The sequence below is a fragment of the Saccharibacillus sp. CPCC 101409 genome (genome assembly GCF_030518235.1).
Lineage (GTDB): Bacteria > Bacillota > Bacilli > Paenibacillales > Paenibacillaceae > Saccharibacillus.
This window is the reverse complement of record NZ_JAULSA010000011.1, coordinates 115,343-173,013: the sequence shown is the minus strand read 5'-3', so window position 1 is coordinate 173,013 and position 57,671 is coordinate 115,343. Positions and strand designations below refer to the sequence as shown.

The 57,671-nt window shown below is 57.9% G+C and carries 43 protein-coding genes, 1 pseudogene and 1 riboswitch (2 of these 45 running past the window's edge); all 44 genes and pseudogenes read left to right on the top strand.

What is annotated here, in order from left to right:
• Positions 1-898, top strand: partial view of an FtsW/RodA/SpoVE family cell cycle protein gene (locus tag QWJ34_RS20370; protein WP_302730700.1) — the 3' portion only. It extends 383 nt beyond the left edge of the window; 898 of the gene's 1,281 nt are visible here — the last part of the coding sequence; its start codon lies off the left edge, out of view; its stop codon occupies positions 896-898.
• Positions 899-976: 78 nt separating this feature from the next.
• The gene (locus QWJ34_RS20365) at positions 977-2,479 is read left to right on the top strand and encodes an L-threonylcarbamoyladenylate synthase (protein WP_302730698.1); all 1,503 of its coding nucleotides are present in this window, start codon (positions 977-979) and stop codon (positions 2,477-2,479) included.
• 58 nt (positions 2,480-2,537) lie between these two features.
• A complete protein-coding gene (locus QWJ34_RS20360; RefSeq protein WP_302730697.1) occupies positions 2,538-3,119 on the top strand; it encodes a low molecular weight protein arginine phosphatase in 582 nt (193 codons plus the stop codon).
• Between the two features lie 932 nt (positions 3,120-4,051).
• A riboswitch (ZMP/ZTP riboswitch) is annotated at positions 4,052-4,135 on the top strand.
• A 199-nt stretch (positions 4,136-4,334) separates the two neighbouring features.
• Entirely contained in the window at positions 4,335-4,919 is a 585-nt protein-coding gene (locus QWJ34_RS20355; RefSeq protein ID WP_302730695.1) for a TIGR01440 family protein, read from the top strand.
• 278 nt (positions 4,920-5,197) lie between these two features.
• Entirely contained in the window at positions 5,198-6,445 is a 1,248-nt protein-coding gene (locus QWJ34_RS20350) for a serine hydroxymethyltransferase (protein WP_302730693.1), read from the top strand.
• Positions 6,446-6,794: 349 nt separating this feature from the next.
• Positions 6,795-7,676 carry a carbohydrate ABC transporter permease gene (locus QWJ34_RS20345; RefSeq protein ID WP_302730691.1) on the top strand — a complete coding sequence of 294 codons (882 nt, stop codon included), beginning with the start codon at positions 6,795-6,797 and terminating at the stop codon, positions 7,674-7,676.
• Positions 7,676-8,512 (top strand): carbohydrate ABC transporter permease, encoded by an 837-nt coding sequence (locus QWJ34_RS20340; protein ID WP_302730690.1) that lies wholly within the window; start codon positions 7,676-7,678, stop codon positions 8,510-8,512. The genes QWJ34_RS20345 and QWJ34_RS20340 overlap by 1 nt, the downstream gene beginning before the upstream one ends.
• 14 nt (positions 8,513-8,526) lie before the next feature.
• Positions 8,527-9,798 carry an ABC transporter substrate-binding protein gene (locus QWJ34_RS20335; protein WP_302730689.1) on the top strand — a complete coding sequence of 424 codons (1,272 nt, stop codon included), beginning with the start codon at positions 8,527-8,529 and terminating at the stop codon, positions 9,796-9,798.
• A gap of 204 nt (positions 9,799-10,002) precedes the next feature.
• Entirely contained in the window at positions 10,003-10,632 is a 630-nt protein-coding gene (upp, locus tag QWJ34_RS20330) for a uracil phosphoribosyltransferase (RefSeq protein WP_018976796.1), read from the top strand.
• A gap of 126 nt (positions 10,633-10,758) precedes the next feature.
• Positions 10,759-11,931, top strand: coding sequence for a non-hydrolyzing UDP-N-acetylglucosamine 2-epimerase (wecB, locus tag QWJ34_RS20325; RefSeq protein WP_302730685.1), 1,173 nt, complete (start codon positions 10,759-10,761; stop codon positions 11,929-11,931).
• 145 nt (positions 11,932-12,076) lie between these two features.
• Positions 12,077-12,319: an AtpZ/AtpI family protein gene (locus QWJ34_RS20320; RefSeq protein WP_302730683.1), complete on the top strand. Its 243-nt coding sequence runs from the start codon at positions 12,077-12,079 to the stop codon at positions 12,317-12,319.
• Positions 12,312-12,773: an ATP synthase subunit I gene (locus QWJ34_RS20315; RefSeq protein WP_302730681.1), complete on the top strand. Its 462-nt coding sequence runs from the start codon at positions 12,312-12,314 to the stop codon at positions 12,771-12,773. The genes QWJ34_RS20320 and QWJ34_RS20315 overlap by 8 nt, the downstream gene beginning before the upstream one ends.
• On the top strand, positions 12,766-13,578 hold the full coding sequence (gene atpB / locus QWJ34_RS20310; RefSeq protein ID WP_302730679.1) for a F0F1 ATP synthase subunit A: 813 nt from the start codon (positions 12,766-12,768) through the stop codon (positions 13,576-13,578). Before QWJ34_RS20315 ends, atpB begins: the two co-directional genes overlap by 8 nt.
• 134 nt (positions 13,579-13,712) lie before the next feature.
• On the top strand, positions 13,713-13,937 hold the full coding sequence (gene atpE / locus QWJ34_RS20305) for a F0F1 ATP synthase subunit C (protein WP_302730738.1): 225 nt from the start codon (positions 13,713-13,715) through the stop codon (positions 13,935-13,937).
• A gap of 125 nt (positions 13,938-14,062) precedes the next feature.
• A complete protein-coding gene (gene atpF / locus QWJ34_RS20300) occupies positions 14,063-14,548 on the top strand; it encodes a F0F1 ATP synthase subunit B (protein WP_302730677.1) in 486 nt (161 codons plus the stop codon).
• Complete coding sequence (locus QWJ34_RS20295) at positions 14,545-15,090, top strand: F0F1 ATP synthase subunit delta (RefSeq protein WP_302730676.1); 546 nt, start codon at positions 14,545-14,547, stop codon at positions 15,088-15,090. The genes atpF and QWJ34_RS20295 overlap by 4 nt, the downstream gene beginning before the upstream one ends.
• Before the next feature lie 18 nt (positions 15,091-15,108).
• The gene (atpA, locus tag QWJ34_RS20290) at positions 15,109-16,623 is read left to right on the top strand and encodes a F0F1 ATP synthase subunit alpha (protein WP_302730675.1); all 1,515 of its coding nucleotides are present in this window, start codon (positions 15,109-15,111) and stop codon (positions 16,621-16,623) included.
• Between the two features lie 399 nt (positions 16,624-17,022).
• Positions 17,023-17,886: an ATP synthase F1 subunit gamma gene (gene atpG / locus QWJ34_RS20285; RefSeq protein WP_302730673.1), complete on the top strand. Its 864-nt coding sequence runs from the start codon at positions 17,023-17,025 to the stop codon at positions 17,884-17,886.
• Between the two features lie 24 nt (positions 17,887-17,910).
• On the top strand, positions 17,911-19,311 hold the full coding sequence (gene atpD, locus QWJ34_RS20280; protein ID WP_302730671.1) for a F0F1 ATP synthase subunit beta: 1,401 nt from the start codon (positions 17,911-17,913) through the stop codon (positions 19,309-19,311).
• A gap of 30 nt (positions 19,312-19,341) precedes the next feature.
• On the top strand, positions 19,342-19,764 hold the full coding sequence (locus tag QWJ34_RS20275; protein ID WP_302730669.1) for a F0F1 ATP synthase subunit epsilon: 423 nt from the start codon (positions 19,342-19,344) through the stop codon (positions 19,762-19,764).
• Positions 19,765-20,139: 375 nt separating this feature from the next.
• Complete coding sequence (locus tag QWJ34_RS20270) at positions 20,140-20,394, top strand: DUF1146 family protein (protein ID WP_302730667.1); 255 nt, start codon at positions 20,140-20,142, stop codon at positions 20,392-20,394.
• A gap of 162 nt (positions 20,395-20,556) precedes the next feature.
• On the top strand, positions 20,557-21,903 hold the full coding sequence (gene murA, locus QWJ34_RS20265; RefSeq protein WP_302730665.1) for a UDP-N-acetylglucosamine 1-carboxyvinyltransferase: 1,347 nt from the start codon (positions 20,557-20,559) through the stop codon (positions 21,901-21,903).
• A gap of 208 nt (positions 21,904-22,111) precedes the next feature.
• Positions 22,112-23,110 (top strand): rod shape-determining protein, encoded by a 999-nt coding sequence (gene mreB / locus QWJ34_RS20260; protein WP_302730663.1) that lies wholly within the window; start codon positions 22,112-22,114, stop codon positions 23,108-23,110.
• Positions 23,111-23,266: 156 nt separating this feature from the next.
• Positions 23,267-24,148: a flagellar hook-basal body protein gene (locus tag QWJ34_RS20255; RefSeq protein ID WP_302730662.1), complete on the top strand. Its 882-nt coding sequence runs from the start codon at positions 23,267-23,269 to the stop codon at positions 24,146-24,148.
• A 13-nt stretch (positions 24,149-24,161) separates the two neighbouring features.
• Positions 24,162-24,968 (top strand): flagellar hook-basal body protein, encoded by an 807-nt coding sequence (locus QWJ34_RS20250; protein WP_302730660.1) that lies wholly within the window; start codon positions 24,162-24,164, stop codon positions 24,966-24,968.
• Between the two features lie 84 nt (positions 24,969-25,052).
• Positions 25,053-25,271, top strand: a complete 219-nt coding sequence (locus QWJ34_RS20245; protein WP_302730658.1) for a DNA-directed RNA polymerase subunit beta — start codon at positions 25,053-25,055, stop codon at positions 25,269-25,271.
• A 196-nt stretch (positions 25,272-25,467) separates the two neighbouring features.
• Complete coding sequence (gene fabZ / locus QWJ34_RS20240) at positions 25,468-25,902, top strand: 3-hydroxyacyl-ACP dehydratase FabZ (protein WP_302730656.1); 435 nt, start codon at positions 25,468-25,470, stop codon at positions 25,900-25,902.
• A gap of 55 nt (positions 25,903-25,957) precedes the next feature.
• On the top strand, positions 25,958-27,670 hold the full coding sequence (locus QWJ34_RS20235; RefSeq protein WP_302730654.1) for a phospho-sugar mutase: 1,713 nt from the start codon (positions 25,958-25,960) through the stop codon (positions 27,668-27,670).
• Between the two features lie 195 nt (positions 27,671-27,865).
• On the top strand, positions 27,866-29,899 hold the full coding sequence (locus tag QWJ34_RS20230; protein ID WP_302730652.1) for a DUF5693 family protein: 2,034 nt from the start codon (positions 27,866-27,868) through the stop codon (positions 29,897-29,899).
• A complete protein-coding gene (csaB, locus tag QWJ34_RS20225; RefSeq protein ID WP_302730650.1) occupies positions 29,872-30,999 on the top strand; it encodes a polysaccharide pyruvyl transferase CsaB in 1,128 nt (375 codons plus the stop codon). Before QWJ34_RS20230 ends, csaB begins: the two co-directional genes overlap by 28 nt.
• A gap of 9 nt (positions 31,000-31,008) precedes the next feature.
• Positions 31,009-31,770 carry a WecB/TagA/CpsF family glycosyltransferase gene (locus tag QWJ34_RS20220; RefSeq protein WP_302730648.1) on the top strand — a complete coding sequence of 254 codons (762 nt, stop codon included), beginning with the start codon at positions 31,009-31,011 and terminating at the stop codon, positions 31,768-31,770.
• Between the two features lie 136 nt (positions 31,771-31,906).
• Positions 31,907-33,031, top strand: coding sequence for a glycosyltransferase family 4 protein (locus QWJ34_RS20215; protein ID WP_302730646.1), 1,125 nt, complete (start codon positions 31,907-31,909; stop codon positions 33,029-33,031).
• Between the two features lie 230 nt (positions 33,032-33,261).
• Positions 33,262-36,858: an S-layer homology domain-containing protein gene (locus QWJ34_RS20210; protein WP_302730644.1), complete on the top strand. Its 3,597-nt coding sequence runs from the start codon at positions 33,262-33,264 to the stop codon at positions 36,856-36,858.
• A 189-nt stretch (positions 36,859-37,047) separates the two neighbouring features.
• Positions 37,048-37,389 (top strand): hypothetical protein, encoded by a 342-nt coding sequence (locus tag QWJ34_RS20205; RefSeq protein ID WP_302730643.1) that lies wholly within the window; start codon positions 37,048-37,050, stop codon positions 37,387-37,389.
• Positions 37,390-37,840: 451 nt separating this feature from the next.
• Positions 37,841-41,497 (top strand): S-layer homology domain-containing protein, encoded by a 3,657-nt coding sequence (locus QWJ34_RS20200; RefSeq protein ID WP_302730642.1) that lies wholly within the window; start codon positions 37,841-37,843, stop codon positions 41,495-41,497.
• Between the two features lie 226 nt (positions 41,498-41,723).
• Positions 41,724-42,926: a methionine adenosyltransferase gene (metK, locus tag QWJ34_RS20195; RefSeq protein ID WP_302730641.1), complete on the top strand. Its 1,203-nt coding sequence runs from the start codon at positions 41,724-41,726 to the stop codon at positions 42,924-42,926.
• Positions 42,927-43,089: 163 nt separating this feature from the next.
• Positions 43,090-43,885, top strand: a pseudogene (locus QWJ34_RS20190) (Rpn family recombination-promoting nuclease/putative transposase); the annotation flags it as partial.
• A 33-nt stretch (positions 43,886-43,918) separates the two neighbouring features.
• Positions 43,919-44,197, top strand: a complete 279-nt coding sequence (locus tag QWJ34_RS20185; RefSeq protein ID WP_302730640.1) for a hypothetical protein — start codon at positions 43,919-43,921, stop codon at positions 44,195-44,197.
• A 218-nt stretch (positions 44,198-44,415) separates the two neighbouring features.
• Positions 44,416-48,864, top strand: a complete 4,449-nt coding sequence (locus QWJ34_RS20180) for an Ig-like domain-containing protein (protein WP_302730639.1) — start codon at positions 44,416-44,418, stop codon at positions 48,862-48,864.
• A 298-nt stretch (positions 48,865-49,162) separates the two neighbouring features.
• Positions 49,163-51,859 carry a stalk domain-containing protein gene (locus tag QWJ34_RS20175; RefSeq protein WP_302730638.1) on the top strand — a complete coding sequence of 899 codons (2,697 nt, stop codon included), beginning with the start codon at positions 49,163-49,165 and terminating at the stop codon, positions 51,857-51,859.
• 82 nt (positions 51,860-51,941) lie between these two features.
• On the top strand, positions 51,942-53,123 hold the full coding sequence (locus tag QWJ34_RS20170) for a sensor histidine kinase (RefSeq protein ID WP_302730637.1): 1,182 nt from the start codon (positions 51,942-51,944) through the stop codon (positions 53,121-53,123).
• Positions 53,110-53,835, top strand: a complete 726-nt coding sequence (locus QWJ34_RS20165; protein ID WP_302730636.1) for a response regulator — start codon at positions 53,110-53,112, stop codon at positions 53,833-53,835. The genes QWJ34_RS20170 and QWJ34_RS20165 overlap by 14 nt, the downstream gene beginning before the upstream one ends.
• A gap of 672 nt (positions 53,836-54,507) precedes the next feature.
• Positions 54,508-56,778 (top strand): helicase-related protein, encoded by a 2,271-nt coding sequence (locus QWJ34_RS20160; RefSeq protein ID WP_302730634.1) that lies wholly within the window; start codon positions 54,508-54,510, stop codon positions 56,776-56,778.
• Positions 56,775-57,671 carry the 5' portion of a ComFC family protein gene (locus tag QWJ34_RS20155; protein WP_302730633.1) on the top strand. Its footprint extends 108 nt past the window's final position, so only the first 897 of its 1,005 coding nucleotides appear in the window; its start codon is at positions 56,775-56,777; the stop codon falls past the right edge of the window. Before QWJ34_RS20160 ends, QWJ34_RS20155 begins: the two co-directional genes overlap by 4 nt.

The following is a 57,671-nucleotide window of genomic DNA, read 5'->3' as shown; positions in this document are numbered from 1 at the left end:
CCGCAAACAGAAAGAAAAGCTCCGATTCTGGAAAGACGTGGTTCCGGTCGGCCTGGCCGCCCTGGTTCCGTTTATGCTCGTTATCGCGCAGAACGATCTGGGCAACGCGCTTTGCTACGCGATTATTCTGGCGGCGCTGCTGTGGATCGGCAATATCAAATATACGCATGTGCTGATCTTCGTCATCCTGGCCGGCGGGCTGCTGTACGGAGGCGTTACGGCATATCGGACTTTCCATCCGCAAATCGAATCGTTCATGAGTTTGCATATGACAGAGCAGAAACATTATCTCAAGCGGCTCGATCCGATTCTGCTGCCCGGCGCGAGCGAGGGCGCTTATCACCAGGGCCTGGCGATCGAAGCGATCGCCGGCGGAGGAATGCTCGGCAAAGGCTATATGCAGGGCGAAGTTTCTCCCCGAGTCCCTTATACGTACGCGGATTCGATCATCACGGTCGTTGGCGAGGAATTCGGTTTTGTCGGTATGGCGGCGCTGCTGCTGCTGTACTTTATTATGATTCATCGCATGATTATTATCGCGTTGGAATGCCGGGACCGCGCGGGTCCGTTTATCATTGTGGGGATTGTCGCCATGTTCCTGTATCAGATCTTCGAGAACATCGGCATGAATATCGGCGTGATGCCGATTACCGGGATTACGCTGCCGTTTATCAGCTACGGCGGCACGTCGCTGCTGATCAATATGGCGAGCATGGGGATCGTATTGAGCATCCATGTGTATAACCAGGAAGTGATGAAGACCGAGCATCTGCTGAAAACGGATCATCTGGACGAAGCAGATCGCGAAAAAGAAGCCGAACGCCGGAAAAAGCGCGGCTTCAAACTTCCGTCGCTGCCTTTCGGACGCGGCGGCAGTCCGCGCGGCGAAAGCAAATAAGCGCGGCGCTTCCGCAGGCCGGACATCCGGGCGCAAGCGGCGGACGGGCCCGGCGGGCAAACGGAAAGAGGGAAGAACATGAATTCAAACAAGCAGGAGCCGCCGCGCACGCGGATTTGGGAAGTCAGCCGGCAGGGTTCCACGGGGAACAATGCGGTTGGGCAGCAGGCGGAAGGGGCGGCCGACGAGACGCGTTCGGCAGCGCGGGCGGCGGTTGAAGAGCCGTTTTCCGGGCAGCGCGGAAGCGGGAATACGGAGCTGCGCCTTGAAACGGGAGCGCGGGCGGCGGACCCGGGCATCCGGGAAGCCGCCGCGCTGCTCGCCGGAGGCGGACTGGTCGCTTTCCCGACGGAGACCGTTTACGGGCTGGGCGCGGACGCGCGGAATACCCGTGCCGTCGAAGCGGTCTTTACGGCCAAAGGCCGGCCGTCCGACAATCCGCTGATCGTGCATATCGCCGACCGCGCGGAGCTGGATGCGCTGGTGCTCGGTGTGTCCGAAGCCGACCGGAAGCTGATGGACGCTTTCTGGCCCGGCCCGCTGACGCTGGTTCTGCCGGTACGGCCGGGGGCTTTGTCGCCGTTGGTGACGGCGGGTCTCGATACGGTAGCGGTCCGGATGCCGGACCACGATCTCGCGCTGTCTCTGATCCGCGAGTCGGGCTGTCCGCTCGCGGCGCCGAGCGCGAACCGCTCGGGACGCCCGAGCCCCACGCTCGCGCGGCATGTGCGCGAGGATCTGGACGGCCGAATCGACGGAATCGTCGATGGAGGCCCGGCCGGCGTAGGCGTCGAGTCGACCGTCGTGCGGACGACCGCCGCAGGCGGAGCGGCCGTGCTGCGGCCGGGCGGCATCCCGGCCGAAGACATCGGCCGGGTGCTGGGCGCGCCGGTAAGCGCGGTGTCCGCGGGCGAAGGCGCGGACATCGATCCCGCGGCGGCCATCGCCGCGGAAGGGGCGGCGCGGCCGGGCGAAGCGGCCGGGCGCGGCGGCTTTGCGGCCAGCGAGCCGAGCGGCGCGGGCGAAGGCGCCGCGGGCGGGCGCGAAGCGCGCGCAGCAGCCCAAGGGCGCGGCGTCGAGCGCGCCGCTGCCGAAGGCGGGACCGGAAGCGGCACGGAATCTGCCGCAGATCCTGCACTGCCGGGCGGTTCTTCGCCCGCCTCTGCGGACGAAGCCGCCGACGCTCCGGCGGTCGCGGACGAAGCGCCGCGGTCACCGGGCATGAAGTACGCCCACTACGCGCCGAGCGGGCGGCTCGAAGTGGTGCTGGGCGGCGAAGCGGCCGTCGCCGCCGCAATTCGCGAACGGCTCGGCGCCGCTGCGCAGCGCGGCGAACGGACCGGGGTGCTCGCGTTCGACGAGCACCTGGCAAGTTACGCCGGCCTGGCCGACGTAACGCTGTCGCTGGGCAGCGCAGGCGACCTGCGCGAAGCGGCGTCGAAGCTGTACGCCGCGCTGCGGCGTTTCGACGAAGAAGGCGCGACGTTTATGCTGGCCGAGGGCTGCGCGGACAGCGGGATCGGCTCGGCCGTGATGAACCGGCTGGGCAAAGCGGCCGGCGGAAGAATCAGCCGGGTTTGAATCGCACGCAGTTGTGCAAAGCGTATTCCCTATTATTCACGCAAAGGAGACGGTTCGCTTGAGACGTATCTTATTCGTTTGCACAGGAAACACCTGCCGCAGCCCGATGGCCGAAGCGCTGCTTCGCCGGATGGCGAAGCAGCGCGAGATCGAAGTCGAAGTTCGTTCGGCGGGCGTCTCGGCCTCGCTCGGCGTGCCGATCTCCCGGCATGCGGAAGCGGTGCTGCGCGACCACAGTATCGGCGACCGGATCACCTCCAGCCCGCTCGACCGGCGGCTGGTGGAATGGGCCGATCTGATCCTGACGCTGACCGGCGCGCACAAAAGCCATGTGCTGCGTTATTTTCCCGACGCGTTCGAGCGTACGTATACGCTCAAGGAATATGTGGAAGACGACGGCAAAGTGCTGGCCGACCTGCAGGAGCTGGACAGCCTCCATGCGTCGGCCGAGCTGGCGCGGGCGCTCGGCGAGACGCCGGACGCGAACGCGCGCCAGCGCATGATCGAGCTTCGGCAGAGGATTCCGAGCTTCGATATTTCCGATCCGTTCGGCGGCTCGCGCGACGATTACGAAGCGACCGCCGCCGAGATTCGTACGGCGCTGGACCGGCTGCTGGACAAGTGGGACGCCCAAAAGTAACGGGCGAGGTTGGCTGGGTTGTCATGATGAATAAACACAGCTCTTGCCCCGCGGGCAGAGCTTTTTTTATTCGGTTTTTTTCGGAAAGTCGTATTCATTTTCTCCCCGTCTGTCCATTCTTCTGCCGGCAGAAGGTCGAGTCCGGAATCTTGTATGGAAACCTTCTATCCGGAAAATGTAAGCATCCGGTCAGCATTTTCAGTTAAAAAAGAAGATCGGCAGCAAAATGTTGACTTTTGGACTGGATTTTATGGACAAATCGGCAGATTTAGCGATTTGCATACCTGAATGTGAACATCCGGTCAGCATTTTAGTTCGTACCCGGGATTTGCTGGAGAAATGCTGATCTCCCGTCAGCATTTCTTGGTTCAAGACGTAAATCGCTCCCGCAATCCGCTTTCGAAAGCTTGAACGAGAGGGTTACCTTCAAGGTTCGTAAATATGCCGTTTATTTTTTTATACATAAATATGTACCGGACCCTGGCAAAGAACCCATTGTTGTGAATACGCATTAATTTAAAGCGATTGAGCAGAAAAAAGGGGCATTGCTGCGTATGCGCATCATTTTAAGAGGAAAATCAGCGAATTAGACCCCAAATAACCAGTTTTCGCAAAAATTGATGCCGATCTGCAACAATCTCCCGTCTGCTGCTCCAAACCGTTAAAATTGATGCCGATTTGCATCAATCGCTCAATGACCGCAGCCTACGCGGCCTAATGCGTGCAAATCAATAACCGCAGCCGGCATGCCACTCAACTTCGCAGCCTTCAGTCCCCAGCCCGGTTCCCAGCCCAGCCCTCAGCCCCGGTATCCCAGCCCCCACCCTCCCTAAATCCCGAATGCCTGCCCCAGCCAAACCGCATTTTGTCCGTATCCCGTTCGAATTTAGTTGATTTTTGAAGCTTCTTCCCTTATCATGAAGGTGAAAAAGCAGATCCGGTGTAACTGGCGACAACTGTGGGCGCAACCACGATGGAGCATCGGATATTATCGGCCGGTCGCCTGGGCAAAGAGCAGCTTCGCGTTTTTTTAAGCGCGGCTTGCTCTTTTTTTGTTCACATTCGTACATCATTTGCACATTTGTTACAAAAGTTCCGCAGTTCCCGTCCGCTCGCCCTGCGTCTTTTCTTTCCCGCTCCATAGCGGTATGATCGGAGGTAGCACGTTCCGGGAAGAATCGCCCGGGGCGATAACTTTCGAAGGGGTGAGCAAGCATGGGGAATGAACACGACGATTCGATCCGGCGGCAGACGGCTCTCGTTACGCGGGAGCTGGCGGAAACGGCGGGACTCACAAACGGCAAAGTACTCGTAGTCGGCACCAGCACCAGCGAGGTGGCCGGCAAGCGCATCGGGACCTCCGGCGCGCTCGAAGTGGCGCAGTCGCTGCTCGCGGGCATCCGCGAAGTCGCGGACGAATTCGGCTTCGACGTCGCCTACCAGTGCTGCGAGCACCTGAACCGGTCGCTCGTCCTGGAGCGCTCCGTGCTGGAGCGCCTCGGGCTGCGCGAGGTATCGGCCGTGCCCGTGCCGAAAGCGGGCGGCTCGATGGCTTCGGCCGCTTACCGCTCCATGCGCGAGCCGGCGCTGGCCGAGACCATCGAGGCCCATGCCGGCCTTGATATCGGCGAGACGCTGATCGGCATGCATCTGCGGCGAGTAGCCGTGCCGCTGCGCCTGTCGATCCGGCAGATCGGCGAAGCGCGGGTCAACGCCGCGCTGACCCGGCCGCCGCTGGTCGGCGGCGAACGGGCCGTGTACCGGCTGCCGGAAGAAGCGGATTCCACGTTCTGCGATTAAAGCAAGCAAATGCAGTCGGTCCGCTACTACGAATACCGGGCAGGTTCTGCGCAGAACCTGCCCGCCGGACGGCCGAACGCTTCGCCACGTCAAGGCGGCGAAGCACGGCGCGTCCGTACTGATTTTTCAACGCAGCGCCTTGTTGTTTGCATCGACTTGTTGTCTGCATTACCTTTTTGCCCGCACTGCCTTTTTCACCCGCACCGCCCGCTTGAATCGCTGCATCGCACGCACGCGCGCAAACGACATTTTTCTAAACCAGGGAGGAATACGGAAACATGGAGCACTTGAGAAAAAGCGACCCGGCCGTACTGAAAGCAATGGGACTGGAACTGGACCGTCAGAAAGCCAACATCGAACTGATCGCATCCGAGAATATCGTCAGCGAAGCGGTAATCGAAGCGATGGGTTCGGTGCTGACCAATAAATATGCCGAAGGTTATCCGGGCAAGCGCTACTACGGCGGCTGCGAGCACGTCGACATCGTGGAAGATCTGGCGCGCGACCGCGCCAAAGAACTGTTCGGCGCGGAGCACGTCAACGTGCAGCCGCACTCCGGCGCGCAGGCCAACCTGGGCGTATACCTGGCGGCGCTCAAAGCGGGCGATACCGTATTGGGCATGAACCTGGCGCACGGCGGTCACCTGACGCACGGCAGCCCGGTTAACGCTTCCGGCATCCTGTACAACTTCGTGGCTTACGGCGTGCGCGAAGACAACTTCCGCATCGACTACGACGAAGTGCGCAAAGCGGCGTTCAAACACCGCCCCCGCATGCTCGTCGCCGGCGCCAGCGCTTATCCGCGCACGATCGACTTCGAAGCGCTGGCTTCGATCGCGAGCGACGTCGGCGCGCTGTTCATGGTCGACATGGCGCATATCGCGGGCCTCGTGGCCGCCGGTCTGCACCCGTCGCCGGTGCCGCACGCGCACTTCGTGACGACGACGACGCACAAGACGCTGCGCGGACCGCGCGGCGGCATGATTCTGTGTAAGAAACCGTGGGCGCAGGCGATCGACAAAGCGATGTTCCCGGGCACGCAGGGCGGACCGCTGATGCACGTGATCGCTTCGAAAGCCGTCGCGTTCGGCGAAGCGCTCGATCCGTCGTTCAAAGTATATGCGCAGAACGTGATCGACAACGCCAGAGTACTGGCCGAGACGCTGATCGGCGAAGGCCTCAACATCGTATCGGGCGGCACCGACAATCACCTGATGCTGATCGACACGCGCGGCGTGGGCATCACCGGCAAAGAAGCCGAGCATGTGCTCGACTCCGTCGGCATTACGGTCAACAAGAACGCGATTCCGTTCGATACGACCAGCCCGTTCATCACAAGCGGCATTCGCATCGGCACGCCGGCCGCCACTTCGCGCGGCATGGATCAAGGCGCCATGAAATCGATCGGACAGATTATCGCGGCGGTGCTCAAATCGCCCAAAGACGAAACCGTCCTGTCCAAAGCGCGCGGCGACGTCAAAGATCTGACCGACCGCTTCCCGCTGTACCCGGACCTCAAATACTAAAATTCGCTTTCGATTCTTCATATTCGGCTCCACGGCCCCGGTTCTTCGCGAACCGGGGTTTTTGGCGTTTGTCGCCAAACCGTCGTTCGATTCGTCGGCCGGCTTTTTCGGAAATTTTGCGGAAATTACTGGAACTTGAAAGATAGCAGCCGAATTAGGGTATATAAAGAATACGTTTTGCAATCGCTTTAATCCGGCTTGCCCGCGCAAATTCGCCTTATGCGGCGCATCGGCATACATAGCTTCTCTCATCCCGGTATCCGCCTGCCGCATGGACGCCGCATCAAGACACGAGAACGCGCGAGCCCTGCCGAAAGGCAACACACTCTATCAAAAAGGAGAGGATTACGTGAGTCGCAGAAAACTTTCCCGGCTGACGCAGCAGCTCGTCTTCACCGGCCCCACGACAATCTTGTTCGCTCTGGTCGTGCTGATTCCGTTTCTGCTCGGGATCTACTACTCGATGACGAACTGGAACGGGGTATCGCGCCACCTGGAATTCGTCGGGCTGAGCAACTATGCGCACGTGCTGACTGCCGACCCGGAATTCCGCAACGCTTTCTGGTTTACGGTCCGCTTTACGATCGTGGCCGTGCTGGTCACCAATCTGCTGGGATTCTTCCTGGCCTATTTCCTGACCAAACCGCTCAAAAGCAAAAACGTGCTCCGCACCGTCTTCTTCATGCCGAACATGATCGGGGGCCTGCTGCTCGGCTTTATCTGGCAGTTTATTTTCGTGCGCGGTTTCGCGGCGATCGGCCAGGCGACGGGCATTTCGTTCTTCAAACTTCCGTGGCTGGGCAACGAGCCGACCGCGTTCTGGGGCATCGTGATCGTCTTCGTGTGGCAGTATGCGGGCTACCTGATGGTCATCTACATCGCTTCGCTCGGCAATGTGTCCAAAGACGTCATCGAATCGGCGCAGATCGACGGAGCGACCCACGGACAGATTCTGTGGAAAATTATCGTCCCGCTCGTCATGCCCGCCGTTACCGTCTGTTTGTTCCTCGCGATCTCGTGGTCGTTTAAAATGTTCGACCTCAACCTCGCGCTCACGGGCGGCGGACCGTTCAACGCGACCCGTTCGGTGGCGCTCGACATCTACCGCGAAGCCTTTACCAACAGCCGGCTCGGACTGGGCACGGCCAAAGCGGTTATCTTCTTCGTGATCGTCGCCATCATTACGGCTATTCAGGTCCGCGCGACCAAGAGCAGGGAGGTTGAAGCTTAATGGAACAAGAGTCGAGATACCGTATTCAAACGCTGATCCTCGAAATTCTGCTCGTGCTGGTCGGCCTGCTGTTCCTGGTTCCGTTCTATTTCCTGCTGTCGAACTCGCTCAAGACGTTCGGGGAGATTCTGTCGGACTCCGCGTCGCTCCCGAGTTCGATCCAGTGGGCCAACTATAAAGCCGGCTGGGAAGCGATCAATTTCCCGTCCGCGTTCAAAAACTCGCTGATTATCACGATCGCCAGCAATCTGCTGCTCGTGCTGTTCAGCTCCATGACCGCGTACCAGATGGTGCGCCGCGATTCGCTGTACAACCGTCTGCTGTTCGGCGTGTTCGTCGCGGCGATGGTTATCCCGTTCCAGTCGATCATGCTTCCGCTGATGGACGTGACGAGCCGTACCGGATTCAGCGACAGCCTGTGGGGCCTCGTGATCTGCTATATCGGCTTCGGCGCTCCGCTGTCCGTTTTCCTGTTCCACGGCAGCATGAAGTCCATTCCGCTGGAGATCGAACAGGCGGCGCGGGTGGACGGGTCCGGCACATACGGCGTCTTTTTCCGAATCGTCTATCCGATGATGCGTCCGATGTTCGTAACGGTCATCATCCTTAATACGCTGTGGATCTGGAACGACTATCTGCTGCCTTCCCTCGTCCTGACGAGCGAAAGCCTGCAGACGATTCCGATTGCGACCTACATGCTGTTCGGGCAGTACACGAAGCAGTGGGACCTGGCGCTTCCGGCGCTTGTGCTGGGGATCGCTCCGGTCATCGTCTTTTTCCTGGCTATGCAAAAATACATCGTGTCCGGCATCGCGGCCGGCGCCGTGAAAGGGTAAAGGGGGAGAGACTTATGTTCGGAAAAAAACTTATGCTTCTGCCCGCCCTGATCCTGTCCGCCGCGGCTGCGCTCTCCGGCTGCACGTCGGGCGGCAGCGCCGGCGCCGCCGGCGACAAAGTCATCAACATCTACCAGGGCAAAGTCGAAATCTCCGATCAGCTCCAGGAAATGAAAGAGCTGTACGAGTCGTCGCATCCGGGCGTTAAATTGAATATCCAGTCCGTCGGCGGCGGCACGGATTATGCGGCTTCGCTCAAATCGCGGTTCTCCGCCGGGGCGCAGCCCGACATTTTCACCATCGGCGGCTTCCAGGAACGCGATCTGTGGCTCGAATACCTGGAAGATCTGTCGGACCAGCCGTGGGTGCAGCATATGGACCAGGTGTCCAAAGACCCGATGACGGTGGACGGCAAGCTGTACGGATTCCCGCTTAACTACGAAGGTTACGGTTTTCTGTACAACAAAGATATTTTCAAAGAAGCGGGCGTGACGGAAATTCCGAAGACGCTGACGGAGCTGGAAGCGGCGGCGGAAAAAATCAAAGCGGCCGGTTATACGCCGTTCGTTAACGCCTACGCCGAATGGTGGGTGCTCGGCAACCACAACGTCAACGTGCCGTTCGCCCGCCAGGACGATCCGGACGCGTTCATGCAGGCTCTGAACGACGGCAGCGCGGATATCGCCGGCAACGAGATTTTCAACGGCTGGCTGGACCTGCTCGACCTGACGCTCAAATACGGCCAGGCCAATCCGCTGACGACCGACTACAACACGCAGATGTCCACGTTCGCCAACGGCAAAGCCGCGATGACGCAGCAGGGCAACTGGGTGCAGCCGACGCTCGACGGGATTAATCCCGACCTGAACGTGGGCATGATGCCGATGCCGATCAGCGACGACGCGGAAGCCAACGACAAGCTGTATGTGGGCGTTCCGATCTACTGGGTCGTCAACAACAGCTCGCCGGTCAAGGAAGAAGCGAAAGAACTGCTCGACTGGATGGCCAGTTCGCCGGAAGGCCAGCAGTTCCTGACCGAGAAATTCCAATTCATCCCGGCGCTGAACAACGTCGAAGCCAATCCCGACGATATCGGGCCGCTCGGCGCGGAACTGACAAAGTATATCGGCGACGACAAAGCGCTCGGCTGGTACTTCCAGCAGCTGCCGATCGGCACGCCGCAGGATTATTCCAGCCTGATGCAGTCGTATATCGCGGGACGCGATACGAGGGAGCAGCTGCTCAAGAATCTCCAGGCTTCCTACGACAACTTGAAAGTCCGCTAAGCGGTTCGATACGAACTCCGAAAGTCCCCCGGCGCGATTGTCGCCTGGGGACTTTTTTCGCCGACTCTACATTTTTGTGTCGGGAATGTTTCGGCGGGTGCATACAAGGCCCCGGAATGCTATAATGGACAAGATTTAGGCGGAAATTCGAGCAGCAGGAATATTCCGCGTAAGGCAGTGGATAACGTACGGAGGGACAAACCTATGAGCAAATTGGTGATATGCGATCACCCGCTGATTCAGCACAAACTGACTTTTATTCGCGATGTGAACACGAACACGAAAGATTTTAGAGAACTGGTCGACGAAGTGGCAACGCTGATGGCGTACGAAATTACGCGTGAAGTGCCGCTGGAGTCGATTCCGGTGGAAACGCCGGTCACGCAGACGGAAGGCAAAGTCATCTCCGGCCGCATGCTCGGCCTGGTGCCGATTCTGCGCGCCGGTCTGGGCATGCTCGACGGCGTGCTCAAGCTGCTGCCGGCGGCCAAAGTCGGTCACGTCGGGCTGTTCCGCGACCCGAATACGCTGCAGCCGGTCGAATACTACGTGAAGCTGCCGACCGACGTGCAGGAGCGCGAGCTGATCGTGATCGATCCGATGCTGGCGACCGGCGGTTCCGCGATCGCGGCGATCGACGTGCTCAAGAAACGCGGCTGCACGCAGATCAAGATGATGAATCTGATCGCCGCGCCGGAAGGCGTGAAAGCCGTACAGGACGCGCACCCCGACGTGGATATTTATGTAGCGGCGCTGGACGAGAGACTGGACGACCACGGGTATATCGTACCGGGGCTCGGCGACGCGGGCGACCGCCTCTACGGCACGAAATAAGACAGGCTTCCGTCTCGCCGAACCGTTCCGCACTAATGCTTTCCAAAAAAGCGCTTTATAATGAAGGAACTGTTCGGCGAGGATGCGGAAACCGGCTGTCCAACGGAAAGGTGAGCGAATAATTCAATGAAGAAAATCAAAGTCATGACCATCTTCGGCGTGCGTCCGGAGGCCATCAAGATGGCTCCGCTCATTCTGGAACTGGAAAAACACCCCGAAGAGATCGAATCGGTCGTTTGCGTAACCGCGCAGCACCGCCAGATGCTCGATCAGGTGCTTGAGGTATTCAAGATCAGCCCGGATTACGATCTGGACGTCATGAAAGACCGCCAGACGCTGAACGAGATCTCGGTGCGCGTGCTGCAGGGCCTCGAACCGGTGCTGCGCGAAGCGAAGCCGGACATCGTGCTGGTGCACGGCGACACGCTGACCACGTTCCTGGCCAGCTACGCGGCGTTTATCCAGCAGATTCAAGTCGGCCACGTGGAAGCGGGCCTGCGCACCTGGAACAAGCTGTCGCCGTATCCGGAAGAAATGAACCGTCAGCTGACGGGCGTTCTGGCGGACCTGCACTTTGCTCCGACCTCCTGGTCGGCGGGCAATTTGGCCAAAGAGAATAAGGCGCAGTCAAGTATTTTTGTCACAGGCAACACCGTTACGGATGTGTTTCAATATACCGTGCAGCCCGATTACAGCCACCCGGTACTGGATTGGGCCAAAGGGAAACGACTGATTCTGATGACGGCGCACCGCCGCGAATCGCAGGGCGAACCGCATCGCAATATCTTCCGCGCCGTTAAACGGATCGCCGACGAGTTCGAGGACATTGCCATCGTATATCCCGTTCATCCGAGTCCCGCTGTAAGAGAGCCGGCTCACGAAATCCTGGGCAATCATCCGCGCATCTCGCTGATCGATCCGCTGGACGTCGTGGACCTGCACAATTTTTATCCGCATACCCATTTGATCCTGACCGACTCCGGCGGCCTGCAGGAAGAAGCTCCATCGTTCGGCGTGCCTGTACTCGTACTGCGCGATACGACGGAACGTCCCGAAGGCATCGAAGCCGGAACGCTCGAACTGGTAGGTACGGAAGAAGAGAAGGTGTATGAACGGACTCAAGCCTTGCTGAGCGACGAGGTTCTTTACGAATCCATGAGCCGGGCCGCCAACCCGTACGGAGACGGCAAAGCGTCGCAGCGGATTGTCAATGCAATTCTTCATAGTTTCGGATTCAAAAACGAACGCCCTGACGAATTTCACAAAATAGACACAATTGATCCCGAAGTTGCATTGTGATCGACCGGGCAAACAGTATACAGTATAGCTGTACGGTTAATGCGTTTTCATAACGCCAAAAGCCAGTCGAAAAGGAAAAGTTCGGTGAATTGACAATAACTCTTCCCGTTAAGTAAAATGAATGGGGATTGGGGCGGGAAATCTAATGAAGAAACCCGTACAGCCGACCGATAAAAGCAGCCCCTGGAAAGCGGTTGGACTCGTCAGCGCCATCGGCGTCGAGCTTGTTTTGTTTACACTGCTCGGCTTCTTTTTTGGGCGCTGGATGAACGACATAACCGGCGGTTCGGGACTCTGGATCGGACTCGGCGTCTTAATCGGACTCGTAGCGGGAGCCGTTGGGATCGTCGCCCTCGTTCGCAAAGTTTTGGAGGGAAGCAATGAGTGAAAGCGAATTGCCGAAATACATGCGCTGGCTTACGCGCATAACCTATACACTCCTGGCAATCGGCGCCGTCTGGATGCTGATCGCCCCCCATCATCACCCGGTGATCCTGGGGATTGTACTGGGAACGAGCGTAAGCTGCATGAGCGCGTATTATTTGGGATACAGGGTCCGCAAGATTACGGATGCGGTATCGGAAGGAAGAAAGGCCCGGGGCGGACTTGGCTTTGCCTGGCGGGCGATCGCGGCGATTGCGGCTCTTGTAGTCGCCATCGAATTTCCGCATGAAGTCAACTTGATTGCCCTGATGGCGAGTTTGAGCGCAGCTCCGATTATTCTGCTGATTGTCGGAATCCTGATTACTCGCAAGGAATCCAAAGCAGAATCTCTCTACTTTGAGGAGAAACGGAGAGAGAAAGAGAAACTGGCTAAAGAAAGGGGGGAAAAAGATGCATGAATCGCTAATCATTGAGCTGCTCGGCATGCGTGTCGACCTGTCGGTCGTCCTGATGCTGATCGTAAGCTGCGCGGTGGTGTTTCTGATCGCCAAGCTGGCGACCCGGAAACTTTCCGTGGAAAACCCGGGTAAAATGCAAAACTTCATGGAATGGGTGATCGAGTTCGTCCAGAACCAGATTGCCGGTACCATGGATATGAAGAAAGGCCGGCCGTTCGTTACCCTGGCGGTTACGCTGATTATGTTTATCTTCGTCAGCAACATGCTGGGTCTGCCGTTCGGTATTGTTATTCATCCGCATAGTGTGGCGGAAGCGACAGTATTCGGTCATCCGATCCTTCCCGCTGTAGAAGCATTTAACGCCGCTGCCGCTGCTGGCACGGAAGCCCACGTCGAAGTCGCGATTTGGAAATCGCCTACCGCGGACGTAACCGTAGCCATGACACTGGCGGCGATCGTTTTCATCCTGGTGCATTTCCTCGGAATTACGAAGAATACCAAGGCTTACTTCAAGCACTACTTCGAGCCGTATCCGGTATTCTTCCCGATCAACCTGATCGAGCAGTTCTCGAGTCTGCTGACGCACGGCATGCGTCTCTACGGCAATATCTTTGCCGGCGAGGTGCTGATCAGCGTTATCCTAAAGCTCGCAGCCGTCAATGTAGTCGGGCTGATCGCTTCGATCCCGCTGATGATGGTGTGGCAGGGATTCAGTATTTTCGTAGGCGCCATCCAGGCGTTCGTCTTTACGATTCTGGCCCTTGTGTACATCTCGCAGAAGATCGACACGCACGAAGAGCATTAGCCGCTTTTCAATAAGCGGAAGAAGCAAAGTTTTGCGAGTCCAACGCAAGGATAAGGTTACATAAAAACCGATATCCAAGCTGGCTATATACAAAATTTATTTTCTTATACTTAAGGAGGATTTCACGCATGGATTTGGGACCTATGGCTTTAATCGCCGCTGCAATCGCAGTCGGCTTGGGCGCACTCGGCGCAGGTATTGGTAACGGTTTGATCATCAGTAAAACGGTTGAGGGTATCGCTCGTCAGCCGGAAGCTAAATCGACGCTGCAAACCACAATGTTTATCGGTGTAGGTCTGGTCGAAGCCCTGCCGATCATCGGCGTAGTCCTCGCGTTCATCTTCTACGCGGCGGCTTAACTTAAAATCAAGTATGGCGGGGATGGCACAGCCTCCGCGCCTTCTTTTTGAACTGAGTACTTTATACGTATTGAAATAGACTCGAAGCAAGGCCCGTTTTACCGAACCGGAAAGGAGTGACTCAAGTGGATATCGTATGGTCTTCTACAATTATCACCCTGATTGCGTTCCTGATCCTGTACTGGCTGCTCAGCCGCTACGCGATCGGACCGCTGCTTTCGGTGATGGAGAAGCGCCGGGAACTGGTGCTGAGCCAACTGAAAGAAGCTTCCACGACACGCGACGAAGCAGCCGCTTACGTGACGCAGCAGCAGGAAGCGCTCCAGCAGGCGCGCAAAGAAGCTTATGACATTATCGAACAGTCCAGACAAACGAGCAGCAAGCAGGCCGATCAGATGATCGCGCAGGCGAAGGACGAAACGGCTCGTCTGAAAGACGAAGCGCTCCGCGATATCGAGAGCGAGAAGAACAAAGCGATGGCCGCGCTCCGCGGCGAAGTCGGACGCGTCTCCGTACAGATCGCTTCCAAGCTGATCGAGAAAGAGATCGACGAGAAGACGAACGAAGGCCTGGTCGATCAGTACCTGAAAGACGTAGGGACGCAATCATGAGCCGCGATACGCTGGTCGCGAAACGGTATGCGCGCGCGCTGTTCGAAGTGACTTTCGCCGAAGGCAAAGTCGCCGAGACTCAGGCCGAGCTGCGCGCCATTACGGAAGCATTCGCGTCCGAACCGGCCCTGCGCAAGTTCGTATCTTCGCCCGGTGTATCCGTGGAAGATAAGAAAAAAGTGCTGAGCAGCGCTTTTGAAGGCCGCGTTTCCGTTCCGGTGATCCGGACGGTCGAGCTTCTGCTCGAACGCGGCCGCACGCAGCTGTTCGGCGAACTGCGCGAGAGTTACGAACAGATCTCCAACGAAGCGCTCGGCCTGGCCGACGCTACCGTTTATACGGCATTTCCGATGACCGAAGCGGAAAAAGCCGAAACCGCGCAGCGGTTCGGCGTTCTGACGGGCAAGAAAATCACCGTCCACAATGTGGTGGACAAAACCGTGCTGGGCGGAGCCAAAGTCGTGATCGGCAATACGCTGTACGACGGCAGTCTGGCGGGCAAGCTGGAACGTCTCGAAAAGTCTTTTGAACGACAAGCATAGTGACAGGGGGGAAACCACTTGAGTATCAGACCTGATGAAATCAGCACGCTGATTAAAAGCCAGATTGAACAGTATCAAAGCGAAATCGAAGTTGCCGAAGTGGGTACCGTTATTCAAGTCGGCGACGGTATCGCGCGCGCGCACGGACTCGATAACGTATTGTCGGGCGAACTGCTCGAATTCTCGAACGGCGTGATGGGCATGGCCCTCAACCTGGAAGAGGACAATGTCGGTATCGTTATCCTGGGTCCTTACACGGATATCCGCGAAGGCGACCAGGTTAAACGCACGGGCCGCATCATGGAAGTTCCGGTCGGCGAAGCCATGCTGGGACGCGTCGTGAACCCGCTGGGTCAGCCGGTCGACGGCAAAGGCCCGATCGCGACAACCGAATTCCGTCCTGTCGAAGGTTCCGCTCCGGGCGTTATCGACCGCAAATCGGTACACGAACCCATGCAGACCGGCATCAAAGCCATCGACTCGATGGTTCCGATCGGCCGCGGTCAGCGCGAGCTGATTATCGGCGACCGTCAAACGGGTAAAACGACGATCGCGATCGACACCATCCTCAACCAAAAAGGCAACAACGTGAAATGTATCTACGTTGCCATCGGACAGAAGCAGTCCACCGTTGCCCAGGTCGTGGAAACGCTGCGCCGCACCGGCGCGCTGGACTACACGATCGTCGTTACGGCGTCCGCTTCGGACCCGGCTCCGCTGCAGTACATCTCGGCGTACACCGGCTGCGCGATGGGCGAGTACTTCATGTACAAAGGCGAGCACGCGCTCGTAATCTACGACGACCTCTCGAAGCAGGCCGCGGCTTACCGCGAACTCTCCCTGCTGCTTCGCCGTCCTCCGGGCCGGGAAGCTTACCCGGGCGACGTGTTCTACCTGCACTCCCGTCTGCTGGAACGCGCGGCCAAGCTGAGCGACGCCCGCGGCGGCGGCTCGCTGACGGCTCTGCCGTTTATAGAAACGCAGGCTTCCGACGTATCGGCTTACATTCCGACAAACGTTATCTCCATTACCGACGGCCAGATCTTCCTGGAATCCGACCTGTTCAACGCCGGTCAGCGTCCGGCGATCAACGTCGGGATCTCGGTATCCCGGGTCGGCGGTTCCGCGCAGATCAAAGCCATGAAAAAGGTTGCCGGTACGCTCCGTCTGGACCTGGCCCAATACCGCGAGCTGCAGGCGTTCTCGCAGTTCGGTTCGGACCTCGACAAATCGACGCTGTCCCGTCTCAACCGCGGCGCGCGCATGATGGAAATCCTCAAACAGGGCGTTAACCAGCCGCTTGCCGTCGAACAGCAGGTGGTCAGCCTGTACACGGCCGTCAAAGGCCTGCTCGACGATATTCCGGTCGGCGACGTTCGCCGTTTCGAACGCGAATTCCTCGCTTTCATGTCGTCGGAGCACCAGGCGGTTCTCGATTCGATCGTACAGACGAAAGATCTGACGGCCGACAACGAGAAAGCGCTGGTCGCCGCGATCGAACAATTCAAAAAAGGATTTGCGACAACGGCCTAAGCGCCGCTCGCACATCTTCAGGAGATTCCCTCCGGACTCCGAACGAGTGAAGCCGCGCCCTTCCCGCAGGGAAAGAGCGGCTTTGCGCGTACGCGTCCAAGGCGGGCTCTATAAGTGAAACGCAACCTGCATTTTAAGAATCGACTTTGCTTCGCAAAGCATGGGGTGTTGAGAAAAGATAGATTAAGGAAAGGCTAAAGGGACTTAGGGAAAATTCCGTGAAGGAGACCTGGCGTTCGCCTTTGAAACCGGGAAGATTCCGCTAGAATCTAATCGAGCTTCCTGGTTTCAACACGCGACCGGAACGGAATTTCCCGGGGCCAACCTGCCTTTACTTTATTGGATTTTCTCGCTTACGAAGTAACTTTGTTTACGCAAAGTTTTTAGGAGGTGACAACATTGGCAAAAGGAATACGCGAGATCAAACGTCAGATCAAGAGTACCCAGAATACCCGTCAAATCACCAAAGCAATGGAGATGGTGGCGGCTTCCAAGCTGCGCAGAGCGCAGGAGAAAGCGGAAGCGGCGCGGCCGTATTCCGAGAAGCTGCGCGAAGTCGTGGCAAGCATCGCATCGAGCAGCACCGGCATTCGGCATCCGATGCTGGAGAAGCGCGCGGTGAGCAAGACGGCGTATCTGGTCATCACGTCGGACCGGGGCCTTGCGGGCGGTTATAACGCCAACATCTTGCGCCGCGTCTCCAACGAACTGCGCGACCGGCATTCGTCCCCGGACGAATACGTCGTGTACGTGATCGGACGCAAAGGCCGCGATTATTTCCGCAGACGCGGCGTCGAAGTCGCCGAAGCCGTAATCGACCTGTCCGATTCGCCTTCGTTCGCCGACATCAAGACCGTGGCGGCGCGCGCCGTTCAGGACTATGAACTCGGCCGCTGCGACGCGCTGTACTTATGCTACAACCAGTTTATCAACGCTCTTACCCAGATTCCGCAGGTCGAAGCTCTGCTGCCGATGGAGCCGGTATCGTTCGAAGGCGCTTTGCAATCGTACGAATTCGAGCCTTCGGCCGAAGCCGTGCTGGGCGAACTGCTGCCGCGCTACGCCGAAACGCTCGTTTACAGAGCGGTGCTCGAAGGCAAAGCCAGCGAATTGGGTTCGAGAATGACGGCGATGGGCTCCGCGACCAAGAACGCGACGAAGCTCATCAACGAATATACCTTAACGTACAACCGGGCGCGTCAGGCGGCCATTACCCAGGAAATCACCGAAATCGTGGCGGGAGCCAGCGCCGCACAAAGCTGAAGCTTGTAGGAGGGAAAACCAAGCATGAATACAGGACGCATCATCAGCATCACGGGTCCGGTTGTCGACGTTGAATTCGAACGCGGTCAGCTGCCGGAAATCCTCAATGCGCTCAAAGTTCAAAAGACGACGGAAAAAGGCCAGACGATCGAACTGACTCTGGAAGTCTCGAACCATCTGGGCGACAACACAGTCCGCTGCATCGCGATGTCTTCCACCGACGGATTGACGCGCGGAAGCGCGGCGGTCGATACCGGCGGTCCGATCTCCGTACCGGTCGGCGAAGTTACGCTGGGCCGCGTATTTAACGTTCTCGGCGCGCCGATCGACGAAGCGGGCGAAGTCGTGTCGGCGGTCAGCAACCCGATCCACCGCCAGCCTCCGACGTTCGACGAACTGTCGACGCAGGCGGAAATGCTGGAAACGGGCATCAAGGTTATCGACCTGCTCGCTCCGTACGCCAAAGGCGGCAAGATCGGCCTGTTCGGCGGCGCCGGCGTAGGCAAAACGGTCACGATCCAGGAACTGATCAACAACATCGCGCAGGAACACGGCGGGATCTCGGTATTCGCAGGCGTCGGCGAACGTACGCGCGAAGGGAACGACCTGTACCACGAAATGAGAGAGTCCGGCGTTATCAACAAAACGGCGATGGTGTTCGGACAGATGAACGAGCCTCCGGGCGCGCGTCTGCGCGTAGCGCTGACCGGTCTGACGATGGCCGAGTACTTCCGCGACCAGGAAGGCCGCGACGTACTGCTGTTCATCGACAACATCTTCCGCTTCACCCAGGCGGGTTCGGAAGTATCCGCCCTGCTCGGACGGATGCCTTCGGCCGTAGGTTACCAGCCGACGCTGGCGACCGAAATGGGTCAGCTGCAGGAACGGATCACTTCGACCAAAACGGGTTCCGTAACGTCGATCCAGGCGATCTACGTACCGGCGGACGATTATACCGACCCGGCTCCGGCCACTACGTTCGCCCACTTGGACGCAACGACCAACCTGGAGCGTAAAATCTCCGAAATGGGGATCTTCCCGGCCGTGGACCCGCTCGCTTCGAGCTCGCGGATTCTGTCCCCGGACGTTGTAGGCGAAGAGCACTACGAAGTCGCTCAAGGCGTGAAGCAAATCCTGGCGCGCTACAACGCGCTGCAGGATATCATCGCGATTCTCGGTATGGACGAGCTGAGCGAAGACGACAAGATCATTGTCGCCCGCGCCCGTAAAATCCAGCGTTTCCTGTCGCAGCCGTTCCACGTTGCCGAAGCGTTTACCGGTCTCAAAGGCCGCTACGTGCCGGTCAAGGAAACGATCCGCAGCTTCCGCGAGATCCTCGACGGCAAGTACGACGAACTGCCGGAAGCGGCGTTCCTCTTCGTCGGCACGATCGAAGAAGCTGTCGAAAAGGCGAAAACCCTGTAAGCCGCAGGCTTTGGGGGAGGAGGGATACAAGTGAGCACCTTTTTGCTGGAAATCGTCACGCCGGAGCGTTTGATCTACTCCGGCGATGTGACCAGTATCATCGCGAAGAGCGTAGAAGGCGACATGGGCGTGCTGCCGGGCCACGTGGCGACCGTAGCTCCGCTCCAGATCGGCGCGCTGACCGTGCAGCATGACGGCAAGCGTTCGCATATCGCCGTGCACGGCGGTTTCCTCGAAGTTCGCCGCGACAAAGTCGTCGTGCTGGCCGAAAGCGCCGAGCTTCCGGAAAGCATCGACCTCGAGCGCGCGCGAGCCGCTCGGGAACGGGCCGAACTGCGGATCGAGAGCAGCAAGATGCACCAGGACGAGGTCGATTTCCGCCGTGCGGAATACGCGCTCAAACGCGCGATGACCCGGATCGACGTGTCCGGTACGGACGTCGTCAACAAATAATCGGACAGCCGATCTCTTTAACCGGAGATCGGCTTTTTGTCGCGAATATCCGAAACTGAGCCCAAACGCCCGGTCTACAGCCGGGAATCTACTGTTTGCGGGCGCTGATTATTTCCCCGGAAATGCTGTTTTCAAACTTGAGGCGCAGAAGAAAAGCTGCACTGTAATCCGCAAAAAGCCCGCTGCTGCGCCAAATAAGCAATCAAGCAAGCGGGAAATGAAAATGACGCATGAAAATTATAGGCACTTTTTTGCAAAAATTGTTTGAAATATGCTGGATTCTTCACGCACTTGCCAGTATTATAGAGAAGTCCGCAAAAATGTTTCGCTGCGCGGACATGGAAGTCCGACCGGACGAACGAGGGGGCTTGGACCGTGGACGGAGACACACTGGCATCTTTCGGACAAACCGGAGTATCCGGTATTCTGGCCATCGTCATCTCGCTGGGGTGTGTTATACTTGCCTGGTGGGCGCTGCAGAACCTGAAGCTCGACTTGTTCATTCGCCATCCGCAGAGTCCGCAGGGTAAAATGCTGCAGGTACTGCTGGCGATCGTGCTCGGGCATTTCGTCGCGAATTTTATTTTGGATTACATCGGATGGACGCAGCTGCTTAGAATGGGCTTCTAAACGCCCGAAATTGTTTGAAGTCGGAACGCTTGGGTTAATCAGTGATTAGGCTTAAATTGGTTACCTTACTTTTACACAAGACGAACCGGCCTTCGGGTCGGCATGTGCACAATACCACAACTTACAAACAACGCAAATTAAACGCGCGGAGGGAATACGGAGATGAGCAAATTTATCGTCCGCGGCGGCAAACGATTGACCGGAACCGTGAAAGTTAGCGGTGCCAAGAATTCGGTGCTTCCTATCATCGCTGCCAGTCTATTAGGACAAGAAAGAGAGAGCGTCATTTCAGATGCTCCTCCTCTTGACGACGTTATGACCATCAATAAAGTTTTGGAATCGCTGGGAGCCGGCATTACATACCGGGATGAAGTCATCCGTGTAGATGCTCGAAACCTGACTTCATGCGAAGCGCCGTACGAGTGGGTAAGCAAGATGCGCGCCTCCTTCCTCGTAATGGGGCCTTTGCTTGCGCGCCTGGGTTCTACCCGCATCTCGATGCCGGGCGGCTGCGCGATCGGCACGCGTCCGATCGATCAGCATCTGAAAGGGTTCGAAGCGATGGGGGCGATCGTCACCATGGGCGAAGGATATGTCGAAGCGAGAAGCGAAGGCAAACTCCGCGGAGCGAAAATCTATCTGGACGTGGCCAGTGTCGGCGCGACGGAGAATATCATGATGGCCGCAACCATGGCCGAAGGCACGACGACGATCGAGAACGCGGCCAAAGAGCCGGAGATCGTCGACCTGGCCAATTATTTGAATGCCATGGGCGCGATCGTTCGCGGCGCCGGTACGGGCACGATCCGGATCGAAGGCGTGGACAAGCTGATCGGCGCGGCTCATACCGTTATTCCCGACCGGATCGAAGCGGGCACTTACATGGTGGCTGCCGCGATTACGGGCGGAGACGTGTACGTCGAAGGCGCAATCGCCGACCACCTCGGTCCGGTCATTGCCAAGATGGAAGAGATGGGCGTTACCGTAACGCCGGACGAGAACGGAATCCGCGTCGTGGCCGACAAGCCGCTGCGCGCCGTCGACATCAAGACGCTTCCTTATCCGGGCTTCCCGACCGACATGCAGGCGCAGATGATGGCGCTGCTGCTGAGTTCCACCGGAACCAGCGTCGTGACGGAGACCGTATTCGAGAACCGCTTTATGCACGTCGACCAATTCCGCTTGATGAACGCGGAGATCAAAGTCGAAGGACGTTCTTCGTTCGTCAGCGGCGAAACCAAGTTTGTCGGAGCGAAAGTAACGGCGACCGACCTTCGCGCCGGCGCTGCGCTGATCTGCGCGGGCCTTGTAGCCGAAGGAACGACGGAAGTGGGCGGCACGCATCATATCGATCGCGGTTACGTCAACTTGACCGAGAAACTGGTCGGTCTGGGCGCCGATATCTGGCGGGTTTCCCTCTCGGAAGTTTCCGCGGAAACGGCTCCGGCCGTCGAAGCGAAAACGCGCGAAGAGTCTCCTGTTTTCAAAGTACAGCCGACCTGGGCGTAACCATCGGGTTGCCCGGTCGTATGCAGAATGATCCAAGTCCGAACGGGCTTGGATTTTTTGTGTATTTACAGACGATTTGGTTCGAAATTCCGTTGAAGAGCGGGCTATAAATATGGTATGTTAAAAGCTGGTAGTTTACAGGGTGGCGGGCGAAAGACCGCAGTGGGAAAAGCCGAATAAACAAGGATGCTGGAGGCCGCGAAAAGACATGTTGAGCAAGGATATCGGGATCGATCTGGGCACGGCGAACGTGCTGATTTACGTAAAGGGAAAAGGAGTCGTGATCGACGAGCCGTCGGTCGTGGCAATCGAGAGGGAATCGAAGCGTGTACTCGCGGTCGGCGAGGAAGCCCGCCGCATGGTGGGACGTACGCCCGGCAATATCGAAGTGGTGCGCCCGCTGCGCGACGGCGTGATCGCGGACTTTGACATCACGGAAGCGATGCTTCGCTATTTTATCAATAAAGTGGGCGGCAGAAGCTGGTACAGCAATCCCCGGATTCTGATCTGCGCGCCGACCAACATCACTTCCGTCGAGCAGAAAGCGATTCGGGAAGCGGCCCAGCATACCGGAGCGAAAGACGTTTATCTCGAAGAAGAGCCGAAAGCGGCGGCAATCGGCGCGGGCATGGACATCTATCAGCCGAGCGGCAACATGGTGGTCGATATCGGCGGCGGCACGACCGACGTAGCGGTTCTGTCGATGGGCGACATCGTGACTTCTTCTTCGATCAAGGTTGCGGGCGATACGTTCGACGAAGCGATCATCCGCTATATCAAGAACAAATACAAGCTGCTGATCGGCGAACGGACGGCGGAGGATTTGAAGATCAATATCGCGTCGGTGCATCCGGAAGGCCGCCAGGCCGAAGTGGATATCCGCGGCCGCGATATGGTGTCCGGTCTGCCGCGCACGGTGTCCGTCACTTCGGCGGAAGTGCAGGAGGCCCTGTCCGAGTCGGTATCGCTGATCGTCAGCGCCGCCAAGTCGGTGCTGGAACGCACGCCGCCGGAGCTGTCGGCCGACATCATCGACCGCGGCGTCGTGCTGACGGGCGGAGGCGCGCTGCTGCACGGTCTGGACGACCTGCTTGCGCAGGAGCTCAGAGTACCGGTCTGGACGGCGGAAGATCCGATGCACTGCGTCGTCAAAGGCACGCAGCTCATGCTCGATCATCTCGACAAAACGGCCAAGAAAAAATTCTGATTTCCCCTTCATAATTTCTCGCGTCTGCCGATATATAAGGTACAGGGCCGAGGGGCTTTTTCGAAGCCGCCCGGCAGCAGAGGACACGGACAAGCACAGCACGGCTTCGCACACACATCCCGCATCCGGGCGATATCGGAAGGAGAAATGATTCGAATGCTGAGAGGCTTATATACGGCGACCGCAGGCATGATGACGCAGCAGCACAGACACGACACGGTGACGCAGAACATCGCCAACCTGAACACGACGGGCTACAAGCAGGTGGACAGCGTGGCGCGCTCGTTTCCCGAAGTGATGATCGGTCTGCAAAACGGCGACGAAGGCCGCGACAATCGTCAGGTGGGCAAGCTGAACACCGGCGTATTCGCCGAAGAAAGCATTTCGATGATGGTTCAGGGCGATATTACGGAGACCCAGTCTTCGGACGACCTGGCGCTCGTTTCCGATATTCAGGTGGCGAACCCGCAGGGAGGCAGCATCGCGTTCGACGCCTCGGGCAAATTCGTCGGCGCGAACGGACAGGTACAGTATCAGCCGCAGGCGTTTTTCAACGTGCAGAACGCATCCGGCGGAGTCAGCTACACGCGCGACGGCGACATGCATCTGACTGCGGAAGGACGTCTCGTCACATCGATGAACCAAAACATTCTCGGGCAGGACGGACAGCCGATCGTGCTGACCGGTTCGATGGACGATTACTGGGTGCGCGAGAACGGAACCATTTTCAACAAAGCGACGGGCGCGGCTTCCGGACGGATCGGCATCACGGTCGCCCAGCAGCCGAACGAACTGACGCGCGACGGCGAAGGGCTGTTCTCGGAGAAAACGCAGGGCGCCGCATCGCTGCGGGCCGCGACGAACGAAGATCAGATCAACGTCAAGCAGGGTTATCTGGAGCGCTCGACGGTCGACGCGGCTCAATCGATGGTCGATCTGACCGCGGCGCTGCGGGCTTACGAAGCCAACCAGAAGGTTGTGCAGTTCTACGACAAGAGTCTTGAAAAAGCGGTTAACGAAGTCGGAAGAGTCCAATAAGGGAGGCTAACTCATGAACAACTCGATGATCAGCGCTTCGGTAACGATGAACGGCCTTCAGCGCAAACTCGACCTGATTTCGGACAATATCGCCAATCTCGACACGGTAGGCTACAAAGCCAAGCAGGCCAACTTCCAGGACACGCTCACCCGCGTTCAACAGCAGGGCAAATCGTTTATCCAGGACGGACGCCGCACCGACGCGGGCTACAATCTGGGCTTCGGCGCCCGGATGGGCGAAGTGACGGTCGACCAGACGCAGGGCGCGCTCAAGGAAACCGGCAGCAAATCCGATATCGCGATCGAAGGCAACGCCTTGTTCGAGATCCAGGTGGACGGGAACAAAGCATGGACGCGCGAAGGCGGCTTCCAGCTCGCTTCGGTGGGCACGGATACGCAGAACGTTTACCTGATGACGAACCAGGGCTATCCGGTAATGGGCGCGAACGGACAGCCGATCCGCATTCCGGCCGGTTCGGAACTGCAGGTCGATAGCGACGGCACGGTTCGCGCGATCTCTCCGGACGGCAGAAGCACCGCGGCGGGACGCCTCTCGCTGGGACGTGTGGAGCACTCGGAAGGCCTGGTGCAAACGGAGGGCAACATCTTCCGTCTGGCGGCCGGCGCGAACGAAAACGAAGTCATTACGAATACCGGAGTGACGGCGGAAGTCAGACAGGGTTACGTCGAGCAGTCGAACGTCGATATGACGGCGCAGATGACCGATCTGCTGCAGGCGCAGCGCGCCTACCAGCTGGCGGCCAAAGCGCTGATGTCGAGCGACACGATGGCAAATCTGGCCAATACGATTCGTCAGTAATCACCCGAAAGTCATATAAAGTCCGAATCCGCCGAAACTTTTTTCGGGCCGGATTCGGTTTTTGCGTAAGGAGGGGTCGAAGCGATGGAAAAAGTGATGGACGAGCAAAGCGAAGCCCCGAAGCGCCGTAAAAAATCGTTCGGCAGAAGATTGCTGCGGTTTATCCTTTTTATAATCTTGTTTGCGGTCTGCATAGCCGGGGGCATGGTCTTCGGTTACGTATACGTGGGCAAACAGCCGCTCGAAGAAGCGTTCCGTCCCGAAACCTGGCGGCACGTCTTCGATCTGGTGTTCGCGCCCTGAAGCGGAACGGCCGGGGGATACCGGCGCAGCCGCGGAAGGCGGAGGAATAACGATCACGTTGCAGCGGCCGGAGCCGCCCGTATGCGCTTGTCCAAGCGCGGCGGGCGGCTCTTTTGGCTTGCCGTCTTTCCGCGATTCCTTTTTGCCCCGGGAAACTGTATAATGATGGAGGAAATTGCCGAAGGGAGTTTTGCTTGTGGTACTGGATTCGCAGCAAATTCAAGAGATTATTCCGCATCGACCACCTTTCCTGCTTGTGGATCGAATTCTGGAAGTCGAACCGGGCAAAAGCGCGGTCGGCATTAAAAACGTAACGGTAAACGAACCTTTCTTTGTCGGACATTTTCCGGGTTATCCGGTCATGCCGGGGGTATTAATAGTTGAGGCGCTGGCGCAGGTCGGAAGCGTGGCGATGATGATCGTGGAGGAAAACCGGGGCAAGCTCGGATTCTTCGCGGGCATCGACGGATTCCGTTTCCGCGGCCAGGTGAAGCCGGGCGATACGCTGAGACTCGAAGTCGAGATGACTCGTTTCAAAGGCAAGATCGGCAAAGGGCACGCCGTCGCGACAGTCGACGGAACCGTCGTGGCCGAAGGCGATATGATGTTTGCGCTCGCGGACCGCGAGTAAAGAAAAGCGCCGCCTCTTCAACCCAACTATCCGGAAACAGGGAGGTCTACGAAACATGATCAACGAAAAAACAGCGGCGGTCGTCAAACAGTGGCTGGAAGACCCGAGCATCGACGAGGAAACCAAACAGGAGCTGCGCGCGCTCGAATCGCAGCCCGACGAACTGGAAGACCGCTTCTACCGCGAACTCGAATTCGGGACCGGCGGACTGCGCGGCGTCATCGGCGCGGGCAGCAACCGGATGAACCGTTACACGGTCGGCAAAGCGACGCAGGGCCTGGCGCAGTACATACTGGAAACGGCGCAGGGCAAGGAAGGCAAACCTTCCGTAATCATTGCGCACGACTCGCGCCACTTCTCGCCGGAGTTCTCGCTGGAAGCGGCGCTTGTGCTGGCCGCCAACGGCATCGTGGCGAAGCTGTATCCGTCGCTGCGCACCACGCCGCAGCTGTCGTTCTCGGTGCGCCATCTGGAGGCCGACGGCGGCATTATGGTCACGGCGAGCCACAACCCGCCGGAGTACAACGGCTACAAGGTCTATAACCGTGAAGGCGGGCAGCTTGTGCCGGACGAAGCGGAGCGCGTCATCAGCCTGGTGCAGGGCGTGCAGTCCTTCTCCGAGATCAAACAGATCACCCGCGAGGAAGCGGAAGCGCAGGGTCTGATCGTGTGGCTCGGCGACGAAGAAGACGAAGCGTTTATCGATACCGTGGCGGGCCTGTCGCTGGGCCGCGAGCGTCTGGCCGCCGGCGAAGGCGACGATCTGCAGATCGTGTTCACGCCGCTGCACGGTACCGGCAATCTGCCGGTGCGCCGCGTGCTGGAGCGGATCGGGTTCAAGAACGTGGCCGTCGTGCCGGAGCAGGAGCAGCCGGACGGGGACTTCCCGACCGTCAAGTCGCCGAATCCGGAAGAGCGCGAAGCGTTTACGCTGGCGATGAAGCTCGGCGAAGAGCTGAACGCCGATCTGCTGATCGGCACCGACCCCGACTGCGACCGGATGGGCGCGGTGGTGCGCAACAAGGAAGGCAAATACGTCGTCCTGACCGGCAACCAGTCCGGCGCGATCATGGTCGATTACGTGCTCGGCCGCCTGCAGGAATCGGGCAAACTGCCGAAGAACGGCGCCGTGATCAAAACGATCGTGACCAGCGAGATGGGCGCGGTCATCGCCCGCCATTACGGAGCGGAAGTGCTGAACACGCTGACCGGCTTCAAGTACATCGGCGAGAAAATGAACCAGTTCGAGCAGACCGGAGAGCATACTTTCCTGTTCGGTTACGAAGAAAGCTACGGTTATCTGGCCGGCACTTACGCGCGCGACAAGGACGCGGTGCTCGCGTCCATGCTGATCGCCGAAGCTGCGGCTTACTATAAGAGCCAGGGCAAGACGCTGTACGACGTGCTCGAAGGATTGTACGCGCAGTTCGGCACCTTTATCGAGCGCCTGGAATCGCGCACGATGAAAGGCAAAGACGGCGTCGCCAAGATTCAATCGATCATGGCCGACTGGCGCGAGAATCCGCCGGCCGAAGTGGCGGGCGTCAAAGTCGTGCAGACGCTCGACTACGCGCAGGGCATCGACGGACTGCCGGAAGAGAATGTACTGAAGTACATCCTGGAAGACGATTCGTGGTTCGTGCTGCGCCCGTCGGGCACCGAGCCGAAGATCAAAGTCTACTTCGCGGTTCGCGGCGATTCGCTGGCGGGCGCGGAAGAAGCGGTGCAGCGCCTCGTTGCGGCCGTAACCGAACGGGTGGACGCCTAAGGCTCCGACATCGAGACGGCCGCGGACCGGATGCTCGCGTTCGCGGCGGTTTCCTCAGAAATCCCCACGATGCCTCTTGCCAAAGCGCGCCGAAGCGGCGCGTTTCGGCAGGGGGCGTCTGATTTATCGACTTGCGATCTATCAACTTGAACAATGCCGGAAGCGGGAACGCGCCGGCAAGGAGGTATACCGAACTTGAGTCAGAAATGGCGGCAGTGGAACAAGGCTGCGGTAAAAGGATTGTGGATTCTGGTAATCCTCGGCATCGTGGCGTCTCTGCCGGTTGCGTACGACCGCATCCGGACGGAAGGCACGTCCAAGAACGTGGAAATGATCTTCGATTACCGGGATTTGATTCAGGTCTCGACGTATCAGGGCAATCCGAACTCTTTTATCGACGAGCAGCTCGATGTATTGAAGGAAGCTGGCATCAACACGATGTCCGTCTATGAAGCGACGTTGACGGAGCTGTCCAATGCCAGACGGATCACGGTATACAGCGAACAGGATGCGGCGCGTCTGACCGGCAAAGTGCTGACGGCCAACGAGAATGCTACATATCTGCTGTTTACGGATGCAAAAAGCCAGGCGGAGATCGAACCGATTATCCGCAAGGCGTTCGCAAGCCAGGAGATCGCGGTCGAGGACTGGGAGCTGAACGGACGCGCCGGCCTCAAGATTGCGACCCCGGTGCAGAATGCCGTGCTCAAAAAGATGGAACCGGACCCGATCTCCATGCAGCTGCTGGATGCCAAAGGCTTTCACCTGCTGCCGCGTCTGGGCAACAGCTCGATCTACGACCAGGAAGAACTGGCTTCGCTGCTGGACCGCTTCAAAGCCATGGGCGTCGATCGCGTCTTGTTCGACGGCGAAGAAGTACCGGGCTACGCGGAAGAGCCGGACGAACGCCATCTGGAAGACTTCGCGCAGCTGCTGAACGAACGCGGAATCGGCATCGCCGCGATCGAGAATCTCAAAGGGGAGCAGCGCGGCTTCCAGACGGTCGCCAAGCTGACCAATTATAACGTCGCCCGCCTGTACTCGCTCAGCGGCCGCGACTCGGCGCTCGACCCGGACATTATCGCCGACCGGTTCGCGCTGGCCGCGAAAGACCGCAATATCCGCATGATGTTTATTCATACGGCGGTGCAGACGAATACGATCGAAGGCAAAGTTTCCGATACGATCGAAAACATCGTCGACAGTTTGCAGGGACCGGAAGACGGAAGCTTCGAAGGCGCGATGCAGCGCATCGAGAATTACGGCTTCGAGTTCGGACCGGCTTCGCAGTTCGAAGTGGCCGAGATGGCCGGACAGAACTATTTCCGCTGGGTGGCGATTCTCGGAGCGGTCGCTCTGATCTCGATTCTCGTCTCGATCTTCGTGCCGCCGCTGACGCTGCTGGCGTTTATTCTGGGCATCGTCGGCGCGGCCGGATTGTACGTGCTGCGTCCGCATATTATGGAGCAGGCGCTGGCGCTGTTCGCCGCGATCAGCGCGCCGTCCATCGCGATGGTGTTCGCGATTCGCAAGATCGACCGCTTGTACGACCTCGGCCAGCAGATGAGCGTCGGCCGTCGAATCGTGCACGGCATCCTGCTGTTCCTCCGCACAAGCGCCATGTCGCTGATGGCGGTGCCGTTTATGATTGCGCTGCTGAACCGAGTCACCTACCAACTGGTGCTGGAGCAGTTCCGCGGCGTCAGCCTGCTGCATCTCGCGCCGATTGCGCTGACCGCGCTGTACGTGCTCTTTTACCGTAAAAACGCGGCGTTCGGCAGTGTCGGCAGGATTCTGCGCATGCCGGTTACCGTCGCAATGGTGATTATCGTCGCGGTCGTCGGCGTCGTCGGCATGTACTACCTGTCGCGGACCGGCAACAGCGGCAGCGCGACCGGACTGGAGAAGACGTTCCGCACCCTGCTTGAAAACACGGTCGGCGTGCGTCCGCGCTTCAAGGAATTCCTGCTCGGCCACCCGATCTTTATTGCCGGCGTATTCGTCGCGCTGAAGTACCGTCACGCGATCTATGTCATGGTCATCGCGTCGATCGGCCAGCTGTCGATCGTCGATACTTTTGCGCATATCCATACGCCGGTCTGGATCTCGCTCGTTCGCGACCTGCTCGGCATGGGCCTGGGCATTATCGTCGGACTGGTCTTCATCCTGGTATGGCAAATCATCGAAAGGTGTTGGAGAAAATGGTCGCCGCTGCTCGTAAAATTGTAATCTCGGGCTATTACGGCTTCCGCAACAGCGGAGACGAGGCGGTGCTCAAGTCGATCCTGACCGCGCTGGAGCAGGAGGGCAAACGCGCCGGCGTCGCTTTCGAGCCGATCGTGCTGTCCGGCGATCCTTCCTGGACGTCGGGCATCTACGGCGTGAAGGCGGTGCACCGGATGCGGATGAACGAGGTGCGTCAGGCGCTCAAGGAAAGCGACGGCTTGATCAGCGGCGGGGGAAGTCTGCTGCAGGACGCCACGAGCCCCAAAACGATTCCTTATTATGTCGGCGTTATTCGTCTGGCCCAGTGGATGGGCAAACCGGTGTTTATCTACGCTCAAGGCGTGGGACCGGTCAACCGCAAAATGTTCTATCCGCTGATTCACGGCGCGTTCAAACGCAGCCATTATATCTCGGTGCGCGATCAGGAGTCGGCGGAACTGCTTCGTTCGATGAAAATGGACGGCGGCCGGATCCAGGTGGTGCCCGATCCGGTCATGGGCATGCCGCTGCCGGCGGGAGCCGCGTCGAAATTTCCGGCCGAGAAACCCGACGGGCTGCCGAAGATCGGCGTCTCGGTCCGCTTCTGGAACGACGAACGGACCGAGCTTGCCGGCATCGCCGACGGACTGCGCCAGCTGGCGCAGCGCCGCGAAGTAAACTTCTGCTTCCTGCCGTTCCATCTGCCGGACGACGAAGAAGCGACGAATTATGTGATCGAGCGGATGGGCGACGTCAAATCGCTCGGCTCGAAGATTACCAAACGACAGACGGAAGACCCGCAGTCGATGCTGCTGGAAGTGGGGCGCTGCTCGGCGCTGGTCGGCATGCGGCTGCACAGCCTGATCTACGCGGCGCAGCAGCGGGTGCCGGTCGCCGGCATCTCGTACGATCCCAAGATCGACAATTTCCTCGCGCAGCTGGACGTCAAAGCGATCGGGTCGAGCGACCGGATGCAGCCCGAACGGCTGTGCGAGGAACTGGAACGGCTGCTGGACGGCGCGGAAGCGTGGAAAGCGCATCGCGAACCCATGATTGCGGAGCTGCAGCGCGAGGCGGCCAAGCCCGCGCGCGCGATCGCCGATTATTTTGCGAGCAAAGGATGATCGAAGCCTATGAGTCAAACCCATACTGAAAGCGGACTTGGCAAGATTCCCGTTACATCCATACTGGGCGTCAACGTTTCGAAGCTGAATATGGCCGATACCGTACGCGCGCTGGAAGGCGCCGTCGCTTCCGGGCGTCCGCACCAGATCATCACGGCCAATCCGATCATGATCATGGCGGCGCTGGATAGCGAAGACAATATGCGCGCCATGCGCGAAGCGGAACTGATCGTGCCGGACGGCGCCGGCGTCGTCTGGGCGGCCGAGGAATTCGGCGATCCGGTCGCCGAGCGCGTAGCGGGATTCGATCTGCTGCATCAACTGATGAAGCGCGGAGAAGAGCTGGGCTGGTCGGCTTATCTGCTCGGCGCGGCCGAAGAAGTGGTTCAGGAAGCGGCCGACCGGTTACAGAAACAATATCCGAAGGTCCGAATCGCCGGTGTCCGCAACGGATATTTCGGCGAGTCGGAAAATGCGCGGATCGTCGCCGATATTCGCGCGGCGAAGCCGGACCTGCTGTTTGTCGCGCGCGACGCGAAGACCCAGGAACCTTGGATTGCCAAGTACAAGCAGGAGCTCGGGGTTCCGGTGATTATGGGCGTGGGCGGAAGCTTCGACGTGATCTCCGGCAAGACCAAGCGCGCTCCGGCAGTGATGCAGAAAATGAAGCTGGAATGGTTCTACCGGCTGGCCAAAGAACCGACGCGGCTGCCGCGCATGATGGCGCTGCCGCAGTTTATGCGAGCCGTCAAGAAAGCAAAAAAAGCTTAATAGCTTGCACAAAAAGCGTAAAAAGCATGAAATAAATGGATATTTACAGCAAAATCCGTTGATTCAGGCTGGTATTCGACCGCGGAGCGGGGTATAATATTCCCGGTTGAACGACAATTGGAGGTTTGAGACAATCATGCTTATCGTCTATCTGATCGGTTTCGTCCTGTCTCTCGGATTGGCCCTCGGCTTGACGCCGCTCGTGAAGCGGTTTGCCGTCAAGGTCGGAGCGGTGGACGTACCGAACGCCCGTAAAGTGCATACGCGCATCATGCCGCGGCTCGGCGGACTCGGAATTTTTCTGGCTTTCGCCATCTCGCTGATCGCGGTCATGCCGTTCCTTCCGTTCGAACTGGCGGAACGAGACGGGAATTTCATCAAGGCCTTCCTGACCGGCGGCATCATTATCGTGCTGACCGGCGCCCTGGACGACCGCTTCGACCTGAACGCCAAACTGAAGTTTCTGATTCAGACCGGCGCGGCCTGCGTCGTCGTATTCGGCTTCGGCATCAAAGTGGATTTTGTAAACGTGCCTTTTATGGATGCTTATTCTTCGCTTGAAAACTGGATCGCGATTCCGCTGACCATCTTCTGGATCGTCGGCGTCACGAACGCGGTCAACCTGATCGACGGATTGGACGGCCTGGCGGCCGGCGTATCCGGAATCGCCATCGGCACCATCCTCGTGATGGCGCTGATCAACGGCAATCTGCTCGTCGCGCTGCTGTGTTTGCTGCTGCTGGGGGGAATCGTCGGATTCCTGTTCTTCAATTTCCATCCGGCGAAGATCTTCATGGGCGACACCGGTTCGCTGTTCCTGGGGTTCAGCCTGGCGATGCTGTCGCTGCTCGGCTTCAAGCAGATCGCGATCCTGTCCTTCATTACGCCGCTGATCATTATCGGCGTGCCGCTGTCGGATACGTTCTTCGCGATCGTGCGCCGCAAGCTCCAGAAGAAACCGATCTTCGCGCCCGACAAGGGCCACCTGCACCACTGCCTGCGCGAACTCGGCTTCAGCCACCGCCAGACGGTGCTGATTATTTACGGAATCGCCGCTTTCTTCGGCGTACTGGCCGTTATTCAATCCGCCTCGGCGATGTTCGAAGCGAACTGGGTCACCTTTGTCGTGATCTGCGTCATGATGTTCTTCATGCAAATCGGCGCGGAGATTATCGGACTTGTCGGCCAGACCAAGCGTCCGGTGCTGCATTTGCTGTCGCGCCTGCGCGTCAACAAAGCGGACGACCGCGCCAAGCCCTGATCGGCGTTCGACGCCGCCAGTCCTCTTAATAGAAGAATCCCCTTTTTGTCCCTATGGATAAAAAGGGGATTTTTTTATTCATAAAAAAAGGGGTTTTTATAACATATCGATACAGAGGGGCCGATAAAAAGAATAACGACGTGCAAGCAGGAAGCGAGGGAGATCCATTGCAGGCAAGCAACAATAAGACGACCCCTTCGGGGAGTACGTCCAAAAGGGGAGCTGTACAAGTGAGTAAATCCGGCATGAAGCCGCTGTTGAGCTTGATGATGGCGGTTATCTTGATCTTTACGGTGCTGCCGGTATTTCCGGCGCAGGCGGCAACCGCGGGAACGCTGAAAATTACGAACCTGAGCGACAAACCGGGTTCTCCGACCAGCAGCGCAACGGGTAAAATCGATATTATCGGGACTTACCAGGACGTCAATGTTTCTTCGATTACTTATGTGATCGAATCGATCGTAGGCAGCACCGTCGTAGGTTCGAGCAGCGGCGGCGATATGCAGCCGGACACAAGCGACGGCAAGACGTTCAAGTTCTATCAAGTCAGCGTCAAATCCGGCACAAGCCGCGTTACGGTCAAAGGGACCACAACCAGCGGCCAGGAAGTGACTTCGGTCGGTTACGTCAGCTTTATCGACGCGCCGAATATTTCTTCCGTTAAAGTAGGCTCCGATTCGACGCAGGAAGGCGTGCCTTACGTCGTTTCTTCGGAAACGCCTTCGATCACGGTCGAAGCGCCGAACGCCGTTACCGTAACACTCAACGGGAACCCGATGTTCAGCGGGGGCGCGGGCATTTTCTTCTCCACGCCGACTCTGTCCCAGGGCTCCAACACGCTGACGTTTGTAGCCAGCTCCGCAACCAGCACCTACGCGGAAACGCGGACACTCGTCTACTATAATAACAATGCCCAAATGTACAATGTGAAGATCGGTTCGACGGCGATCGATCCGGATTCGACGATCAGCACCAAACCGAGCGGCGCCATTACCGGTCAGGTCGTCGTAGCCGTGCCGGCCAGCGGAACATCGGCCGATTCGCTCGACGCGCAGATCTCGCTCAGCCAGAGCGCAGACAACTCCAGCGTCAAGGTCGGCGCATTCAACGAACTGCCGATCAAGCTGACCAACAAGAAAACGATCAGTTCGTCGCTCGTTTCTTACAGCTTTACAACCGGCTCCAAATCGGTGCCTACACTCGCTTCAGGAGCGTACGCGCTGGATCTGTTCGTCGTCGATACCAACCAGTACGCGGCCAGCGTGAAATTCAAAGTGCGCGGCCAGGACGACAACTACATCAAGAACATTTACCAGCTTTATGGAACGCAGTTCGACGATACGGCCAAAACGCTGAGCGCATACAGCAGCAAGACGCCGTTTGAAGTCGGAGCCGCCACTTATGTATCCGTGCCCGAGCTGCCGCTCTGGCTGGCTGTCGAAGTGGGAGGCACCAACGGCGGAGACGTCACGATCAAATCCGACGACGCCGCGATTCCGGCTATTGCTTCTTACACTGACAAAAGCGGAACAAGTTATAAGATCTTCCAGATCAGCAAGCTGAAAAGCGGCGAACAAACGCTGACTTTCGCTTACGGAACAGATTCCGTTTCGGTTCCGATCAACTATCAGTCCGCTCCGTACATTCAGGTGACCAACCTGTATAACGAGCAGGTATTTACCGCCTCCACCGCTGTCAAATCGGTACAGGGCCGTCTGATCAACTTTACCGACGACAGCAGCGTAATCAAGATCGAGTACGGCGGCCGTACCACAACGGTTACGTCGAGCAATGGAGTGTTCCAACTGGACGTGGCTGACTTTGCGCTCGATCTGGCGCCGGGCGCCAATACGCTCAAACTGTCCGGCACGGCTAACGGCAAAGCGGTCACGACTTCGTTGACGCTGTACCTGATCGAAGACGAAAGCATCCTGATCGAGAACTTCCATCCGCTGCCTGTCGGCTCGGACAAAACGGATAACTCGGTCTTCGTTCCGGGCGACAACGCCGACCAGTATACAACGAACGAACTGTCCATGGATGCCGAATTCACCATTACGCCGGCAGATACGGCCGATGAAATCATCGTTCGCCTGGACGGCAACAAGAAAGAAACCCGCTTGACCCGTTCGGGCGCGGCATGGAGCCAGGCGACGGGCGAACTGAAGCTCGGGCCCAAAGCCAATACGACCAACGGCTTCCTGCTGCAGGATCTGGCGCTGCCGACGACCGGCGACCTGAAAGTTACGGTTTACGTGCGCAAAGGCACTTCCACGACTTCGAAAACGCTGACGGTAACGCGCGAACTGCGTCCGTACACGATTCTGTCTCCGAAGCTGCCCAACGAGAGCGTGATTACGCAGAACTTCCTCGATGTAAGCATCCAGTCCGAGGGAGCCAGCAGCATTACGGTCGGCAAGCAGGTATTGGATAAAGGCGATCTGGATATTTTCCGCGGCCGCCTGACTGCGCTCAAAGCCGGCAAGAATACGATCAAGTTTACGATTGTTACGGGAAGCAAGAAAACAACCGGTTCGTTTGTCGTCAACTATTCGCAGGAAATCGTGCAGGGTTCCCAGTACAGCGCGGCTATGCCTTCGGGCGGCAGCTTGAAGCTGTTCAAAGGCGATCTGCAAATCAAGATTCCGAAAGGCACGGTACTGCGCGAAGTCAATCCGACCCCGGGCAGCGAATCTCCGACAATCAGCCTGTTCGACAACCAGCAGCTGCTGGTGGGCATCGCGAATCAACAGGACGGAAGAACGATTAAGATGTACAACCAGGTCGGAGTAAGCGACGGTCAGGGCGGATACCGCGACGGTCAGTTGAAACTGCTCGATTCCAACGGTACGATGATCAGCCGTCTGACGCCTAAGCCGCACTTCGGTTACGCTTCGGATCTGTATTGGACGGATGCCGGTTACTTCACTTCCACGGCAACCAGCGACGATTACAAAACGGTTCCGGGCAACCAGCCTTACGCAAGCCCGGGCTTCGAAAGCCGTTCTTCCAAGCAGTGGCTGGAACTGACGCAAACCGGCACGATCACCATCAAATACGATCCTTCGCTCGTCAACGCTTCCGCCGGCAACCTCGGCATCTGGAGACTGAACGGCAACGAATGGGTCAACCTGGGCGGAACGGTCAACAAATCCGCCAAAACGATTACAGCGCCGTTCGACGGATTCGGTTACTACGCCGTATTCGGCCTGCGCTACAGCTACGGCGACGTGATCGCCGCCGCGGCGACGCGCGAAGACACGGAAATGATGCTGTCCAGAGGCGTGATGAAAGCCAAAGACGCGAATGAATTCGGCGTGAACGAAGTCATCACCCGCGGCGAATTCGCGACGATGCTGGTCAGAATGCTGAATATTCCGCTCGATTACGACGAAGACATCACCAAGCGTACGTTCGACGACGTCGGTCCGGTCATCAATCAGTATATGGACTATCGTTATATCGAAACGGCGGTGCGCAAAGGCATTATCCGCGGTACGGGGCCGAGAGTGTTCATGCCTTACAACACGCTCAGCCGCGAAGACGCGACCGTTATGATCGCCAGAGCGATGAACCTCAAGCTGACGGACAACGACAAAGCGGAAACCGCGCTTGAAAAATCGTTTACCGACGGCGGTTCGATCAACAGCAGCTATGCGGGCGCGGTGCTGGCGGTAACCAAAGCCAAGATTATCAACGGCAAAGCCAACAAACTCGCCGAAGGCGAGAAGAAGGCGACGTATCGTTTCGATCCGAAAGCAACCTTTACACGGGCCGAAGCCGCCGATATCGCGGTCGCCATCATGACCAAGATGAAGACTCTGTAAGGACGAAATTTTCGAATAACCGCAACAAATAGATGAAGGAAGACGTCTCTATAACGGAGGCGTCTTCTTCATTTTTCCGCTTTTCAAGCATTTTGTTCCATTTATCTAAAATCGTTTTTGTATTTCGGAGCGATTTACGCTAAAATAGCGGAATAACAATACTTATCTGTGAGGGTGAAGAGAAGTACAATGAAACCGATCAAGTCGAAAGCTCAGATTGATTATATGAAAGCCAAAACGAAGTTCGAAGAACGTTCCAAAGTACTGGAGGAGCGTGTAGCCGAAGAACAGAAGACTCAGGAAGTCGAACAGGAACTGATGGAGCAGCTCGTCGTCGAGACCGGCTTCCACGAAGCGTTCAACGATCTGGCCGAAGCGGAGAACGAATTGATCTCCTGGTCGCATTCGACCATCAAGCACGACAAGACCTACAAAGACAATAAACAGCCGATCGACGAAATGTACGAGAAGCTCGATTACGATCCGCAGATGCGGGCGAGAGTCATCCAGCTGGCGCTGCGTATTCGTTAAAGGCATAACAGGCTGGGAATGCCGAAAATTCGGTGCTTCCAGCCTGTTTACTTGATCGGATATCGGTTTAAGTAAAGAAGTGGACAGGCGCTGCGCCTGCCATTTTCCCGCCTTGATAAAAGTTGCAAAAAAAGATTTAAAAAAAGTTTTAAAACCTCGCAACTTTTTTGTAACCTTCCGCGTCTAAGTCAATGAGTATCAAAACAAGCCGCTTATGCGCCTCGTTTTCCATACAATGGAGTAAATTCCGTAAAGTTGTTCATGTTTGTGCGAAAATGGACTTTACGGGTGTTACCGACCAATGTATAATACGGGAAGCGGGATTGGGTGTCCCTTGTTTTTGTGCTTACTTATCTCGTCTCAACTGTCTAACAAGTTTCTGTGATACCCGTCACAGACCTCATTTATACTTACCAAATGCTCGACTCTGGAAAGGGGGTGCAATCAGCTAATGAGTAACATGAGCGAACGCGAACCAATTACAGACAAAAAAATCTCTATTGAACTCCAAGGAGGAGAACAAAAAGGTATGAAGAAAATTGTAACTCTGGCCCTCTCCACGGCTATGGCTCTTTCGATGTTCGCTTCGGTGTCGTCCGCTGCAACAATGACGACTCAACAAAAATACGACGCTCTGGCAGCCCAAAAGATTTTTGAAGGCTACCCGAACGGCGAAACTCTGCTCGACAAGCAACTGACTCGCGCAGAATTCGCAAAAGTACTGGCTCTGCTGACTGGTCTGGATACTCCAGCGACTAGCACGAACTCGTACCAAGACAAGAACTACAGCTCGAAAGCATGGTACCAACCGTATGTAGAAGCTGTAACTAAAGCCGGCTACATGCAAGGTACGTCGACTGGCGCGAAGAAACTCTTCAGCCCTAACGACAAAATCACAGTTCAAGAAATCGCAGCCACTCTGGTGCGCGCAGCTAAACTGGACGTTCCTACTACAGGAATCAACAACGACGCCGCAGCTTGGGCTAAAGGCGAAGTACAAGCAGCAATCAACGCTGGTCTTGTAAGTGCCAATGCGAACTTCAAAGCAGCTGCTACACGCGGTCTGCTGGTAGACACAGCTTACGCTTACCTGAACGCTACTAAGCAGCCTACAGTTGCTTCGTACGTTGTAGAAAACAATGGCGGACGCGTTGTCTTCACACTGTCGAACGGTGAAAAAGTGACTGTGGACCTGAAAACTCCACTGGTAGCTAACACAGCTACAAACGTTACTTTCACTTACGATGGCCGTGAGTACACGCACAGCGTAACTTACGCTGTAACGACTGCTACTCAAGTTCAAGGCGTAGCCGCTTCGAACCTGAAAGAAGTTGAAGTAACATTCAACGGTACAGTAGACGAAGCTACGGCTACTGACGTAACGAACTACAGCTTCAGCGGTGGCGACATCGACTCCGCAGTCGTTGTAAACGGCAACGTTGTTCGTCTGACTCTGGCAGACGGCGACGAAATGGACAACCAAGAGTCCTACACGCTGACCGTTACTGGCGTTAAGGCTGGTTCCGCTACAATCAACTCCAGCGCAATCACGTTCCGTCCTCTGGACAACGTACTGCCGACTGTGAGCGCAGTAACAGGTCTGGGAACGAAAGCTGTTAAAGTAACGTTCTCCGAGCCGGTTCGCAACGTTAACTCCGGCAACTTCACGCTGGACGGCGCTGCATTCAACGGTTCTGTGACTGAAGGTGCAACTTCGCGCGAGTACATCCTGCGTCCTTACACTGCATTCACGACTGGCACACACAGCCTGGTTTCCTCGCTGGTTGAAGACTATAACGGTCTGAGATCGCTGAGCGCAACTAACGAATTTACAGTCGCTGTAGACGCTACGGCTCCTACTGCAACTGAAATTCAAGGCACGCTGGAACGCGTAGTTGTAACATTCAGCGAAGAAATCGATCCTAGCACTGTAGTGCAAAATGATTTCTACTGGCTGAACGGTTCGACTAAAGTGTACAGCACTGGCGTTAACCAAATCGCTGGTAACAAATACGAAGTATGGTTCGCAGGTGATTCGCGTCTGCCAGCTTCGACAACTTCGCTGTACATCGACAGCGTAAGCGACTTCTCCGGTAACGCAAACACTGTGAAGCAGTACACTGTAAATGCTTCGGTTGACCAAACTCGTCCGGAAGTTTCGAGTGTAACTAACAATAGCGATGGAACAGTAACTGTACGCTTCAACAAAGCAGTTAATGTTGAGCGCGGCGACTTCACAGTAACGAACTCGAGCGGTACTGTTCAAGCAATCCGTTCTGTAACCGCAGGTACTGCAGCTAACTCTTACGTCATCACATTCTACACTAAGCCGGTTGCAGGTACTTACACTCTGGCTGTGAAAGACGTACAAGATACGACTGCTCTGAAAAACACAATCGCTCCTTACTCGACTACATTCACTGTAGGCGATACAGCTAGACCTAAATTCGAAGGTATCGTAGCTAATGCTGCTGACAGAACGGTTACAGTATCGTTCAGTAAGCCAATGGATCCTGCTACACTGACGGATCGTAACAACTACGCCCTGAGCTTCTCTTCGAATGGTACTGAAGAAGGATCGAACTTCATGGCATTGCCTTCGAGCGTAACTCTGCGTACAACTGATAACAACAGATCGGTAGTACTCCAGTTCCCTACTCGTATCAATGGCGCAGAAGTGACTTTCCCAACTTCGACTGCTTCTAACGCAACAGGCACAGTACGTCAACTGACAGTAACGGGTGTTAAAGATGCTTCCGGAAACATTCTGGAAAACTACTCGACTGGTAACCAACGTATTGCTGTAGCTAACGGTAAAGCTGTAAGTGCAGTACAAACAGGTGTTAGAACTATTGAAGTGACATTTGGTCAGGGTATCCAAAGAGTAGCAGCAAGTGACTTCTCGATCCCTAACTATACGATCACTTCGGCACAAATCAGTTCTTCGGACAGCAAAGTTGTTACGCTGACTACTTCGACTGATCTGCCTACAAATGTTACTAACCTGAACTTGACAGTTAGAGCTAATAACCAAATCAGAACTGTCGCTGGTACTTCTGTAGATGCAAGCACACAAAACATCACTACTACTGATAAAGTAGCTCCAGTAATCAGCGTAACTGGAAATACTCTGGTAAGAAACAATGATGTTATCACAGTTCCATTCAGTGAAGCTCTTGTTTCGCCGGCAGAAGGTAATGATGCACAACGTGCAGCAATTTTCGCTAACGATTTCACTGTAATCAACCTGTCGAACAATGCTAAACTTACTGCAGGAACTGACTACTATGTTCGTTATGCAGCTGGAGCCAATGATGCACAAGGTAATCCTACTGTAAACCGTTCGACTCTGGAAATTGTAATTACACAACGTCCGGTTGCTCGTGAATATTCTGTACAAATTGTCAATGATGCTCGCTACCTCCAAGATGCTGCAGGCAACTTGGTAAAAGCGTCGGCACTGTACACAACTTCTTTGAACACTGATACTACAGCTCCTACGTTGAGTGCTACAAATGGTACGGGAACTAATGCACCAGCGGTAGTCAATAACTCGGTAGTACGTGGACCAGTTGTTATTACTTCGCCTGATGCAGATACAACTTCGGTTACTCTGAAGAGAGATGGCGTAACTGTAGAAGATTACCAACTGGGCAAATCGATTTCGACGAATGGAGTTTACACAGCTTCTGTAACTGACTCGAGTGGTAACGTCAGCACAGTGCTTAACTTCACAATCGATAGCCAAGCTCCTGAGTTTGGTAACATCACAGCTACAGGAACTCAAATCAATGTTCCAGTAAGCGATGCTAACCTGGATCTGACTGATGGAGAAACTATCAACGGTTTCACTGTTACTAATGGAACAACTCCAGTAACTGGCACACTGGTTGCGAAATTTGTTGCAACTGCTCCTACTACTAGTGGCGCTCCTGTAACAGCAGGTGTGATCCAGCTTACACTTACTGGTACTGGCGCTTCCTTCGGAAGCAACGGTCAAAGTGTACGAGTAGTATACGATCGTGCAACTACAGGCGCAGGCGCTGTAGCAGACAAAGCAGGAAACGTTCCTGCTCTGGATACTGATGTAACAATCGTTACTCAGTAATCTCTTTCAAGTTACTCTTCATTAACTAAATGTTGAGTATAAAAAGAGCCTCCCAAGGTGGGAGGCTCTTTTGTTTATGAAAAAATAGTAATTGTTTGACACCCCCTCCCTCCATCAGTTAAAATTACAACCGAGGATGGAACACAGGCCTTTTCCCGCCGGGAGAAGGTTCGTTTTTTGTATAAGGGAAATACTGAACAGTGGAAACTCAGGGAGGTACACGCTTATGTCGCTTCAAGGACGGCGTTTGTTTACGTCCGAGTCCGTAACGGAAGGTCATCCGGATAAGATCTGTGACCAGATCTCCGATGCGGTGCTTGACGCTTTTCTCGCGGAAGATCCGAATGCTCGGGTTGCCTGCGAAGTTGCGGTTGCTACGGGCCTGGTGCTCGTGATCGGGGAAATCAGTACCAAATCGGAGTACGTCGATATTCCGGCTATCGTGCGTCAGACGCTCAAAGAGATCGGCTATACCCGCGCCAAATACGGGTTCGATTACAATACATGCGCGGTGCTGACTTCGCTCAACGAGCAGTCGGCGGATATCGCGCAGGGCGTCAACGCCGCGCTGGAGACTCGCGATCCGGAGCAGGTGAAGCTGGAAACGGAAAATATCGGCGCCGGCGACCAGGGGCTGATGTTCGGTTTCGCGTCCAACGAGACGCCGGAACTGATGCCGCTGCCGATCGCGCTGTCGCACCGCATCGCCCGCCGCCTGGCGGAAGTGCGTAAAGACGGCACGCTGGAATATCTGCGTCCTGACGGCAAGACGCAGGTTACGATCGAATACGACGGCGACCAGCCGGTCCGTGTCGATACGATCGTCGTCTCGACCCAGCACGCCGAAGAGATCACGCTGGAGCAAATTCAGCGGGATATCAAAGAGCATGTGATCTTGAACGTGGTTCCGGCCGAGCTGCTGGACGACGAAACCAAATACTTTATCAACCCGACGGGCCGCTTCGTTATCGGCGGACCGCAGGGCGATGCCGGACTGACCGGCCGCAAGATTATCGTCGATACGTACGGCGGCTACGCCCGTCACGGCGGCGGCGCGTTCTCGGGCAAAGACCCGACCAAGGTCGACCGTTCCGCGGCTTACGCGGCGCGCTACGTGGCGAAGAACCTCGTTGCGGCGGGACTCGCGGACAAATGCGAGATTCAGCTCGCTTACGCGATCGGAGTAGCCAATCCGGTATCGATCAGCGTCGATACCTATGGCACGGGCCATGTCAGCGAAGAAACGCTGGTCAACCTGGTGCGCGAGAACTTCGACCTGCGTCCAACCGGCATTATCCGTATGCTGGATCTGCGCCGCCCGATCTACAGACAAACGGCGGCTTACGGCCACTTCGGCCGTACCGACCTGGATCTGCCTTGGGAACGCACGGACAAAGCGGACGAACTGAAAGCACAGGCGGGTCTGTAACCGGTATCCGCATATCAGGTAAGGAAAGAGGCTCTGCATCCGTGCAGAGCCTCTTCTTAATTTATAGCGAAAGCATAAGGGATTCGATGATATAATAAAGAAAAACCTCGACGGAAGGTGAACCTCGTGGAACTGCTCGATCCCCTTCGCAGAATCGAATCGGCCTGAACTGGAAGAAATTATTCTACTTAATACCTTACACGGATAAGGATGCGCCTTATGAGAAGCAGTCCATCCTGGATATCCGGGCTCGGACAGTCGAAGGCGAACTTATCAACGTTGAAATGCAGCTGTTCAATAAAGACGATATGGCGAAGCGGACTCTGTTTTATTGGGGCAAACAGTATACCGGCCAGATGGAAGAAGGTTCCCGTTACCACTCGTTAAAGCGGTGCGTCAATATCAACATTCTGAATTACGCGTTTCTGCTAAACGACCGGTATCATAATGTGTTTCGTTTGAGAGAAGAGCACACCGGAATTCCGCTCAGCGACGATATCGAGATTCATTTTCTGGAGCTGCCCAAGCTTGACGAACAAAATGTTCCTCTTGAAAAAGGCGGATTGGTTAACTGGCTGCTGTTTCTGAAAGGATCGGCGATTCTTCAATGGGAGGTGCTGGAGATGAACGAACCGAAACTGAAAAAGGCGATGACAACGCTGGAATTTCTTAGCCAGGACCGCGAAGCGCGTCAGATTTACGAAGACCGGCAGAAGTTTCTGCGGGATCAGGCGTCTGCGCTGGATCATGCGAAGTATACGGGAATAGAAGAAGGCATGCAGCAAGGCATAGAAAAAGGTATAGAGCAAGGTATAGAGCAAGGCATCGAGCAAGGTAGAGAAGAAGGAATAGTGGGAGTAGCGCTGCAAATGCTGCAAATAGGTATGTCTGATGCCGTAATCATGCAGGTAACAGGAATAAAAGAATCGGAAATCAAAAGACTAAAAACAGGTCTGTGATTTCGTTGAAACTTTATTCAGGAGTTGAAAGCGATGAGTGAAGCGAATCCGGGAAAAGTCATGACTACCAGAGAATTTCTGAAGCTGGATCGCGAAGCCAAGCAGCGGGAAGAAGACCGGAAGAAATTTTTTCGGGATCAGGCTTCGGCATGGGCTTATGCGAAACGTATTGGCCGGGAAGAGGCGCGTAAAGAGATTCTGTTCAGCATCGTGCCAAACATGCTGCGAATGGGCCTGAGTGTTGCCGTAATCGCACAGGCCACAGGAATGACGGAATCGGAAATCGAACGAATCAAACATAATAAAGAATGATACAAGATAGCCCGGCTGGCTGCGCCGGGCTATTTTTCGCGCCAACCTCCCCGGCCTGCGGGAAGAGGTCCGGCATCGCCGAGCCGGAACCTTTTCCCGCGCCCTCCAAGCTCCCGCTGACGTCCCGTGCTCGACCGTCTAATCATTCGCGCCCCTTTTTCCGATAAAGAGTACAGACTGTCTTGGTGCAGGAATCCAGGGAGGGAGCTGTGAAGGGGATGAAAAGAAAGATCGCATTGGGGCTTGTCGGCCTGATGCTGACCAATTTGCTGGCGCCGGGGGCGTGGGGGACGTTTGCCGGGATCGGATCGGGCGAGGGAGGAAACGGACGCGCGGAGGCGGCTGTGGAAGACACGCTGACCGCCGCGGCCTACTCGCCGAAAACCACTAATGTATCGCTGACGCCCGGGCTGACGGTCACGTTCGACCGGAAAGTGAAGATCGCGGATGCGGCGGGCGCCTCGGGCAAAGCGTTTACGCTCAAGCGGCTGGACAATAACGCGACGGTCCAGACATTCAAAGCGGAACGGCTGCAGATCGACGGAGACGGCGCCAAAGTGTCGCTGCAGGGCGCAGTCAAGCTGAACGCCAATACGCGCTATTACATACTCGCGGACAGCGGGCTGATTGCGCCGGACGTCACGCAGGCGGAGATCGGGGCGGGGGCCTCGGACAAAGCGTGGAGCGGCATTTCCAACTCGTCGGCGTGGGCGTTTACAACGGGGCCCGAAGCGGACGTGACCGATCCGGCGCTGACGGCGGTGACGCCGGCGAACGGAGCGCTCGGGGTGAAGCCGGCCGCGGCGCTGGGACTGAGCTTCAGCGAAGCGGTGGCCGCGGCGGAAGGCAGCCTGGTGCTGTACGAAGACAGCGATCCGCTCAAGGAGAAAAGCGGCGCCGCGATCCGCATTTCCGTGCTGTCCGAGGAAGTGACCGGACTGGGCACGGCGAATGTGAACATCCTGCCGAGCGCCGCCGACGGACATTCGCTCAAAGCGGGCGTGACGTACGGAGCTTACGCGTCGGCGGGCACGTTTGCGGATATGGCGGGCAATACGTACAAGCCGGAGATCCGCTGGACGTTCCGCACGGAATCGGCCAACAACACGGCTCCGGCGCTTACAGGGCGGACTCCGCAGAACGGACTCGGCGGCGCGCCGGTCGAAGGCAGGCTGTCACTGACTTTTGACGAGCCGGTGACGCCGAACAAAGCGGACGCGGATAAAAAGAATCCGCTGCTGTCCATCTACCGGCTGAACGACAGCAGGCTGATCGCGACGCTGAAGCCGGAAGCTTTTACGATGGACGCGGAGACCGGGACGATCGCTTCGGCGGCTTACAAAGGGCTGGAGCGCGGCACGGCGTATTACGTCCTGATCGACGGCGATCTGCTGCACGACTCGGACGGTACGGCGTTTGGGGGGCTGCGGACGTCGCGGGAGTGGACGTTTACGACGACGGGCGACGCGCTGGCATTGTCTTCGCTGACGCCGGCATCCGGCGCATCGGGCGTGCCGGCGGGATCGAGCCTGAAGCTGAGCTTTACGCGGCAGGTGTACCCGAATACGAACGCGGGCGATATCGTGATCCGGCGCGGAGACGGGACGGTGGAGCGGGTGCAGGCCTCGTCCGGCAAAGTCACGGGCGGCGGCACGACCGAGCTGACGATCGTGCCGGCCAATGCGCTGGTGTCCGGTTATACGTACAGCGTGGAGGTGCCGGCGGGACTGCTGAGCGACTCGGAAGGCAATGCTTATCCGAAAGCCGGGCAGCCGCTGAGCTGGACGTTCTCGACGATCGCGAACAGCTCGCTGCTGCAAATGGTATCGCTGACGCCGCAGGATCGCGCCTCGGACGCCGCGGTCGATCTCAAGCCGAGCATCCGGTTCAACCGGGCGGTGACGCTGAGCGGCACGGGCATCGCGCTGTACAGCAGCGGAGGAACCAAAGTGCCGGCCGAGGTGTCGGTCAGCGCCTCCAATACCTCCGAAGTGGTGATCGCGCCGAAAGAAAAGCTGGCGGCGAACACTTCCTATTATATCGACGTGGACGGCGGCTCGGTGCTGGACCGGGCGAATCCGGGCATCCTGTACGCCGGCCTCAAGGGCAGCGTGTCGTGGGGCTTCCGGACGGCGTCCGCGGACAAAGCGGTACCGACGATCAAAAGCGCCGCGATGGACAGTGCCACGCTGATCCGGCTGACGTACGACAAGAGCTTGAACGCCTCCCAGACGCCGCTGCTGGGCAGCTATACGGTAACGGTCAACGGCGAGAAGCGGCTGCCGGGCAGCCTGTATATCAGCGGTGACAGCGTGTATCTGCGGCTGGATACGGGCGTGGCGGTCGGGCAGGACGTCAAAGTCTCGTACGACCCGGGCGTGCGTCCGCTCGTCGACTACAGCGGCAACGCGGCCGTTTCGCTGGGTTCGTATGCGGTAACGAACGGCATCGACAGCGCGCTGCCCAAACCGACGGAAGGCAGCGTCTACGGGACGAATCTTACGCTGCAGTTCGAGAACAGTCTGAAATCGCCGTCTTCGCAGGCGTACAGCCAGTTTACGGTAACGGCGGACGGACGGGTGTACAGCGTGCGCTCGGTCGGAAGCGGCGCGCAGGCGCTGCTGCTGAATCTGGATTCGGCGGTGCCGGACGGCGCGGTCGTCAAAGTGAGCTACAAGCCGGGAAGCGCTCCGCTGCAGGATTACCTGGGGCAGAATATTTCGGCGTTTAGCGACTTTGCCGTCCGCAACCTGATGGATACGAAAGCGCCGGAATTCGTCGGGGCCGAGCTGTCCGGGGACGAGCTGGTGCTGAACTATAACGAAGCGCTGAGAACGGACAATCTTCCGACCAACAGCCAGTTCTCCGTGCTGGCCGGCGGAGCGCCGGTCTATGTCACGAACGTCAAAGCGGAAGGCAGCCGCGTGCGGCTGACGCTCGCGTCCGCGCTGATCGCAAACGGCAATGTGACGATCTCGTATGTGCCGGGCGCGCTCAAGCTGACCGACCTCAACGGCAACGCCGCGGCGGTGCTGAATCTCCAGCCGGTCGAAGCGGCTTCCGGGACGAGCGGCATCCGCTCCGTCGTCGGCAGCGGCGGGCAGATCGTGGTGACGTTTACGGGTACGCTGCATGCGCCGGGCGACTCGGCGTACAAGCAGTTTAGCGTCCTGGCCAACGGGAACGCGGTGGGCGTTACCGCGGCGTCGCTGACGGGAAGCGCGCTGACGCTCAAGCTGGACGGAGAGCTGAAAGCGGGCCAGTCGGTCGCCTTGACTTACCAGCCGGGCGGCGAGCCGCTGAAGAACGTGTCGGGCGCGAACGTGATCGCGTTCAAGCAGGTTCCGGTGCAGAACAATACCGGCTTGTCGGGCGGAGCCCAGACGACGGATTCGTCCGCTTCGGGCAGCTTCCTGCCGGCGGCCGACTTCGGCCGGGAGATGCTGATCCTGCCCCGCGCCGCCGCGTCGTCTTCCGACGCGACCTCCGCGCTGGGAACGGGCAGTCATCGTTATACGGTCAAAGCGGACGAGCTGAAAACCGCTTTTGACGCGGCGTTTGCGCGCGGCGGACAAGAAGGCGCGGTTGTGTTCGAAGTGCCGGACGCGGAAAACTCGGGCTTCGTGTCGGTTCCGTTGAACGCGCTCAAGGAAATCAGTATGCAGCGCGGGAATATGGCTTTTGCGGTGCGTTACAAAGACGCGGTGTACGAAGTGCCGCTGTCTTCGCTGACGGGCGTAAGCGGCGGTTCCGATGCGCTGCTGACGATCCAGCTCGAAAGTCCGTCTTCGGCTTCGCAGGAGCGCACGATCGGCATGCTGGGCGAAGCCGGCGCGCAGCTGCTGGGCAGTCCGCTCGATATCCGCATCAAGGCCGAATCGTCAGCGGGAACGTCGTCCGCGGCGGAAACGGCGGGCATCAAAGGCACGTATCGCTTGAAGCTGAACGTCAAATCGCCGGCTTCGCGCACTTCGGTCGTCTATTTCGACGTCAATGCGTCCACGCCGTCGTTCGTTCCGTCGAAAAGCGGCGACCAGGCGGCGGGCATGCTGATGACCGGAACGATCACCGGAGGCCGCATGCTGATTCCGATCAGTTCCACGGCCCAGGCGGGCGGAGCGGCCGGACACTGGTCGCAGGGCGTAGTCAACGAACTGGCGGCCAAATACGTGCTCAGTTCGTCGATGACCAAAGCGTTCGCGCCGAAGACCCCTATCACGCGCGGCGAGTTCGCCGAGCTGATCTCCCGCGGACTCGGGCTGCCCGCCGACGCGGCGTCCGCTTCCGGATTCAGCGATATCGGCTACAGCAAAGTGCCGATCGGGGCGATCGGCGCGGCGGTGAACGCGGGCGTGATCGCCGGCAACACCGACGGCACGTTCCGTTCGAACGATCCCATCACGCGCGAGCAGATGGCGATCATGATGGTGCGCGCGCTCAAATACGCCGGCACGGAAGTTACGCTCGGCGGCAGCGCAAGCCAGGTGCTGGCGCCGTTCAAAGACAAAGCCAAGATCAAATATACGGACGATGCCGCCAAAGCGGTACAGGCCGGAATCATCCAGGGCGCGGGCGGCGGGAAGTTCAATCCGCAGGGCAATGCGACGCGCGCGGAAGCGGCGGCGATGCTCCAGCGCGTACTGCAAAAAGCGGGTTATTTGAACTAGATGCCAAATTGCTCCTAAAGACCCGTAAAATTAGACAAAAGCAGCGCTATAAACCCCGAAATTCGACAGTAAAAGCGATCATTCTTGCAAATTCTTTGCAGAAATGATCGCTTTTTCTCTTTCAATTTTAGGGAAGTACGATAGAATGATATATTGTAGTTTATTTTTTGTTGCCTCAATTTCCAGTAACTTTTGACCGTCGTTTCAGTCTAATTAGAATAGTGGCGTATCAGGCTTATCGCAAGCAGTCATACATACGCGAACGAATCTGTACAGATAGGGAGCGAATTCGAACATCATGAACAAGCATGGCGGCAACACGTTGAAAGCAGGCAGAAAATGGATGGTCGCGGTGCTGGCCGGCGCGCTGGTCGTGCAGCCGATCGCGGTACCGGGAATGGACACGCTGACGGGCGCGCATACGGCGTCCGCGGCTGCGTCCGTATCCAGCAGCAAGCAGGGCGAAGAGATCGTCACGTCGGGCGCCAAGCTGTTGACGTACAAGTATTCCGTGTCCCGTTCGGGAAGCATGGCGGCGGGGCTGGCGGACGTGATCCAGATCGATCTCCAGAACCCGTATGTCAAGTTGGATGTCATGACCGGCCGCGGTGGCAAGTTCACGACGCTGCAAACGGTCAGCGGCATGGCGAAAGAAACCGGGGCGGTGGCCGGAGTCAACGGCGACTACTTCAATACGGCGGCCGAGGGCGTGCCCATGGGCGCCCAGGTGTCGAACGGCGTGCTGATGACCAGTCCGTCGGAACTCAAAGGGATGTATGCGTTCGGCGTCACCAAAGACCGCAAGCCGGTGATCGACCAGTACGACTTCACGGGCGGCGTCACGGCGGAGGACGGTTCGGCGCTGGATCTGGCGGGCATCAACCAGGCTTCGTATGCGCCGGAGCCGGACGGCGGCTACAGCCACGTGAACGCGATGTACATCTATACCGACGCGTGGGGCAACGAAGAGCGGCCCAAGAACAGCGCGACGCTGCCTTCGGAAGTGCTGGTGGAGAACGGCGTCGTGACGCAGTACTCCTCGGGCAAATCGCTGGCGCTGAAAGTGCCGGAAGGCGCTTATATTCTGCGCGCGCACGGTACGGCGGCGACCTATATGAAGGCGCATCTGACCGTGGGCAGCAAGGTGCGGACCGATTACAGCCTCGTGTCGAAAACGACGGGCCAGAAGCTCGATCCGTCGACCCTCGACGTGATGATCGGGGGACATACGATTCTGGTCGACGGCGGCAAAGCGACTTCGTTCTCGCGCAGCGTCGATTCGATCGGCGGCTATCGGGCGCGCACCGCGGTCGGCTATTCGCAGGACAACCGCTACGCGTATATCGTGACGGTGCAGGACAACGGCGCAAGCAGCGGCATGTCGCTGAGCGAGCTGCAAAGCTTTATGGCCGGCATCGGCGTCTGGAAAGGCATCAACCTCGACGGCGGCGGTTCGACCACGATGGTCACGCGTCCGCTCGGCGAAGAACAGGCGCAGCTTACGTTTACGACCGAATACGGCGGCCAGACGCAGCGCAGCGTCGTCAACGGGCTCGGCGTGTACACGACCGCTCCGGAAGGCAAGCTCAAAGGCTTCGCGGTCAGCGGCAAAACTCAGCTCCTGATCGGGGAAACGGCTGCTTATTCGGTCAAAGGTTACGATACCTACTATAATCCGATCGCCGCTTCGGACATCAATCCGTCGTGGAAATCCAGCAACGGCAACGTGGTCTGGAACGGAACTTCGTTTACGGCGAAAAAGGCCGGTACGTCAACGCTTACCGCGACCAGCGGCGGCGTCAGCACGACGCAGCAGGTCGAAGTGCTGGGCGCGGATTCGCTGTCGGCGCTGAATCTCGGAGCCGCCGCCGCGCCGCTCAAGGCCGGCACAAGCGTAACGCTGCCCGCGACCGCGACGCTGAAATCCGGCGGTACGGTCAATATCGATCCGTCCGCGCTGACCTGGGAATTCATCGGCTTCAAAGGCAGCATCAAAGACGGCGCTTTGAATATTGTATCGGTGGACGCCGGAGCCAAAGCCGGTTACGCGATCGCAAGCTACGAAGGCTTCAAGACCATGCTGACGCTGGCGAGCGTGCAGGAAAACAGCTGGGAAGATTTCGAGAACGTATCTTACGGCATCTCTTTTACCGGCAGCCCCGCGGCCGTAACGGGCAAAGCGCAGCTGACGCAGGGAACCGGCAGTCACTCGAACTCCAAAGTGCTGCGGATCGATTACGACACCGCCGCGGGCACGGGCAACAAATACGCGTACGCCAACCTGAACGGTTCCGCCGGCAAAGCGCTGACTTCGGGCGCAAGCTCGCTGAGTCTCGATGTGCTGGGCGATTCGAGCTATAACTGGCTGCGGGCCGAAGTCGTCGGCGCGGACGGCAAGACCGTGTATGTCGACCTGGCGAAAAGCCTGAACTTCAGCGGCTGGAAAACATTGACCGTCAACTTGAGCCAGTACGGCAAGATCGCGTATCCGGCCAAGCTCAAACGGATCTACATCGTCAATTTGGCGGAAGGCCAGGACGAGCGTTCGGCGGCCGGAGCGGTAGAAATCGATAACATCAAGACGGTATCGGCGGCAGGCGCGGATTCGCTGGGATTGACCGCCGGCGTAAGTGCAAAAATGACCGTCGGCTCCCGCACGCTGCTGCTGAACGGCAGGTCTTCCACGATGGATACGGGCCCGCTTGTGCGCGGCGGAGTAACGTATCTGCCTGTTCGCTACATCACGGATTCGTTCAACGGGGTCTCCGGTTGGGACTCCAAGACGGGCGCGATCAGCGTTCGGCGCGGAAGCCAGCTGATTGTCTTGAATTTGAATAAAAAGGACTATATTCTAAACGGGACACGTAAAACTTCGGATGCAGCACCCATAATTGTTGCGAATAGGACTTTAGTCCCGGCAAGACTGGTCTCAGAGCAGCTTGGATTGACCGTAAAATGGGAACAAGAAACGAAGACCGTGACTATCGAGTCATGATACGATAGGTTCTGAACGATCACCGAATAAATGCTATCCGACCAAACGGTGAACGCCGGAAAGAATGGAGTCGATTTTGCCCGTGGATTTCCAAGCGGATGCTTTAGACCGGGTCATCAAAAATGCCATCCAGGTTGTAGAAGACAGCAAGTACCAAATTTTTGAGATATTGGACCAGTCCCGTGCCGAACTCAGCTCGCTCACCGAAGAACTGCAAAAAGTGATTCAGGAGACGTCGGACACCGCGGATCGGGTCGACGAGCTCGAAAGCAAATTTCGTCTTTCCCGTATCCGGCTTACCGAAGTGAGCCGGGATTTCGTTAAATATACGGAGAACGATATTCGGCAGGCCTATGAGCGGGCGACCCAGTTTCAATTGGAGCTTTCGGTGTACAGGGAAAAGGAGGCTTACTTGAGGGCCCGGCGCGACGAGCTTCAGCTTCGAGTGCGCAACTCGATGAACTCGATCGAACGGGCGGAAACGCTCGGCTCGCAGATGAGCGTGGTCACCGAATACCTTTCCGGCGGAGAAGTCGGGCAGGCGACCAAGATGCTGGAATCGGCCAAAACCCGTCAGATGGTCGGGCTGAAGATCATTCTGGCCCAGGAAGAGGAACGCAAACGCATCTCCAGAGAGATTCACGACGGTCCGGCGCAGCTGATGGCCAACCTGGCTCTCCGGACCGAAATTGTCGAACGCATGCTGGGCAAGAAAGAGTACGGCCGGGTACAGGAAGAAGTGGCGGATCTCAAAGGCCAGGTAAGGTTCAGCCTGGAAGAGATCCGCAAGGTCATTTTCAATCTCCGTCCTATGGCGCTTGACGACCTCGGATTGATTCCGACACTGCGCAAGTATACACGCGATTACGAGGAGAAAAACCGGATTCGTACGGTGTTCGAAACGAGGGGCAAAGAGTACCGGCTCTCTTCCGCGATGGAAGCCGCCGTCTTCCGCTTGATTCAGGAGGCGCTTACCAACGCGGCCAAGCACGGAGAGCCGTCTCACGTCGTCGTGGAGATCGCCTATCAGACGCAGCTTGTCAAGATTTCGATCCGGGACAACGGACGCGGCTTCAACACGGATATTTTGGAGCAAAAAGCGACTAAGCATGCGCACTTCGGTTTGATTGGGATGCGGGAAAGAGTCGAGCTGCTTGAGGGAAGAATGGAGATCGAATCAGCCGAGAATCAAGGAACCAAAATCGTGATCCATATCCCGACGAATGTAGAAAATGGAAAGGGGTATGAAGATGGAGAGCATTAACTCGGAACAATCCAAGATTAAAGTGCTTTTGGCTGACGATCATCAGTTGTTCCGTGAAGGATTGAAACGCATTTTGAACATGGAGGACGACCTTGAGGTCATCGGCGAATGCAGCGACGGAATTCAGGTAATCGAATTCTGCAACCTGCACCAGCCGGACGTCATTCTGATGGACATCAATATGCCCAACGAGAACGGCGTGGAAGCGACTTCGAAGCTCCGCGAGCTGTTCCCGGACATCAAGGTCATCATGCTGTCGATTCACGACGATGAAAGCTATGTGTTCGAAACGCTCCGCAAAGGAGCGAGCGGCTATCTGCTGAAAGACATGGAAGCCGAGTCGCTGATCAACGCAATCCGCAGCGTCGCCGCCGGACATGCTTATATCCATCCGAAAGTGACCGGCAAACTGATCCAGCAGCTTCAGCGCATGACGTTCGTTAACGAGCGCGGCGCGATGTTCGACAACCGGCCCGACGAGGAAGCCGGCGTCAAGTTCATCGCGGGGGAAGACAATCCGCTGACCCGCCGGGAAGCCGAAGTTCTTCGGCTGATGTCCGAGGGCAAAAGCAACAAAGCGATTGGCGAATACTTATTCATCAGCGAGAAAACGGTTAAGAACCACGTCAGCAGCATTCTGCAGAAGATGGAAGTCGAAGACCGTACGCAGGCCGTGATCAACGCGATCAAACTGGGCTGGGTTACGCTGTAACGCTCCGCCCCATTCCATAACGAAAGTAGGGAATTGACGAGTCTGTCCTTGCAGCACGACGGAAGCGGGCTGAAGGCGAGAAAGTCGAGATCTATTGAGAAAGCGGGCAAGTTATTGAGAAAAGGTTAGAAAGTGAATAAAATAACGTATTTGGAAAAGGTCCCCGGACCTTTTTCGGAGATGAAGCACACTCCTTATACGCTCGAAAGAGCGGAAAGGGTGTGCTTTTTTGTTGGACTTTTTTTGGGGAAACGGCGGCGAGCAGTATCGGAATGGGCTCATTTTTGCAGGAGCGACGGTTTGGCGAAATAACGGCATAGGTACATCTATTTTTGTGAAAACGGCAATTTTTTTGGAAATAACGACGCTCATACACTTAATTGCGCCGATCTGGGCCGAAACGACGAAGAAGGAGCCAAATAGAGGTATACACGCAGTTAATTCTTCAGGGAAGGAGTTTCTGAGCAAAATAAAGCGATATATGTCTTTATTTATCGCGGAGGCAGTATCTTGTCAACTCTTAATCAGGTGAGCGTAATCTTACCTTTAGCATTGACAAGGCAGAAGGTTAGCGGAAGCGGTTGGAACATCGTTTTGCGAAAAAGTTCGAAACAGATCTCGGCGGCTCGTCTCCATCCAAGCGGGACAAGCTGCCGGCGGGAGGGGAACACAATGAAAGCAGGCGTTTATGCGGTAAGGGAGAAGGAGGGGCTGCGGCTGTTTCTTACCTTGGATGCGCGGGTGGATCGGCTGTGGCGGGAGGGGGCATCCTGGTCGGAGGGGATTGAGGCAAGCCGGATAGGTGAAAAAGGCCGGTTCCTGCCGCTGTCGGAGGCGATGCCTTTGCAGTGGGCATGCGCGCTTCAAGGGAGAACGGTGCAGGCGGAAGCCGGCGCTTGGCAGGCGGCCGGATGGGAGCGGCAGCTGCTTGAATGGCTGAAACCGCTGCTGGGAAAGGAGCAGCCGGGGCGCATTCGAGAAATGCTCGGTGTCTGCGTGGACGGAAGCGGAATGGAGAGGGCTAGCGAGGCGGTCGGGAAAGTCGGAGACGGCGGAAGGAATTCGGCGCGGGTTCCGGCGGCTTGGGGCGCCGGGGGAATTCCGGCCGACCCTCGGGCATGGATGAAGCGAACTGCCGGGCAAGCGGAGCGGCTGGTCGGTCTGCTGGAAGGCCGCTCGCTGCTGAGCGGAGAAGTGGAGTCGCTGCTGCGCGAGGTGGAACCGGAGCTGGAAAGCGGCTGGCGGGCCGCGGCACAGCTGGCGTATTTGCAGGGGCGGCTGAAGCTGACGAGCGCGGTGGGAAGGGCGGGCGGCGGGCAGAGCGGAAGCGGGAACTGGCTGGCGCAAGAGCGCGGGCAAGGCGGGAGCTTGCGGGGCAAGCTGCAAAGCGGCAGCGGCTGGCGGGGAGGCCGTGGGCAGGCGGCGCCGCACCGCTGCGCGAGGTGCGGCAGCCCGGCTTCCGGGCGGCCGTGCGCTTCGTGCGGCTCGGCCGACTGCGCGAGCTGCGAAGCCTGCCGCGCGCTCGGGCGCAGCCGCTCCTGCGAGCTGCTGGTGCAGGCGGCGCCGCGGTTGGAGCGGACGCTGCCGCAGGGCGGGAGCGAAGATGGTTTGCATAAGGCGGGCACGGGAGCCCGCGATGATTGGGGCGGAAGCCGGACGGAGGGAACGGCGAATGGCCGGCGCACGGAAGATCTCGGCGCGCGGCTGGCGCGCTGGAAGCTCAGCCCCGCGCAGACGGAAGCGGCGAAGCGGGCGGTGATGTTCCTGGAGGCGGAGCCGGGCGGACCGCGGCCGGGCGAAGCGGGCGCGGCAGCGGGGCGGCGCGGCTGGACGGCCGAGGATTACGCGGCGGCCGATCCGGGCAGCCGCTTTCTGCTCTGGGCCGTGACGGGGGCAGGCAAGACGGAGATGATCTTTCCGCTGATCGAAGCGGTGCGCCGGCGCGGCGGGCGGGTATTGGTCGCGACGCCCCGGCGCGACGTGGTGCTGGAACTTGCGCCGCGCCTCCGCAAAGCTTTTCCGGAGGAAGTCGTTATTGCGCTGTACGGGGGCAGCGAAGAGCGCTGGCGCCGGGGCGGGGTGACGCTGGCGACCACGCATCAGGTTCTGCGCTTCGCCGGCGCTTACGATCTCGTCGTGATCGACGAACTCGACGCGTTTCCGTTTCACGGCGATCCCATGCTGGCGTACGCCGCGGAAGTCTGCCGCACGCCCGGCGGCCGCACGGTCTATCTGTCCGCGACGCCGCCGCGCGGACTTCAGGCGCTGGTGCGGCGCGGCCGCCTGGCCGCCGCGCGGGTGCCGGTCCGGTATCACCGGCACCCGCTGCCGGTGCCGGCGCTGCTGCGCATGCCCGCGCTGCCGGAATGCCTGCGGCGGGGCCGCCTGCCCGTCGCGCTGCTGCGGCAGTGGCGCAGCTCGCTTGCGCGCGGCGCGCAGATCTTCATCTTCGTGCCGAAGATCGCGCACGCCGAACCGCTGGCGGCGCTGCTGCGCCGGCTGCTTCCCGGCGTGCCGGTCGGCGCGACCTCTTCGCGCGACATTGAGCGCGCCGGCAAAGTCCTGTCGTTTCGCGCGGCGGACGTCCGCATGCTGGTGACGACGACGATTCTCGAACGCGGCGTCACCGTGCCGCGCAGCGACGTCTACATTCTGGACGCGGACAGCGGGCTGTTCGACGAAGCTTCCCTCGTCCAGATGGCCGGCCGCGCCGGGCGCTCCGCCGACGATCCGGCGGGCCGCGTGCTGTTCGCCGGCGCGCAGAAGACGCGCGCCCAGATCGGCGCCATCCGCCAGATCCGCCGCATGAACCGGCTGGCGAAGCCTTATCTGCTGCCGCAAAGCGAGCGCGCCGGCAGCGGGAGGGGCAGCCGCCCGGGCCCGGCGGCCGAAGTTCCGCCGAGTCCTCCCGCCCGCCCCGCCCGGCGGAAGGCAAGACCGTGACGGCTTCGCTGTGGTCGGAAGCCGGCAAAGCCCTGCGCGCCCTGCTGGCTCCGCGCGCGGAGACCTGCCTGGCCTGCGGACGCTTCTCGCGCATCGGCGCTGAGCTGCCGCTGCTCTGCGCGCAGTGCGCGGCGCGGGTCGCCTGGATCGTGCGGCCGCGCTGCCCCGTGTGCGGGCGGGCGCACGGCTGCCCGGACTGCCTGCGTCCCGACAGCCTGCGGCGCGACTTTGTATTGAATCGCAGCGCCGCTCTGTACGACGCGCAGATGCGCGAATGGATCGCGGAATATAAATACCGCGGCCGCGAGCTTTTTGCCGAGCCGTTCGCGGCGATGCTGGAGCAGGCTTACTTGCGCATGTGCCGGGAATTGTCGCGGGCTCCGGCCGGGAGCTGGCTGCATGGGGCTGCTTACGGAGCCTGCGGCTTTAATACTTCGGCCGAACGTCCGGATTCTGCGGCGGGACAGTATCAGGCAGCCGGACATCCGCTGCGCGATCCCGCGTTCTCACGCACCCGGCCAAGTACCGGGCTGCCCATGAAATCGTTCTTCTCCGGCTCCTCCGCCCGCCCTTCTGCCTGGAGCGCCGATCTGATTACCTGGGTGCCCGTCAGCCTGGAACGTTTGCGGGAACGCGGCTTCAATCAAGCGGAACTGGCCGCCCGCAGCCTTTCCCGCCGCATCGGCGTTCCCGCCTGCGACCTGCTGGCGCGCAATCTGCATACCGTCAAGCAGAGCTCCAGGAACCGGGCGGAACGCCTGCGCAATCTGGACGGTGCTTTTAGCCTGATTCCTAATTTAGACCCCGGGGGTTTTAAAAAATGGGACCTTATAGGAAAGAAAAAAGGTCCCGGAGGGTCTTTTCCTATTCGTCTCCTGCTTGTCGACGATATT

Bases quoted from the DNA above. Each gene is read 5' to 3' on its own strand.
- QWJ34_RS20335 (WP_302730689.1), top strand. From the start codon at position 8,527: ATGTTCGGAAAAAAACTTATGCTTCTGCCCGCCCTGATCCTGTCCGCC.
- atpB (WP_302730679.1), top strand. From the start codon at position 12,766: ATGCATGAATCGCTAATCATTGAGCTGCTCGGCATGCGTGTCGACCTG.
- QWJ34_RS20250 (WP_302730660.1), top strand. From the start codon at position 24,162: ATGAACAACTCGATGATCAGCGCTTCGGTAACGATGAACGGCCTTCAG.
- murA (WP_302730665.1), top strand. From the start codon at position 20,557: ATGAGCAAATTTATCGTCCGCGGCGGCAAACGATTGACCGGAACCGTG.
- QWJ34_RS20160 (WP_302730634.1), top strand. From the start codon at position 54,508: ATGAAAGCAGGCGTTTATGCGGTAAGGGAGAAGGAGGGGCTGCGGCTG.
- QWJ34_RS20175 (WP_302730638.1), top strand. From the start codon at position 49,163: ATGAACAAGCATGGCGGCAACACGTTGAAAGCAGGCAGAAAATGGATG.
- QWJ34_RS20180 (WP_302730639.1), top strand. From the start codon at position 44,416: ATGAAAAGAAAGATCGCATTGGGGCTTGTCGGCCTGATGCTGACCAAT.
- atpD (WP_302730671.1), top strand. From the start codon at position 17,911: ATGAATACAGGACGCATCATCAGCATCACGGGTCCGGTTGTCGACGTT.
- QWJ34_RS20295 (WP_302730676.1), top strand. From the start codon at position 14,545: ATGAGCCGCGATACGCTGGTCGCGAAACGGTATGCGCGCGCGCTGTTC.
- QWJ34_RS20315 (WP_302730681.1), top strand. From the start codon at position 12,312: ATGAGTGAAAGCGAATTGCCGAAATACATGCGCTGGCTTACGCGCATA.
- metK (WP_302730641.1), top strand. From the start codon at position 41,724: ATGTCGCTTCAAGGACGGCGTTTGTTTACGTCCGAGTCCGTAACGGAA.
- csaB (WP_302730650.1), top strand. From the start codon at position 29,872: ATGGTCGCCGCTGCTCGTAAAATTGTAATCTCGGGCTATTACGGCTTC.
- QWJ34_RS20200 (WP_302730642.1), top strand. From the start codon at position 37,841: ATGAGTAACATGAGCGAACGCGAACCAATTACAGACAAAAAAATCTCT.
- QWJ34_RS20205 (WP_302730643.1), top strand. From the start codon at position 37,048: ATGAAACCGATCAAGTCGAAAGCTCAGATTGATTATATGAAAGCCAAA.
- QWJ34_RS20185 (WP_302730640.1), top strand. From the start codon at position 43,919: ATGAGTGAAGCGAATCCGGGAAAAGTCATGACTACCAGAGAATTTCTG.
- QWJ34_RS20340 (WP_302730690.1), top strand. From the start codon at position 7,676: ATGGAACAAGAGTCGAGATACCGTATTCAAACGCTGATCCTCGAAATT.
- QWJ34_RS20165 (WP_302730636.1), top strand. From the start codon at position 53,110: ATGGAGAGCATTAACTCGGAACAATCCAAGATTAAAGTGCTTTTGGCT.
- QWJ34_RS20355 (WP_302730695.1), top strand. From the start codon at position 4,335: ATGGGGAATGAACACGACGATTCGATCCGGCGGCAGACGGCTCTCGTT.
- QWJ34_RS20215 (WP_302730646.1), top strand. From the start codon at position 31,907: ATGCTTATCGTCTATCTGATCGGTTTCGTCCTGTCTCTCGGATTGGCC.
- mreB (WP_302730663.1), top strand. From the start codon at position 22,112: ATGTTGAGCAAGGATATCGGGATCGATCTGGGCACGGCGAACGTGCTG.
- QWJ34_RS20320 (WP_302730683.1), top strand. From the start codon at position 12,077: ATGAAGAAACCCGTACAGCCGACCGATAAAAGCAGCCCCTGGAAAGCG.
- QWJ34_RS20245 (WP_302730658.1), top strand. From the start codon at position 25,053: ATGGAAAAAGTGATGGACGAGCAAAGCGAAGCCCCGAAGCGCCGTAAA.
- QWJ34_RS20235 (WP_302730654.1), top strand. From the start codon at position 25,958: ATGATCAACGAAAAAACAGCGGCGGTCGTCAAACAGTGGCTGGAAGAC.
- QWJ34_RS20350 (WP_302730693.1), top strand. From the start codon at position 5,198: ATGGAGCACTTGAGAAAAAGCGACCCGGCCGTACTGAAAGCAATGGGA.
- upp (WP_018976796.1), top strand. From the start codon at position 10,003: ATGAGCAAATTGGTGATATGCGATCACCCGCTGATTCAGCACAAACTG.
- wecB (WP_302730685.1), top strand. From the start codon at position 10,759: ATGAAGAAAATCAAAGTCATGACCATCTTCGGCGTGCGTCCGGAGGCC.
- QWJ34_RS20365 (WP_302730698.1), top strand. From the start codon at position 977: ATGAATTCAAACAAGCAGGAGCCGCCGCGCACGCGGATTTGGGAAGTC.
- QWJ34_RS20220 (WP_302730648.1), top strand. From the start codon at position 31,009: ATGAGTCAAACCCATACTGAAAGCGGACTTGGCAAGATTCCCGTTACA.
- QWJ34_RS20255 (WP_302730662.1), top strand. From the start codon at position 23,267: ATGCTGAGAGGCTTATATACGGCGACCGCAGGCATGATGACGCAGCAG.